This window comes from Micromonospora sediminimaris (genome assembly GCF_016863575.1).
Lineage (GTDB): Bacteria > Actinomycetota > Actinomycetes > Mycobacteriales > Micromonosporaceae > Micromonospora > Micromonospora sediminimaris.
In genome coordinates this window covers 1-41,484 of record NZ_BOPD01000047.1, presented here as the reverse complement: position 1 = coordinate 41,484, position 41,484 = coordinate 1, and the positions used below count along the sequence as shown (strand labels likewise).

Annotated in this window: 27 protein-coding genes; 6 read left to right on the top strand and 21 right to left on the bottom strand. The window is 68.4% G+C overall.

Annotated features, from left to right (window positions below; genetic code table 11):
- Positions 1-283: 283 nt before the first annotated feature.
- From Vse01_RS27330 to Vse01_RS29930, 4 genes are all read right to left on the bottom strand, one after another.
- Positions 284-6,460, bottom strand: coding sequence for a hypothetical protein (locus Vse01_RS27330; protein WP_139233078.1), 6,177 nt, complete (start codon positions 6,458-6,460; stop codon positions 284-286).
- A 135-nt stretch (positions 6,461-6,595) separates the two neighbouring features.
- Positions 6,596-8,995: a hypothetical protein gene (locus Vse01_RS27325; RefSeq protein WP_093401853.1), complete on the bottom strand. Its 2,400-nt coding sequence runs from the start codon at positions 8,993-8,995 to the stop codon at positions 6,596-6,598.
- On the bottom strand, positions 8,992-14,916 hold the full coding sequence (locus Vse01_RS27320) for a DEAD/DEAH box helicase (RefSeq protein ID WP_275415546.1): 5,925 nt from the start codon (positions 14,914-14,916) through the stop codon (positions 8,992-8,994). Before Vse01_RS27320 ends, Vse01_RS27325 begins: the two co-directional genes overlap by 4 nt.
- A 735-nt stretch (positions 14,917-15,651) precedes the next feature.
- Entirely contained in the window at positions 15,652-15,780 is a 129-nt protein-coding gene (locus Vse01_RS29930) for a zinc finger domain-containing protein (protein WP_444980325.1), read from the bottom strand.
- Positions 15,781-16,098: 318 nt separating this feature from the next.
- On the opposite strand from Vse01_RS29930, the gene Vse01_RS27315 reads away from it, so the two are divergent.
- The 3 genes from Vse01_RS27315 to Vse01_RS27305 are packed head-to-tail and all read left to right on the top strand — an operon-like array spanning position 16,099 to position 23,132.
- A complete protein-coding gene (locus Vse01_RS27315) occupies positions 16,099-17,211 on the top strand; it encodes a restriction endonuclease-related protein (RefSeq protein ID WP_093401855.1) in 1,113 nt (370 codons plus the stop codon).
- Positions 17,208-20,552 carry a pPIWI_RE_Z domain-containing protein gene (locus Vse01_RS27310; protein ID WP_093401856.1) on the top strand — a complete coding sequence of 1,115 codons (3,345 nt, stop codon included), beginning with the start codon at positions 17,208-17,210 and terminating at the stop codon, positions 20,550-20,552. The genes Vse01_RS27315 and Vse01_RS27310 overlap by 4 nt, the downstream gene beginning before the upstream one ends.
- Positions 20,553-23,132, top strand: coding sequence for a pPIWI_RE module domain-containing protein (locus tag Vse01_RS27305; RefSeq protein WP_093401857.1), 2,580 nt, complete (start codon positions 20,553-20,555; stop codon positions 23,130-23,132).
- Between the two features lie 60 nt (positions 23,133-23,192).
- Here Vse01_RS27305 and Vse01_RS27300 read toward each other — a convergent pair whose 3' ends face one another.
- The 4 genes from Vse01_RS27300 to Vse01_RS27285 all read right to left on the bottom strand — a co-directional run bounded on the left by Vse01_RS27300 (position 23,193) and on the right by Vse01_RS27285 (position 27,219).
- Positions 23,193-24,680 (bottom strand): tyrosine-type recombinase/integrase, encoded by a 1,488-nt coding sequence (locus Vse01_RS27300; protein WP_093401858.1) that lies wholly within the window; start codon positions 24,678-24,680, stop codon positions 23,193-23,195.
- Complete coding sequence (locus Vse01_RS27295; protein WP_093401859.1) at positions 24,677-25,072, bottom strand: hypothetical protein; 396 nt, start codon at positions 25,070-25,072, stop codon at positions 24,677-24,679. The genes Vse01_RS27300 and Vse01_RS27295 overlap by 4 nt, the downstream gene beginning before the upstream one ends.
- Positions 25,069-25,959, bottom strand: coding sequence for a DUF2637 domain-containing protein (locus tag Vse01_RS27290; protein WP_093402044.1), 891 nt, complete (start codon positions 25,957-25,959; stop codon positions 25,069-25,071). Before Vse01_RS27290 ends, Vse01_RS27295 begins: the two co-directional genes overlap by 4 nt.
- A 372-nt stretch (positions 25,960-26,331) precedes the next feature.
- A complete protein-coding gene (locus Vse01_RS27285) occupies positions 26,332-27,219 on the bottom strand; it encodes a replication-relaxation family protein (protein ID WP_093401860.1) in 888 nt (295 codons plus the stop codon).
- Between the two features lie 1,147 nt (positions 27,220-28,366).
- On the opposite strand from Vse01_RS27285, the gene Vse01_RS27280 reads away from it, so the two are divergent.
- Positions 28,367-28,819 carry an NUDIX domain-containing protein gene (locus Vse01_RS27280; RefSeq protein ID WP_093402045.1) on the top strand — a complete coding sequence of 151 codons (453 nt, stop codon included), beginning with the start codon at positions 28,367-28,369 and terminating at the stop codon, positions 28,817-28,819.
- On the opposite strand, the gene Vse01_RS27275 is transcribed toward Vse01_RS27280, so the two are convergent.
- The 12 genes from Vse01_RS27275 to Vse01_RS27225 form a co-directional block, all read right to left on the bottom strand.
- Positions 28,783-29,847: a Gfo/Idh/MocA family protein gene (locus Vse01_RS27275; RefSeq protein ID WP_093401861.1), complete on the bottom strand. Its 1,065-nt coding sequence runs from the start codon at positions 29,845-29,847 to the stop codon at positions 28,783-28,785. The genes Vse01_RS27280 and Vse01_RS27275 overlap by 37 nt on opposite strands.
- On the bottom strand, positions 29,844-30,905 hold the full coding sequence (locus Vse01_RS27270) for a DegT/DnrJ/EryC1/StrS family aminotransferase (protein WP_093401862.1): 1,062 nt from the start codon (positions 30,903-30,905) through the stop codon (positions 29,844-29,846). The genes Vse01_RS27275 and Vse01_RS27270 overlap by 4 nt, the downstream gene beginning before the upstream one ends.
- 60 nt (positions 30,906-30,965) lie before the next feature.
- A complete protein-coding gene (murA, locus tag Vse01_RS27265; protein WP_093401863.1) occupies positions 30,966-32,237 on the bottom strand; it encodes a UDP-N-acetylglucosamine 1-carboxyvinyltransferase in 1,272 nt (423 codons plus the stop codon).
- Between the two features lie 65 nt (positions 32,238-32,302).
- Positions 32,303-32,920 (bottom strand): acyltransferase, encoded by a 618-nt coding sequence (locus Vse01_RS27260; protein ID WP_093401864.1) that lies wholly within the window; start codon positions 32,918-32,920, stop codon positions 32,303-32,305.
- On the bottom strand, positions 32,917-33,168 hold the full coding sequence (locus Vse01_RS27255) for an acyl carrier protein (RefSeq protein WP_170863291.1): 252 nt from the start codon (positions 33,166-33,168) through the stop codon (positions 32,917-32,919). The genes Vse01_RS27260 and Vse01_RS27255 overlap by 4 nt, the downstream gene beginning before the upstream one ends.
- Positions 33,165-34,265, bottom strand: a complete 1,101-nt coding sequence (locus Vse01_RS27250; RefSeq protein WP_232511035.1) for an NAD(P)/FAD-dependent oxidoreductase — start codon at positions 34,263-34,265, stop codon at positions 33,165-33,167. Before Vse01_RS27250 ends, Vse01_RS27255 begins: the two co-directional genes overlap by 4 nt.
- Positions 34,262-34,576 (bottom strand): FAD-dependent oxidoreductase, encoded by a 315-nt coding sequence (locus Vse01_RS29520; RefSeq protein WP_232511036.1) that lies wholly within the window; start codon positions 34,574-34,576, stop codon positions 34,262-34,264. Before Vse01_RS29520 ends, Vse01_RS27250 begins: the two co-directional genes overlap by 4 nt.
- A gap of 1 nt (position 34,577) precedes the next feature.
- A complete protein-coding gene (locus tag Vse01_RS27245; protein WP_093401866.1) occupies positions 34,578-35,441 on the bottom strand; it encodes a methyltransferase domain-containing protein in 864 nt (287 codons plus the stop codon).
- Entirely contained in the window at positions 35,428-35,772 is a 345-nt protein-coding gene (locus tag Vse01_RS27240; protein ID WP_093402046.1) for a hypothetical protein, read from the bottom strand. The genes Vse01_RS27245 and Vse01_RS27240 overlap by 14 nt, the downstream gene beginning before the upstream one ends.
- A gap of 74 nt (positions 35,773-35,846) precedes the next feature.
- Positions 35,847-36,212: a multiple cyclophane-containing RiPP AmcA gene (gene amcA / locus Vse01_RS27235; protein WP_093401867.1), complete on the bottom strand. Its 366-nt coding sequence runs from the start codon at positions 36,210-36,212 to the stop codon at positions 35,847-35,849.
- Positions 36,213-36,458: 246 nt separating this feature from the next.
- Positions 36,459-37,343 carry a phosphotransferase gene (locus tag Vse01_RS27230; RefSeq protein ID WP_093401868.1) on the bottom strand — a complete coding sequence of 295 codons (885 nt, stop codon included), beginning with the start codon at positions 37,341-37,343 and terminating at the stop codon, positions 36,459-36,461.
- Positions 37,344-37,350: 7 nt separating this feature from the next.
- Positions 37,351-38,700: an NsdA family TPR-like regulatory protein gene (locus Vse01_RS27225; protein WP_093401869.1), complete on the bottom strand. Its 1,350-nt coding sequence runs from the start codon at positions 38,698-38,700 to the stop codon at positions 37,351-37,353.
- 268 nt (positions 38,701-38,968) lie between these two features.
- Here Vse01_RS27225 and Vse01_RS27220 point away from each other — a divergent pair, with 268 nt between their 5' ends.
- The gene (locus tag Vse01_RS27220; RefSeq protein WP_093401870.1) at positions 38,969-39,409 is read left to right on the top strand and encodes a hypothetical protein; all 441 of its coding nucleotides are present in this window, start codon (positions 38,969-38,971) and stop codon (positions 39,407-39,409) included.
- A 548-nt stretch (positions 39,410-39,957) separates the two neighbouring features.
- Entirely contained in the window at positions 39,958-40,842 is an 885-nt protein-coding gene (locus tag Vse01_RS27215) for a hypothetical protein (protein ID WP_093401872.1), read from the top strand.
- 40 nt (positions 40,843-40,882) lie between these two features.
- On the opposite strand, the gene Vse01_RS27210 is transcribed toward Vse01_RS27215, so the two are convergent.
- The gene (locus Vse01_RS27210) at positions 40,883-41,323 is read right to left on the bottom strand and encodes an NUDIX hydrolase (RefSeq protein ID WP_093401873.1); all 441 of its coding nucleotides are present in this window, start codon (positions 41,321-41,323) and stop codon (positions 40,883-40,885) included.
- Positions 41,324-41,484: the final 161 nt, after the last annotated feature.

Sequence of the window (41,484 nt, the reverse complement as noted above, 5' to 3'; positions counted from 1 at the left end):
CCAGCGTCAATCTATGCCCCCGCGTGCCCACGCGTCCCACCAGTCCACGCATCGGCAGGTCTCGGCTGATCCCACCGGACTTACGTACCACACAGTCCATACGACGCCGACCCTGTCCACGGCGACCGAGCACCCGCCGAGCACCCGGATGTACGTTGACCCGGCGCGTACGCCGACAGGCGATAACCGCCGCCCCACGACGAAACCCAATGCTTCGGGCCAATGGTTCACCAAGCTGTTCCGGCAGCAGTCACAAACCCGCCGCCGGCCCAGCCTGTCACTGCTATCGCGCTTTCCTCCACGCCGCCGCGAACACCGGCTCCGGTTCCCACAGCCCGTCGTCGGGTCGCTCGACGAGCACGTCGAAGTACCGCAACGCCTCCACCGACCGGGCGCCGCCACATTCGGTCACCTCAAGCCAGGTAGCCAGGTCCTCGCCGCTCATCGGAGCGTTGTAGTCGAGCAACGAGTCGAAAGCGGCCGCCAGCGTCGGGTTGTTCGCCAGTCCAACCTGATCGACGAACACACTGGCGGCTTCGGCGCTGTTGAGCCTTGCTGCGGTGATCGCATCGCACACGCGTCGAGCGGTGCGTTCGGTGGCCGCGAGCCGGGCGGCGTCGTCGAGCAGCACCGTCCATCCGCCGGTGGCCTCCAGCAGCGTCTTCTGGCTGGCCGCGTCACCGAAACACGAGATCTCGTTGTCGACGACCCACGACCGCAGGCCGCCCGGCGACAGCCGACGCAGCACGATCACCCGGTCGGTGACCTCCCCTAGCGGCGGAGCGTCGTCCTTGATGAACAGTTCGCTAACGCTGGCGTCGACGACCGCGACCACGGAGCGGGTCACCCCTGCTGCCGGCAGCAGGGTGTCGACCTGAAGCAGTTCGTTGAGCGCATTGTCGAGCCTCGTTGTTGACAGGTCGCTGAGCACGACCCGGTGCCGGTCACCGGGCGCCCCGCCGCGCAGTTCCCGCCGGTAGCCTGCTGGTCCCCGGGTCACGTGCAGGGTGAACCGCGCCCCGATCATGTCTGCTTCCTCAGTCAGCCGCGTCGCGACCCGGTCGATCCCGGTCGCCTGGGTGCCGACGACCACCCACAGGTGGTTGCCCCGTTCGGTCAAGGTGGCCAGCTGCTTCTCGGTCACCGGCGAGATGCGGCCGTCCGTCAGCGTACGACGGGCCTGCTCGGCCGACAGGGTGGTGACGACGTTACGCCATTCCAGGGCGCACAACTCTTCCTCGATGGTCTCCGCGGTGCCGAGAAGACGCAGCACGTTGCTGGACCGTAGCCGCCACCGGCCGCTAGTTTCCGACAGGACCCCGAGGCCGCTCATCTCCGACAGCAACGACCGGAACTCGTCAGCTCCCTGGTCGACGAACCCTTCCGGCCACCACGCCAGGCACTCGTCCCGCAGCACGTGCGTGGGGATGGCATGGTCGGCACCCTTCTCCAGCGCGGAGAGGGCGACGACGAGAGCGATCAGCTTGTACCGCGAGTCGAGGTTGAGGGTCAGGTGCACCGTCTCACGGATCTTCTGCCGGACGGCGTTGGAGCCGATCACGCGTTCCAGGTCCTCGTCGCGGATGCGGTACCGCGGCCCTTCCAGGCCCCGTCGGCTCAACGCTTCCCGCACGAGCTCCTCGCCGACCATCTGCAGCAGCTTCGGCTGGTAGTTGCAGTAGGCGAGGACCCGATGGATGAGCTCGTCGGAGTCAAAGGAGATCCCGAGGGTGTCCATCGGGGTGAACATCAAATCGTGGGCCGCGGCTGGTGTCAACGGGCCGATGGCGATCGGGTCGCCGAAGTGCGCGCTGGCGAGCGGCTGGTTGGGCAAGTGTGCGAACCGCTGGACCTGGTGCAGGCCGGCGAACACTGGCTTGAAGTTACGGTTTGTGGTCATCATCAGGTTACGCAGGCGGGTGGTGTGCTCGAACCCTGTCCGGGCGTCGGCGTCGAAGAACCCGTCGCACTCGTCGAGAAGCAGCAGCAGTCTGCGCTGGTTGTTGCTGCCCAGCCACGTGGTGATCGTCGTCTCGACGTACTGGGCGGCGTCGCGGGCCCGTTTGCGCGGCGAGGTGATACCCCGCTGGGCGAGCCGTTCGGCGATCATGTTCCACAGGTCGTCGATCTTGACCGTGGCGCCGAATCCGCCTGATAGCGGCAGGTACACCGCGACCCGGTCCTGGTAGAGCTCGAACTGGCGAGCGGCGGCCTGCAGCAGCGCCGACTTGCCCAGCTGCCGGCCGCCGTAGAGCAGGTTCGCGCCGTACGGGTCGAGGATGCTCTTGCGTTCGTCGACGCGTCCGAAGAAGATCTCCCTGGGCAGCGCGTCGTGTCCGCTCGGGTGGTACGGGTTGGTCGCCGCGTACGGCAGCAGGATCCGTTCGGTCGTAGCGAACAGTCCGCCTCCGCGGGCGGCGAGGAACGCAATCGCGGCGTCGTCGACGACCATGACCGGCCGGTCGGCGCGGGCCGCACACTCTTTGGCTAGGACCTTACGCTGTTCAGCCGACATGCTGCCGAACAGCAACACGAGGATCGGGTCGTTGCTCTCGTCCTGCTCCACCCAGGTCAGCAGCGTGGCGGCGTCCTGCACGCCCCAGCACAGCATCACCTTCAGCAGGTCACCGGCGCGGGACCCGAACGCCGGAACCCGTGCCCCACCGGTCAGCTTGACGCTGGTGAGCTCGACCCATTTCCGGGTCGGGGCGTTACCGAGCTTGTACGGGGTCCTTTCGCTGGTGAACTCGACACCGGCCAGCCGCAGCGCATACCCGAGCACCGACTTCGTCCGTTGGTGGCGCAACGACTGCCGTTCCGTGGTCAGCCGGTGCCACTGCTCGAGGCCCTCGACGGCATTGGTCCGTTCAAAATCGTTGAGCCGGCTGAAGTCAAGGCCGTTGTGGGCGCCGCCGTCCCGGGCGGCCCGGATCAGAGCCGGGGTGACACCGTCGGTGGCAACGCCGAGGGCAGCGAGGAACTTCTCCAGGTCGGTAGGCCGGGTGGTGCTGGGTGGATCCTCTCCCGCGAGGGCGTTGAGCAGGTACTCCTCGGCGGTGGCGAGGTCTCCGGTGTCGATGCGGGCGTTGATGAGCTCCGCGGCGTTCTCGGCGACCTTGGGTCCGTTGGTGTTGGCCGCCCGGCTGGCGGCCTCGTTAAGTTCGATCGTGACACGGCTGCGCATCGCATCCCGGGCCTGTTCGGCATATTCGGGCAGGCGGCTGACGATGTCTTCGAGTTGACGTCGGACCGCGCCCAAATCGGGCCGGTCGAGGCGGGCCGCCTCCAGTTCGGCGAGGACGCGGGAGTTATTGGCATGGCTGAGCTGTCCCAGCCGGGCTGCTTTCTCCACCTGCGTGGCGACATCCGCCCGCAACGCCCGCACCTCATTCTGCGACCGGGCGATGCTGCCCTCGAGGCGGTCCACCATTTCCTCGGCCCGTCGAGGGTCTTCGTCTGCGACCGCGTCGATGATGATCCGCGCCGCGCCGTAGTCCTCGATGGCAAGCCGGGCGTCGAACGCGGCCGCCCACGATGTCTCCACCGCCGACTCGATATCGGTGATCGTCACTGGCCTGGCGAAGTTCAGTTTCGCGTCGACCGGCAGGGCCCGGCTGCGCAGCACCTCCCGGTTGAGGACGGTGTTCGGGTCCGGTTCGGCTCCGCCCAGCCTTGTCCCGTCCAACAGCTCGACACTACGGGCGACACTCTCGCGGCAGACCGCCGCGGCCGCTGCAAGCAGGCCGTCGTCGCCGATCGACGCCGTGTCGTGCAGTTCGATGTCGGCGTCGATCCATCCCGCGCGGACCTCGTTACGCAGCTCCGCCAGCTGCGGGGGCACCTGAAGGCTGTCGCGGGCCGCGTCCGGGTTCGCCCGGACCGCGTCGACCCAGTTGCCGACGGCGTCGAGACATTCGCGTGCGTGATCGGTGAGGCGCCGGCGGACCGCGCCTTCCAGCGGCCGGGTGTTCTTCGCCCGGATCTGGGCGTCTTCCCGCATCAGTTCCTCGACGATTGCCTCCCGGCGGGAGAACTTGCGCAGCCGTTCGACGGCGACGTCAATGTCAACCCGACGGTCGTGGGCGGCGATGTCGAGCACCTGGCCGATGAACCCGTCGGCGGACCACCACTGGTCGGCGATCTGCTGCGCGCGGGCGAACCGCACGGTCCGAAGTCGGTCCCGTGCCTGGACGGCGGCTTCGACGGCGGTGGCGATGCTCTGGTCAGCGCCCGCGATCGGGGCAAGCGCGGCGAGTGTCGCGCTGCTGGACAGAAGCCCGCGAGCGGAGGCCGTGCCGATCGCGCCGGCGACCCGGGCCAGGTGCGGCAGTTCATGCAGAGAACCGACCAAAGCTTGCAGGATCGTTCCGGCGTTAGGATCGGCGGTCACCAGCGCCGCCCGGACGGCGGCGGCGAGCAGCGCCAGTTGGGCGGCGCGGTCACCGTCGAAGTGATGAACGTGCAGCGCGTCGAGGTCGGCACGCAGCGCAGCCGACGTGGCGCCGCTTTCACTGCGGACCGCTTCGGACAGGGCGAGCATACGCAGCGCCTGTGCCCGGGTGGCGCTCCCCCGCACGGTCTCGGCGTGAAACGCCAGGCAGTAGCGCCGTTTGCGTAGTAGCGACGCGATGAGGCTGTCGCCCGCGGCGTCATCGGGTTTTCGCGGTGAGACAGCTGGCTGATGCTGCTCAGACGGCGCCGTCGGCTGCAGATTGATCAGATCGGCCCCGTCGCTGGGCTGATCTGTGGTGCGGCGGGGCGCGCTGACGTCGTCGGTGTCGCCCGTTGCGGCAGCTACCCCCTCAGATGCTGCAGCCGCCTCCGTACCGTTGTCCGTTGTGTTCCCTAGATCGACGTGACCGGGGGCGGTGTCCGATACAGGTACCGGCGACTGGGCGCTGTCGGAGGTGATGTCCGTCGCGGCCGGCGGCGCGTCGACGGAGATACTCTCGGTGGCCATGATCGGACCAGACGGTGGCGCACCGACAGCGTCTACGGCCTCGGTGGGGACCCGGTCTTCGGGCGCCGGCCCGGCCACATGCTCGACGGCATCGTCCTGGCTGAGGTCGCCGACCGGCGCCGGGGTGTTGTCGATTCCAGTGGTCAGTTTGCCCATGAGCGCGACAACCAGGACCGGTCCCAGTTCCGTGGGCAGGCGATGCTGGGCGGTGGCGTACAGGTGCATCGCCGTGGCGGTGTCGTCGGCTTCGGCGGCGTCGATGATCTGCACCAGGGTGGTCAGCGCGACGACATGGTTTCGCTGGTTGTCGTCCCAGCAGTCCTTGTCGAGCAGCTGCTCGGCGAGTTGGCGGACGCCTCCCAGCACATCGGCGCTCGTTGCCGGCCCAGACAGATGAGTCAGTCGTGTCAGCTGCTCGCGGGCGGTGTTCTCGTTGTCCTGCTCGGCTGAGGCGCGGTCGAGCGCGGCGGCGAGGGCGTCGCAGTCGTCACCGAAGTCGGTGTCCACACCGAGATCGGCGAGGACGGCCCGAGCATGCGTGACAACCGTGCCCAGCTCGGCGATCCGGGCGAGCAGGTGCGGATCGGGCAACTTTGACGCGGCGAGAGCGTCGAATATCTGCTGGGCTGCGTTGTGGGCGCTGTCGACGGCGGCACGCAGCCGGGCGGCGAGCTCGGCGGCCGTCGTAGCTCCCGTCAGGTCCGGGTCGACGCTGTCCGGCGCCGTATTGGTGGTGACGTCTGGTCCGGGAGGGTTGGTTTCAACAGGACCGTGGTGGCCGTCGACCACGTCAGCGGTGGCATCGCCGACGTCGGGCACGTCCCCTCCGTCTTCGGCATCGGCGCCTGATTCGCCGCTGCCGACGGGTTCATCGCGCAGCACCTCAAGGCGGCCGCAGGCGGCGGCGATGTCGTCGACGACGTCCGCAGGCCAGGTCGGCAGCGCCAGCCCGCTGGTAAGTGCGATCCGCAGCGCGGCGACGACCTGTGGAAAGTCGTACCACCAGACGAGCACCATCAACCGGACCGCATTCGCCTGGCTGACATCGTCGACCAGCGCCTTACGCAGAGCGGCGTCATCCCCGTCGATGAGCCACGCACTGAGTGGCTCCATCAGCCGCCGCAACACCGGCCGGGTGATGGTTCGGGCCGCCCGCCGGCGATCCTCAGTGGTCCACGTGCGCAGCCTCGCCAGCCCGTTCGCCGCCGCGATCGGCACGGGTTTCTTCGCCGACGGCACGCGCAGGTGACTCAGGAAGTCGGTGCGTTCCGGGTTGGGGATCCGCCAAACGAGGTCGGCGAATTCTTCCGGGGTCAAGACTTTGAACGCCGCCTCCAGCCCATCGTTGAGGCGTTCGAGCTGGGCGGCGAGTTCCGCCTTAGCGGTGTATCCCTGCCGCTCTGCCTCGTCGGTGGCCTCTGCGGCCAGCTCGGCGAACCCTTCCGATGTACAGATCAGCACCGGTGCTTGCCGGTGGCGGTGCCGCAGACGACCACTCACTGGGGGTGTGACTCCTATTCGCGGATGGCTGTGCGCTGGAAACGGTGCTGGTCGTCGGCGGCCGCCGACGGCGAAAAGCTCAGTAGAACGGCCGGGTATGACATCGATGACGTCGACACGGTCACGTTGTCGATGTCACGTCATCGGTAACCAAAATGGACCGGGATCACTCCCCCGTTGGTGCCCTTTGACGAAGGTGAACCCTTCGGGAAGCCTCGTGTCGGCGTTCGGGCCCCAAACCTTGCGGACGTGCCGGGCATAGTTCTCCTTCGCCTGGTCGCTGGCGCGGTACCCGTGCGGAAGCGCCCGGCAGTTGGGCGGCACCCAATGCTCGCGGGTGCGCTCCCGCAGCGCCGCGTGTCGCTGTTGCGCCGCGGCGTAGTCGGCGTGCTGGCGGGCCGACTGGCTGGGCCACCACACGAACGTGTCCGGTCCACCGCTTCCCGGCTTGTCGGCACGTCCCGGGTTCGGTTCACAGGTGAGCTTGCCGGCGTCGACAAGACGTTCACAGGTGTAGATCACCTGCCACATCAGCGGCGGGTTGTCGAAGTCTGCGCCGAACAGGACGCCGAGCAATTGTTTGCCGGTCAGCCTGCGGGAGCCGAACGTGCCCTCGATGCCGTGACGGCGAAACGCGGCGAGGATCAGCCGCCGCAGCGGGTCAATCCCCTGGTATTTCGCCGGCACCGTCGGCGGTGCCGGTTCGTCGTCTGCGTCCGGCTTGGTGTTGTCAGTCAACTCGGGTGCCGGGTCGGGGTCGAGGTCGATTCCAAGGGCGGTGGCAAGCAGTCGATGGTCGGAGTCCCAGCGGAACTCGTCACCGTAGGGCAGCGGCCGTTCGAGCAACGTCGTCGTAGCGGCCAGTCTGCGGGCGCCGCGGGCGAGCGAGACCATGACCTTGATCCCCGGGTAGAACGACAGCGGCCAAGCGACGCCGGTCAGCGCCCCGTCGCCGTGTTCGACCGTGTGGATCCTCTCGTCGTCGGCGAGGTCGTCGCCGTCGTGGTGCAGTTCGATGACGAGGGCGCCGTCGGCGAGCATGGCGGCGATCCGGTCAGGTACCGGCAGGGTGTCGTTGTCGAGGTGGATTGGTCGCAGCGCGACGGTGTACACGGCGATGTTGTCGTCGAGGTGTTCGACAACGACCTCGTCTCCGGCGGGTTCTTCTGTCTCGGTGTCGTCCGGTTCCGGGTGGGTCGTGTCGGGGTCCGGACCGGGTTCCCGCTGATCTGTGCGGGTGCCGGTGATCACTTCGGTGTCGTCAGTCGGTTGCTGGATGTCGGCCGGATCGGTCGCGCCGGTACCGTCATCGGTGCTCTGGGACGGCGGCTGTGACTGGTGGTAGCCGAGCCCGAGGGGTCGTAGCGGGTCGACGTCGCGCAGGTCCGCTGGGACCGGGGACGGTTGCGCCAGCCACACACCGCCCACCTGCCACGGGTCGTCGACGCGCAAGTGGACTCCGTTCGGCTGCAACCCGTCGACGCCTGCCGCGGCGTGATCGGCGACGGCGAGGTTGGCGTGCACGACCGCTTCGGCGGCCGCGGTAAGCTCGAACGGGTCGACGTCGACGTCTCCCGGGTCGGTGGCGAACACCTCGTCGACTCTGCCGGCCAGCAGCGGCCACACACCGGTGAACCGTGGTCCGGTCCCCGACCGTGCGATGGTGTGGACCAGGTCGTCGAGGTCTTCCCCGCCCAGCAGGCCAGGGTCTTCCCGCCGGTGGTGGTACCGGTCGACCGGGGTGGCGTAGCCGCCCCATCGACGCAGGTGCGGTGCGACGTCCAGCAGTTTGTCGATCGTGTGCAGCGCCGTCTGCAACGCTACGGCGAGGGTGTCGTCGTCGTGCGGGTCGATCAGCAGACCGCCGAGCGGGCCACCGACCAGTAGTGGTTTGCCGGCGGTGAGCAGATGGTGAGCATACAGGGCGACGTCGTCGAGGCCGGCCAGACGAGGACCGCGGTAGCAGACCTGTCCTGTCAGGTGTCCGCGCTCGTCGAGGAGCACACCACGCTGGCGCAGCCGGTGAAGTTCGGTGCGTTCCCGGGGTGTGAGTGGTGCGCCGAACGCTTCCGGGTCGACGATCACCCGTTCCGACCGGCAGCCGGTGTCGTCGAGGACCGCCGGTGCTCCGGACAGGCGTGCAGGGACCCACCCGTCGGGGTGGACGCCGTCGGCGGCGCCGAACCGGGCGACGACCTCTGCCCACAGCGACTGCTGACCCCGTTCGATGCGCACGAACGTGCCGACGGGCAGCGCCGGCAGCGTCGCGGCATCGGTGGTCAGCCGCACGAACATTTCGGGGTCGAGGACGGCGGCCTGGTAACCACGGGCCTGGGGATCGAAGCCGAAGTGCAGCGCGTTGAACGCGGTGGTGGTGTGTAGCGGCGCCCGGCGAACGTGGGCGACCTGCTCGAGGTAGGCGATGACGGCCGCGCGTACCGCGTCGGGGATGTCGTCGACCTCGCGTAGCAGATCGTCGGTGAACAGCGGTTCGTCGTCGAACGGTCGCCATGTCGGTGTCGCGGTCATCGTCATCGGGCGGCTCCTGCCTGCCGCGCCGCGGCGCGGGCGTTGTCACGGTCGACGTGCCGGCGAAGCCGCCAGACCCGGCCGCCGTCGGTCAGGACCGCCTCGCCGGTGGCTTCGAGCCGGGCGAGCGCGTCGGTGACGTGGGTGAGCTTCATGCCGGGGTCGACACCGCGCAGCCGGTGGTAGAGCAACTGCGGCCACAGCGGTCGCAGCCGACCGGAGCGGCTGTCGCGGTAGGCTTCGTCGCCGCGCAGGACCCGGTGCAGCATCCCGGCGGTCAGGCCGTGGAAGTTGTCCCACAGCAGCGCCCGCAGGTACCGGTCGGCCGCCGCCTGGTATGGCGCGCCGTCACGGTCGGCGGCCGGCCGCGGCCGCGGGGTGTTCAACGCGTTCAGCAGCGCCGGTGTCGGTGTGGTGTCGGCGCTCGACGACCAGCAGGTGGAGCAGCGGCACGCGGCGGTGCTGCAGGTGCCGTCGGGTACCGACCGCCCAGGCTGACCGAAGTACTCGGCGAAGCCGACGTTGGCGCACCGGGCCTGCTCGGCATACCAGTCCCGCAGCGCGGTGACTTCGGTGTTCAACCGGGCCCGGTGGGCGTTCATCCGGGTGGCGAAGTCAGCGGGCAGCCGGCCGGTCCGGTCGAGCATCCGCACCGAGACCAGGGTCTGGGCGTTGCCGGCCTGGGAGACGTCGACGACGCCGAGGTCGTGCAGGGTCGCCAGCAGCGCCCAAGTGCCGGCGACGTCGTCGGCGAGGCCGTCGTAGCCGGTCACGGCTGCGGCGAGCTGTTGGTGGACGTCGGTGAGCTGGTGACGTCCCGGCCGGGTCGCGGCGAGCTGCTGCAAGACCGCGGACGCGTCGGCGAGGGTGTCGTCGCAGCGGATCGGATCGTCGAGCGGGGTCAGCGTGACCGTCGCCGGGAAGTCGCCGCCGTCGTCGACCGTTCCGGCCGCGTCGAGAGCGGCGAGCGCCCGGATCACCGTGGTGCGGTACATCGTCATCGTCGCCGGTTTGCGGGCGTCGTCGAGCGACATCCACCCGGCGTCGACCTCCTCGCCGATAACGATGTCGGCGACGTGGTCGGGATTGAGCACTCCGCTGCCCCGGGCGGCGGCCACGACCGCGTTCCCGATGCGCTGCAAGGTCGGGTTCGCCAGACCTTGCGAGATCATCCACGCGACGGTCCGGAAACCACGGCCGGTGCCTAGGGCGAGCCCGTACGACGGTGCGGTGATCTCCGCGGGGTCACAGCCAGCCTGGTCACGGCCGGCGCGGCCGAGTTGCTGGTACAGCCCGGCGAGGTCGGTGGGTGGGGAGACCACGAACACGCAGCGGATGTCGCCACGATTGACCCCGAGACCGAACGCGCTGGTCGCCACGATCAGCAGCGGAACGTACCCCTCCTCCCCCTTCTTGGGCGCGTCGCGGAACTCGGTGAGGACCGCCGCTTTCTCCGCCTCCGACAGCCGGCCGTGGAAGCGGCGCACCCGCCGGGTTTCGCCCTCCCCCACGAACTCGCGCAGGTGCGCGTACAGCGTGTCGACCTCCCGGACGGTTAGGCAGTAGAAGATCGCATGGTCGTCGCAGGCGGAGGTGACCGCTTCGGCGAGCCCAGCGACGACGTTCGGACCGGCGGCCCGGAACGCCCGCCGGTAGATCGCAAGTTCCGGCCGTAGCGGGTCCGCGGTGACGGTGACAAGACGTTCACCGGCGGACGGGGTCTCGGGCAGACCGAACAGGCCGCTGCGCAGCCCGGCGCGCACCCCACGGTTGGCGGTGGCGGTGACCGCGGTGACCCGGACGCCGTGCCGGTCGCGCAGCTCAGTCAGCAGACCGGCGGCGCGGCGGAAGCTGGGGCGGAAGTCGTCGCCCCACTGCACGAACGTGTGAGCCTCGTCAACGGCGACCCGCCGCAGCTGCCCGTTGGCTGCCCCGGTGCGCAGCAGCTGCTGGAACCGCCGGTTGCCCAGCCGTTCCGGGGAGATGTAGACCAACTTGATGCCGTGGTCGTGGACACTGGTGAGCTGTTCAGCGACCTCAGTCTTGCCGCGGCGGCTGTTGGACTCGGCCATCGGCCCGACGAGGGCACGGACGGCGCCGCCGACGCTGGCGTTGAGTTCGAGGGCCTGGTCGGCCATCAACGCCACGAGCGGTGACACGACGACGGTGACGCCGGTCAACGCGAGCGCGGGCAGCTGGAACGTGTAGGACTTGCCGAAACCGGTCGGCAGCAGCGCGAGCACGTCAGCGTTGTCGGCGACCGCGCGGATCACCTGCTCCTGCTGGTCGCGCAGCTGCAGTGGGACGTCGGAGAACCGCAGGTACCCGGCGATCTGGGAGCAGCGTTCGACGAGCAGGTCACCCAGTTTGCCTTCGGCACGGGCAGTGGTTTCGGTGTCGTCGTCGATGCGGGCGGCGAGAATCTTGCGGGTGGCCGGCAGCAGGGTGTGTTCAGCTAGCGCATCAGCGGTGCACAGCTCGTCGGCCCGCGCGGCAGTAATCTTTCCGCAGTCGGCGAGGAACCGCCAGATCCGCTCCCAGCCGTCAGCCATCGTCGTCAGGTTCCCACCGGCGGCCTCCCCCGTGTCGGGGTCGGCGACCAGCAGCCCGGGGTCGAGCGACTCGAGGAACACCCGCCGGTAGCTTCGCCGAAGCGCGGTCTGGCCGGCGAGTTTGCGGTCGCTGATGATCACGACACCGCGGTGGTGGGCTGACCGGATCAGCCGGCCGACGGCCTGCCGCAGATCCATCGCCGCTAAGGGCAGGTAGTACGACTCGGTCGCGACCCGGTCCGGGTCCGGATGGCCGGTGTCAGCGGCCCGGCGGGCGACCGCGGCGCGGCGGGCGGCGACGACCGGATCGGCGAACGGCGCGAATGGCAGCTTGTTGATCCACACCAGCGACAGCCGCTCGGCGGGAAAGTCGACCCCCTGCCACATCCCGCGGGTCGCGACGCAGAACCCTCCGGTTTCGGTGAACGCCCGCGCCGCCCGCGCGTTGCCGAGGATCGGGGCGACCGCGACCGGAACGTCCGGCGCGACCGCGGGCAGTTCGGCGAGCAGCCGTTCGGAGATCGCCGACGCCGCCCGTGTCGACGTGGTCAGCACCAGCGCACCACCGGTGAACGCACCGGTGGCCGCGCTGCCGTAATCACCGGCGGTTTCCGGGCGGATGACCTCTCGGGCGTAGCCGGTGAGGTGGTGGGCGACGGTGCGGACCGCACCGTCGGCCTGCTCCGCCCAGCTGGGGAAGTCGGTCAGACACACCAGCCTCGCCTGGGAGGCGAGGTCGAACGGGCCGGGCAGGTAGTGGGCGTCGACGTCGGATCCCAGTCCGAGCCGACTGCGGATGTAGTCCCATCGGCCGGACACCTGCAGCGTCGCCGACACGTAGAAGATCCGGTCGAACCTCGACCGGGCGAGCCTCCACTGCGGGTCGTGGGCAAGTTCGATCGGCGCGGACGTCACGGTGAACGCGTACCGGCGGGCGGAGACACTCAGGCCTTCCAGCTCCAGTTCGGTGGCGAACACGACCCGATTCGACACCACCGGCGCCAATGCGGAGTCGTCCGGCGTGAGGTCCGGCCCAGCATCGTCAGCGCCGACCTCGCCGAGGCGCTCCTCGAGCGGGTCCATCGGCGCTTCGGTCGCCCCCGACTCATGGTCGTCGACGCCCGGAGCGTCGTCCCCACCGCTGCCGGCAGGTTGGTCGGCTGGCGTGCCCGGCTGCCCAGCAGCGTTCCCTGCGTCGGGGCGGGGAGGGTCGAGGATGGCATGGGCATCGGTGACGATCTGGTCGGCTGCTTCGGCCAGGGTGCACACCCTGCTGGCAAGTGACGTCGCCCGTTCCCGTTCCCACCACGACGCCGCCTGCATCTGCTCCGATCCGAGGTGACCGGACAGTTGCCGGTAGACGAGCCCGGCGACGACGGCGAGGCGTTCCACCCGGGCGAGCAACTGCCGCGCCGAGGCGCTGCCGCCGAGCCCACCGAACGGGCTCGCCAGGGTCGCCGCGCGATTGCCCGGCTCTCCGCCGGCGGCGTCGAACACCGCCTGCGCGGCCCGTGGCATCACCTCAGTGTCGAGCATCGCCTCCAGGTCGGCGATCTGCTCCCCCAGCGCTGCCGGTTCCCCGCGCTGGCTGGCAAACCAGCGACGCAGCTCGGCGACGAGGTTCTCCACCGCCCGATAGTCCACCTCGGCGCTGGCGGCTCCTGTCGCGGCGTGTTCGAGGGAGTGCGACTCGTCGACGACGAGCAGGGTGTCGTCGGCGAACGCGTCCGGGTTGCTCAGCAGCAGCGCATGGTTGGCGACGACGAGGCGATTGTTGGCCAGCGCTTCGCCGACGGTGTCGGTCATATGGGCAAGCGGCGACGCGGAGCCGGTCCCGTAGTCGTCGGACTCCTGGCTCACACTGCCCAGCCACAACCCCAGCACCGGGCCGGCTGTCGTCGAGACGTACTCGGCGAGGAAGATCGGAATGTCGGCGGTGTCGACACTTCGTGCCACCCACGCCTGCTGCGCCGATGTCGCGGTGGCCAGCCGCTGGACCAGGTACACCAGCAGCTCCCGGTAGCCCGGGTGGGCGGCGAACCGGTTCCGGCGATCCCGGCGGCTTGCTCCGGCGGCCACGGCGACCGCGTCGGTGAGCGCGGCGACGAGTGCCCGCAGTGAAAGCCGGTTGCGTTTACCTTTCACCAGGTCGGCGACGTCGTCGAGGCCGGGCACCACCATGGCGAGCCGGGTGATGTCGGCGGCTAGCTGGGTCTGCAGCTGTTTGGTGAACGTCGCCAGGACCACCCGTCGGCGGGAGTTGCTGGCGAGCCAGTCGAGGGCGGTGGCGAGAACCGCGAGGCTCTTACCGGTTCCCGTCGGTGCTTCACATAGCGCATCCCGGCCAGCGTCGACCTGGCGGGCCAGAAGTTCGGCCATGTGCTGCTGCGCCGGCCGGCGTTCGACCGAACCATGCGCGGCCGCCAGGGCGAGTGCGTGCGGGTCCACGTGACCGGTGCGGTCGAACAGTCGCTCCGGCACCGTCAGGTTCTCCGGTACGGCTCGGCCACGCCGGGTTGGTTGCCGCAGGTCGCCACTGCCGAGCACGTCCGCGAGCACCTGGGCGACCGAGCCGTCGTCCGCGGCCGGCCGACCAGATGGTGCGGATAGCAGCGACGCGAGCAGGTCCCAAGCAGGTGACCCGGCACCGGCGGCGAGCAGCAGATCCCGCAACGGCCCGTCCCAGCCTGAGACGGTGTCCGCGGCGTGCCGCAGCAGCCGGGCTGTCAGGTCGGCATCGTCTGCGGCGTCGTGCCAGCTCAGCCCGGACCGGCCGACACCTACCTCGTCGGCGAGCTCCGCCAAGCGATGGGAACGGGCGGTCGGCCAGACCGCGTGGGCGAGGTACAACGCGTCGGCTCGGCGCAGCGCGCCGAACGGTGGCTGCTCAGCGCGGGTGGCCGCATCGTCGAGCATCGGAAAGTCGGCGCCGGTGCCGTTGTAGGCCACGAGGACGTCCGCGTCCGTCAAGTAGTCCCGCAGATCGTGCAGCGCCTGCTCGACAGGGATCGCGTGTGCGGCGTACTGGGCGCGGACGGCCGCGGACCGCAGCTGCTCTTCCCAGTCAACGTCCGGCAGCCGCACCCAGGCGGTGAAGCGGGGTGCCTCCTCGACCCAGCGCCGTTCCGACGACAACCGCACCGCACCGATCTGATAGATGCGCCGGTCCCCGTCGGGGTGATCCGCAGTGGGACGCACAACAGCTTCGACGTCAACGACGACAGCCCGGGGAACCTGCGCAGTCACCGCCGATCGATGGCCGGAAGGGTGTGGCGTTGCGGGCGCGTCGGCTGCCCTGAGGATGCCGTTGTCGTCGTGGATGAGCCCAGCGCTGAGTGCCGAAGCGGCGATCCTCTGAAGTCGCGCCTGCGTCATCGCCGGCCAGCGCTGCCGCGCGGCTTCGAGAACCTGGCCGCCGTTACAGGGTCCGATGTCCGAGATGAGCCGCGCGAGTTGCTGCTCGCGGCTACCTGCTCCGTCCGTTGTGCCGTCCCTTCCGCCCGTTCGGCACACCGCCCCGGCGTGCGGCGCTGACACCTGCTCGTCTATCGCACGTCCCGATTCGTCCTATCAACCCTGCATGCGACTGCCATCGTGGCCGATCAACTCCTGCAGGGCACTTATTAGTACGAGCAGCCGCCGCTAAAGATGTTGCTAGTGAGGCGGGGTGAACGCGAGACGGCCGCTGTGTAACCGTCTATGCGTTGTGGACATATTTTCAGATCTGGCGGTGGCCGTGTGGACCTGACCGGACGCGGGCGCGCCCGTTGGACCAACCGATGGAAGGCCGCACTCAACGCCTTCGACATCATCCTCAACGATCGCGTCGGCGCCAGCCGCTGCTAGACCACACCAGACAGACAACTACTCAGAAACCAGTAGTTGCACCGAGACCCGGATGGACCACCCCCTGACATCCGCAGCTACTGATGCGCTGCCGATCGCGATGAGTGCGTACTGTAACGAGACTGCAGGGCCCGCTGGGAGGGGGTCGTAGGACCGAAGTTGTGTCGGGAAGAAGACAAACGGGACGTACGCGCCGCTGATAAACCGCAAGCGCCCGGCTCGAGACACGTCGGTGTCCTACAAGGATCGCCTCGTGGCATCCGTCTACCCGCAGACGTGCTTCGGGACGATCCGCGCAGCGTTAACGACCCGGCCCAGTCCTCGGGGGACCTGGCTCCCGACCGGACACCGCGAACCCGGCTCGGCCCGGCAAATCGGGCACCCGACCGCCACGGATTACCAAGCGGGGACTTCGGTCTGGTTACCGACAGAATTTGCATTGCTTGAGACGCAGTCGGCCTTCTCGAGTCATTACTCCGATCGCGGTTCAAGCTCCCTGGGCAGAAGCACAAATGCCAGTTCGAAGCTCAAGGCGGAGTTGACCTTTCGGATGGGGTGAGGACTCCAATCGCACGAGCGAGCACGCGGGGCCACCGGCCGCCTAATGCGAGGACGCTTCGCACATTGAATCGGGCTGCCCGGTTGTCATACCGATGCGGTCCAATGGAACTCACCCGCCTTGCCTACGTCTCTCTCACGCGGAGTGCACATATGATCGATGCACCTTCAGACCCGCCATGGCTGCCCACCCCGCAGGTTGCTGTTGCGCAGCTCGCCAGCGGGATCCTCGAGTACGCCCAGCAGACCGCATCGGGTGACGCGTTCCGGCTGCCGTACCCGGCAAACCTGCAGCTCGCGCTGGATCGGCTGACCCTGCTCGCCTGGCATCAGGGTGCGCCCGCGCCGGCCAGCGTGGTGGAGCTGCTTCAGCTTGCACAGGAGCCGTTCGGCGACTGGAAGATCGACCTCACCGGGACCGACGTCGACCCTGACGAGGCGTTGCTCATCTACGGCCGCCCGACGGCGGCCTGCGAGGAACTCGGCAGCCTTCGTGGGGATGTCGAAGGCGAGATCCGCGAGAACGCGCTGTTGCGGGCGGTGATGGACAAGTCCCGGACCCACAACGCACCGCGGTCCTACATCGCGTTCCGCGCGCTCCTGATCCGACAGCCGGCGATCGCGGCGATAGAGCTCGACGCACGGCTGGCCGATCCTGACTTGGCGCTGCTGGCGGATGAGGTGCGGCAGGCGTACGTGGAGGCGCCACCGGAGGCGATGGCGGATGGCGTGATCCGGACCTGCGGCGGGTGCAGCGGTCTTCGATTGCCACTGGATGACGACCGGACCTGGGTCTGCGAGGACGAGACCTGCCCGGCACCCGGTACGACCGGGACGGACCACCCCGCCAGCGAGGGCGTGTGGTGGTTGCGGCGTGAGCTACGCACCTTCATCACCGCACCGGGTCGTGCCGAGCTGCGCATCGCCGACGCGATCGGGAAGCTCGGCGTATCGGTGGCGTTGTGGCCGGACTTCGACGCGTGCGACATCGCGGTCTTCGCGGAACGACCGTGGGTCGCCGACATCAAGGCCTGGCGCAACCCGGTACGGCTGGCCCGACGGCTGCGGGAGCGGCTGTTCACCGTGTCGCCGGAGGCGGAGAGGGCCTACGTCGTCATCGGCCAGGAGCAGGTCAAGGCACATCCGCGGTACGTGGCACGGCTGCGGAAGGCGTGCCCCCAGGTGCGGCCGGGCCAGCGAATCGTGGCGGTCTCCGAGGCCGAGTTCATCGGTGCCGTGAAGCGGCGGGTGGAGGCCGAGACATGAGGCATATCAACACCATCCGCAACCGCTTCACCCGCGCACTCCGCGGCCACTACACCCCGACCGGCGACCAGCCTTCACCCTCCCGGCTGATGGACACCGAACTGTGCCTGTATCTGCTGGAAACAGTCGCCGCCGACCAGGCCGCCAGCGGAGTACCCGCGTTGCTCGACGGGTACCGGGCGCTGTGGGACGCGGTGCCGCGCCCGCCAGCCGACGCGGCGGTCCGGCTCGCCAACGCGCGAGCCCTGCTGTGGCGCAGCCAACGCCCCTACGGGTGGGACGAGTTGCTGCGGGCTTACCGGTCTGCCCCTGAGACAGTGCGGGGTTACCACCTGGACTCGCTCGGCCGACCGGTACGCCGGCAGTGCAGCGTGGCGACCAACCGGTGGGACTGGTACGAGCAGCTACTCACCGAGCCGCTGCCCTTCGCCACCACCAGCGTCCGGTTCGCCGCACCCGGCCGATACCGCATGAGCTCCACGGCGCGTGGTCACGGCCTGACCGTGCCGGACAACCTCCCACCCGCGCCGACTCCGGCTCTGCATGATCTGGCCGTCCGGACGCGTGCACCGATTGAGGTCACGTGGCAGGAGTTGGTGGAGACCGCCCGAGGTATGGACGCCACCGATCTGCAGGCCGGGCATTCCCCTCATCGATGGGAGGAGCGCCTACTGGACGTCAAGCTGCAGGTCCGGCTGGCCGACGACACCTTCGGCGACGCCACGACCCTTTGCATCGATCGGATCCTGCACCTGGTCGGCATGGTCAGCGTCGGCAAGAGCACCCTCGCGGCGATCCTGGCAACCTGGGCAGCGCAGCACGGCCTCCGGGTGACGATCGTGGTCGGCGACAACTCGGCAGCCCTACGCATGGCGCACGAGCTGTCCTGGTACGACGGCGTGGTGGCGGCGCCGGTCATGGGGCAGAACCGCACCCGGCATGCGGAGCGGCTGCATCGGCTCCAGCCGCCGGCGCCCGGCCGGCTCCTACCCCTCGAGCCGTACGGGTTCGACCTGGTCAGCACGGCCTGCCCGCTCGATGCGGTCCGAGACAAGGCCACCCCACTTGAGGTACGCGAGGCGCCCTGCCAGCACCTCATTGAGACGGATCCGGACGCGCCGGTGGATGGCTGGCGGGACGGGGCACGGCGCACCTGTCCCCTGTGGCATCGATGCCAGCGGCATGAGGCCGCGCGCCGGCTGGTCACGGCGGACGTGTGGATCGCGACGCCGTGGAGTCTTGTGCACACCCCTGTGCCCGGACCGTTGAGCCACGAGCAGATGCGGTACCTGGAGGCGGCGTGGCGGCGCAGCGACCTGATCCTGGTCGACGAGGCCGACCAGGTGCAGGCAAACCTCGATGAGATGTTCGCCAGCGCCCAGGTACTGCTTGGGCCCAGCCAGGAAGCGTGGATCGACGAGATTGGGGCGCGGGTGGCGGAAAAGCTGCGTGCAACCGGCCGCGCACCGGTCAGTTCCCGGCAGATCCGCCGGTTCACCACGGCACTGAACCAGGCCCGTTCCGCAGCAGACATCATCTACCAGCTGCTGCAACGGGACCGGGTTCGCGCCGGCAAGCCGGTATTGAACTGGCTCGACCCCGACTACTTCACCGCATGGACCCTGTTCAATAGCCTTGCTCAGGACTGGGCCGGCTACGCCGCGGCAAAGGGCCGCAGGCCGGACCCCGGCTGGGACAACGATGAGCTCTACAAGCTTCTGCGCGAGCAGTTCAACGCCTTCATCGACGACCCGACCGGAGCATCCGGCGAGGTCGCCGGGGGTCTAGCCACCTTGGCCGAGGCGCAACTGTCCGACACTGAAGAGGAGATGCGGGAAGACGCCGTCCGGCAGTGGCTGACCGAGCTGAGCGATCGAGAGCTGGTCGAAGGTAGGAAGATCGCACCAGCGGAGCTCGACCGCAACGTGTGGCGGCTGGAGTTGGCGGTCGCCGTAGCGGTGATGGCTCACCGGCTCAACCTCATGCTCGCTGTCTGGCCGGAAGTCGCGGCCGAGCTGGACATGTTCGACACACTTCCGGCGGAGGTACGCCGCCCGCCCAGCGACCTCGCCGTCGCGGTACCCGAGTCCCCGATGGGCAACGTACTGGGCTTCCAGTACGTCGAGGACGAGACCGACCGCCGTGATGGCCAGCTGGGCGAGTTCCGGTTTTTCCGCTACACGGGCGTAGGGCGGGCCCTGCTGGTTGGCCTGCCAGACCTATTTCGCGCCGATGGGCCGGGCCCGAACGTACTGCTGTTGTCCGGGACCAGCTGGGCCGGAACTTCGCCTCGCTACCACATTGATGTGCCGGTCGAGGCGATCCTGCGCCCGTCACCGCAAAAACTCGCCGCCATCTCCGAGACCACATTCGCCCTGGACATCCAGCACCAAGGCGAACGGAGTACACCGATCTGGGTGTCCGGCCGCTACGGGGAGGAACGCGCGAGCGCCCTGCGGCAGATGGTCGCAGCCCTAACCCAGCCCGGCGCGGGTCCCGGGCGACCGAACCGCCTGGAGCGGGAACGAGCCGCCCTGCCGCCCGGGCGGGAGAAGGTCATGCTGCTGGTCGGTAGTTACGCCGAGGCCCGCACCGTCACCAACGAGCTACTTCGGCGCAAGGCCTCCTGGGAGGGGCAGGTGCGCTGCCTCATCGGCGACGACGAGTTGGAAACTGGCTGGGACGACGGCCACTTGCTGCGCCGTGGTGACGTCGCGGACTTCGGCACCGATAACGCGTGGCTGCTGGTCGCCCCCATCCTGGCCGTCGAGCGCGGGCACAACATCCTCAACAACGACGGCGTGGCCGCCATTGGCGCCGCGTTCTTCCTGGTACGTCCCCACCCGCGGCCGAAGGATCTCAGCTACGTCACCCAGCGGATCAACCAATACGCCCTCGAACAACTACGCCCGCACCCGCTCGATGACGACTGCCCGGCACACGAACGCCTCGTAGGTGCCGGCAGCCAGCGACGCCGAGCCGCGCAGCGCCAGTGGCGGCGGCTGCTGCACGCCCTGGTCGCCTACAGCCAGCTCGGCACGGACGAACGCCAACGCGTGGCCTGGACCCAACTCGTAACCATCTGGCAGGTCGTCGGCCGGCTCCTACGCGGCGGCCAAGCCGCGAAGGTCTACTTCTGCGACGCCGCCTTCGCACCGGTCACCGCACGCAGGAGCGACACTGACACCGACGTCGACGACGCCAGCACCAGCCTGCTGCACGGCATGCGCGAGGTGCTCAACCCGTACTTCGAACCCACCAGCGCCAACACCGATCGGCACCTGGTCCAGGCGCTCTACCAACCTCTGTACCGCGCACTCACCAATATGGGAGACCACTGAATGGCACCCCGCTACGACGACCTCGCTGTCACCGTCCTGCGTCTCGATCCCGCAGCCCCGATCCAGCGCACCTACCACCTCATGCGGTTCCCAGGCCGCTGGAAGGAGCCGTTGCGCCGGCTCGCCCAGGCGCAGCGCGGCGGCGACGTCGCCAGCATCCCGATCGCCTCACTCAACGACGCGATCACCGCCCTCGTCCCCGACTGCGTCGTCACGCTTCCGTACGCCGGACGTGGCGACGACGACCAGGACTGGCTGCTCGCATACCGCGCGGTGAACCCGGCGGCCATCTTCAACCTGGTCGCGGCATGGGTACGCGCGCAGAAGGGCACCCCGGAGCAGATCTCCCTGACCCTGTCCCAGCTGCACGCCAGCCACCTCACCTGGTCGCCGGTTCACCTCAACCTGACCGCGCCGGAAGATCGACAGCGCGCCATGCGCCTGCTCCCGATGGAGATCGCGGCGACCTTATCTCGCCCGGGCGCGACTTGCCCGCATAACGAGTTGCGGTTCCTACGTTGTCCGAGCACCGACGGCGCGGAGCTCATGTCCTGGCCGCCGGAGCGGATCGAGGACCAGACCCCGTTCTCGGTCAAGATCGGAGTCAGCGTGCAGACCCTGCCCACCAGTGATGAGCTGCTGGTCTATCTGTCGTACGGCGTGCGGCGCTGGATGCCCGTGCGGGGCAAACTCGCCTTCGACCACGGCCACTCGGTGTACCTGGCGCCGACCGTGCCGTATCTGGCCGGCCTGGAGAACTCTCGTCACTTCGGCACGGCTCGGATCAAGCAGGTCAAGGTGACTGAGAGGGACGGCTCGAGCAGCTATGGACCACGCTGGGACGACGCCCTCGCGAGGGTACTGAAGGAAGCCGGTTGTCTCGATCGCCTGCCCGACCCGCAGCAGCTGGTCGACAAGCCACTGGACTACCTACAGCGCCACGGCGACGCAGCTGCGCTGGTCTACAGCACCGGCATGCTCTCAGCTGAGAAGGTCAGCGCCGGGCTGTCGGTCGCCGACCGCCAGCCGCTGATGGACTGGGTCATCAACGAGCTCACCCCACACCTCCGTCCGGCCCCAGCGCTCCCCCGCGAAAAGTGCACTGTGTACAAAGGGCTTAGCGGCATCAGCGAAAGTCAGGTTTCGGCCACCTACCTCCGTGAGATCGTCGGGCCGCGCCTGGACATCGAGCTGCTCACCGACACCGACCGAGCCACGCAATACGCCCTCGACCGGCTCGCCACCCGTCTCGGTGTCCCGATGCCCAGTGCCGAGCAGCTCGACGAGGCCGGGGCTTACATCGACCTTGGCGCGGTGACCCTCGGGATTCGGCGGCTGGCGGCACCGACGATTCGCGCCGACCTTGACCGGGTCGGACGCCGACCCCAGGCCGCGGTGGAGGCTCGCATCGAGCACATCGCCGACGCACTTGGCCAGACGGCAAACCCGACAATCGCCTTGGTCGAGATCGCCCACCCCGACGCCTATCAGGGCCGGCGACGCGGCGACGATCCCAAGTTCGCCATCCGGCACGGCCTGCTGCGGACGGGACGGCTCAGCCAGTTCGTCACCCCGGTTGCCGAGCCAAAGCGTCCCCCTCGCGCCCGTGAGGGCAGGGAGCCCTCTGACCCGAACCGAGAGCGGTTCGCCGCAGCCGTCGATGATCTGTTCCGGCAGCTCGGCGTACGCCCCGAACCGCTGCCTGCGCCGGCGCGGAATACCCTACTCCGGCAGCCTGCTCTCCTGGCCATCTGGATGATTCGCCAGAACAAGGGACGCGTCTGGGGGCTCGCGCGACAGGTCCCGGTCGCCGTGCTCGTCGACCCCACCGGTCAGCATGTGGAAGTCCGTGCACCCAAGGTGCCCTGGCAGCCTCTGCACACCGGGCTCGTGGAGATCGCTAGGCAGTACGTCAACGTGGACCTCAAGTGCGGCCCCGACGACGTGGTCCGGTTCGCCAAGGATGTCATCGATGAGGCCACCAGCGCTTTCCCCGACACCCTGCTGCTCACCCATGCGCAAAACCTGCGCGGCGCCTGGAACACCCTCACCAACGGCCGCATCCAGCTCGACAGCCTCGGCTTCGGCGCCGCTGAACCTCAGCCGATCAGCAAGCTGCCCGGCCTGCGTCATGTACGCGTTCGCACCGCTGAAGGCGGCGAGACGCCAGAGTGCTACGGCGTAAGCGACGATGGCACAGGCCAGCCCAAGGGTCTGTGGCGCTTCCTGGTCCCTCGGGTGTACGGCAGCACTACGGGCAAGCCCAGCACGCATTCTGGGGCATTGAAGGGCGTGTCGAAGCTGATCCCCGGCGAGCACAACGGCAAGCTCACTGCCCCAAAGCCGAAGGCCCAGGTGTGGAACCCACAGTTCATCGAGCTGCTCGTAGCGGGAATTCAGGATGGCGACCAGCCGGGGCACTGGGCGGCGCTGGCGCACGAGCTGCGGGATGCAGCACCGTACGTACGGGGTACCACCGTCCTGCCGTGGCCGCTTCACCTCGCGGAGCAGATCGAGGAGTACCTCCTGCCAACCAGGATCACTGACCTCGGTTTGCAAGAGGTCCTCGGGGACGAGTAGGGCCGTGGCCTCCCTGGCCCTCTCTGGGCGAGCGAGGCCACGACCGCGAGCATCTGCCGCTCAGCCCGGCCGCCTATGCGATTGCGCTCCGCTGCCCCGCCGTCGGGGTACCACAGCCGCTGTTGCCTCGGCGGCGGTGTGGGACAACTCCGGGAGGACGTCGCCGTAGAACTTGGCGGTGAAGTGTGGGCTGGAGTGGCGGAGTCGGTTGGAAATGATTTTCATCTGGACGCCGGCGGCGAGGCCCATGGTGGCGGCGCCGTGGCGGAGGTCGTGGAGTCGGATGGGTGGTAGTCCGGCTTGGGTGGCGAGGTGGTGGAAGTGGTTGGTGACGTCGGCGGGGTGGAGCCGCTCACCGGTCGGGGTGGTGAACACCAGCCCTGTCCTGTTCCAGGTGACACCCGCGGCGAGGCGTTCGCGGTGTTGCCGGGTGCGGTGGGCGCGCAGTACCGCGACGGTTTCGGTGTCGAGGGCGATGGTGGCTTCGCTGTCGGTGGTTTTGGGGGTGTCGATGGCGGTGGTCCAGCCGTGTTGGACGAGTTGCCAGCGGACGGTGAGGGTCCGGTTGTCGAGGTCGAGGTCGTCCCAGTGCAGGCCGCAGGCTTCGCCTCGGCGTAGGCCGGTGAAGGTGATGAGGTGGTAGAGGGCGTAGAGCCGGTCGTTCGCGCTGTGGGTGTGGTCGAGGAATTTGCCGGTGTGTTCGGGGGTCCAGATCATGACGGGGCTGGGGGTTTTGCCGGTCTCGCGCCACGTTTTGATGCGTTGATCGGTCCAGATGGTGGGCTTGGGTGGTCGGGCTGTCGGTAGTTCGACCATGAGGGCAGGGTTGCTGTCGATGTAGCGATGGCGGCGCATGGCGTCGTTGAGGGCTTTGCGCAGGGTGGCGTGGATGACGTGCATGGTTCTGGGGCCGACGATTCGCTGGTTCGTGACCTGGTCGCGTTTGGCGGGGTCACGGCTGGCACGCAGGGTGGCGATGGTGGTGTTGCGGTCGGCAATGGCGTCGTACATGGCGTCGATGTGACCGGGGCGGAGCCGATCGATGCGCAGGTGGCCGAGGTGCGGGATCAGGTACAGCCGGATGTGCCCTTCGTAGGAGCGCAGCGTGCCGGTCTTAATGTTCTTGCGCCCGGCGAGCCAGTCGGTCAGGTACGCCTCCATCGTGGGTAGCTCGGTGGGGGTGATGTCCAGGTGCAGCGCCCGGCGGATCTGGTCGGGGGTGGGGACGGGTACGCCGGTCTTGACGGCGGTTTCGATAAGGTCACCGGTCTTGACGGTGGTGTGCGGGTCGGTGGGGTCGGGGACGGCGAGCGCCGCCCGGATGCGATCCAGGATCGTGTCGGCGTCGGCCTGAGTCGTGTAGGGGCCGTGGCGGAGTGGGCGGCGGGTGCCGTCGGCGCGGGCGGGGATTTCGATTTGCCAGTGCCAGTGGCCGTGGGTGCGGGACCAGCCGCCGCCGGGCCGGCGCAGTTGGGGGCAGGAGCGTCCGAGTCGCCGGCCGGTGGTGGTGTCGCGGCAGCCGCAGCGTTTGAAGGTGGATCCCTTCACGGGTTGTCTCCTGGGTGCTCGGCGTGGTGCCGCCAGCGGCGGCGGTGGTAGTCCGCTGGTGGCGGGGTCGTTGCATCCACGCTCGCCACGGGTCCGGAATCAAGTCCCCGACTGTCGTCAAGGGGCGGGGCGGGGTTGTCGAGGAGGAGGAGTCGGAGGAGTCCGGCGACGGGGACGATGATGCGGGTGCCGGCGCGGATCAGCGGTGCGGGAAAGGTGTCGGTGGCGGCGAGTCGGTAGGCCTGGGATCGGCTGATGCCGAGAACGGCTGCGGCGGTGGGCAGGGTGGTGGCGGCGCCGAGCGCGCGGATCCGCTCGGCAGTCCACGGCGTACCAGCAGGCGGGTGTGGGCTGGTCGTTCGGGTGTCGCTGGTTGGGGTGTTGGTGTTCATGGTGTCGGTTCTCCTGACTGCGGTTGAGGCTGATGCGAGGCGAGCGAGGTGGTGGGCGTAGGAGCGACGAGCACCGGGGCCATCGGTGGGGCACTGTCACCGGGCGCTCCCCCGGCCTCCTGGTGATGAGACGCGGGCGCCGCAGGCTGGTCGGCTTTGAGGATCTTCAGTAGGTGTGATGCTCTGGTGTTGGACACGGTGTGTCCGCTGGAGCGCAGCGCGGCTGCCAGGGCGGCGCGAGTCAGCGGCTTGCCTTCGGCGGCACGCTGCTCTTGAACACGTCTGGCGGCGGCGAGCAACTCGTCGGTGGGGTGGGTGGACGGTCCGCGTCTTGAGGTCCGGCGTCGGTGGACCGGTCCACCAGTACGGGAACGGTCCGGTCCGTGGTGATCGTGATGGTTGCCGGTGTCGTGGACGGTCCGCGCGTTGGATTGTCGGTCCGAGTCCGGCGGGGTGGACCGGCCGTCGCAGTCCCTGTCCGTCTCGGCCGCGATGACGGTGGTGGACGGGTCCGCCGGCTTGGCGGTGGGCGCGTCGGCGTGCACTCGGCCGGAGGTGGCGTTGGTGTAGCCGAGGGCGATCTTGACCATGACGAGGAAGCCGAGCGCGGGCACGGCTGCGGCGATCCAGCCGATCGGTGACGGTTCGGCTTCCACGACCTGCGCCGCGAGGGACAGCGTCACCGCGCAGGCCAGCACCGTCGCCGGGAACACCACCGACACGCCAGCTCGTTTACGGCGGCGGAGTTCCAGTCCGGAGGCGATGGACATCAGTTCCAGTACGATCGCGTCCGCCCATGCCAGCCAACCTGGCTGGCCGTGAGCGGCAGCGACGTCGCGGACGTGGGTAAAGCTGGCCGCGCCAGCCGCCCCGCCGATAGCGAGCATGATCACGACCTGGACGAAGCCCTCGGCCCGGCTCCGTCCCGAACTGGCACCCGGATCACCTGATGCAGTCGTGGCGGACCACCTCCCCGGACCGGACCACAACCGCCCCCGATCCCCAGGACCGGACGGATGGACGGGCGGTCCCGATACGCCCGTGCGGTGGGGTGGGCGGACCGGTCCAGGCGGGGAGCGCGGACCGGCCGGATGAGGGCCGGGACGATACCTCTGCCCGCGCACTGTCAGGGCGGTCCGGTTCTGTCACCGGTCTGTCGGCCACCTCCGGTGAGACGCTGACAGACCAGTGACAGAACCACCCCGATGTCGTGTCGTACGCGGACGAAGTGGGGACGGTGTTCGGGAGGCTGTCGAGGTTCACGCCGCCTCCCCCGCCAGGTCACGAGCGTCGGCGACCCACATCGCCAGGTCGGCGAGCGTCGATCGTTGGCCGTCGCCGCCGGCCGCGGCCCACACCGCCTGCGCGGGGCACAGGCCCGCCGTGGTGGCGTGGTCGCGGGCTCCGGTGGCCACCGGCACCAGCGGCGGCATCTCGGCCAACACGCGGCGTAGGTTGCGTTCCCGGGCGGCGGAGTGCAGCCAGAACAGCACCGGCCACACCCGCCCCAGCGCGGCGAACCACTGCCGGTAGCCGACGAGCTTGCTGGTCAGCACCGACAGCTGCTCGCCACCAGTGTCGTACTCGACGAAGAACGGCACCCCGACACCCCGCGCGGTCCACAGGCCGTAGCCGTCCGGACGGACCCGAGGCTGAAAGGCGCGCACCAACGCCGGATCCTCCGGCCGCGTGAACACCGCCGACCGCTGGCACGCCGCCTCCGACAACCACTCCCCCAGCCAGGCATCCGGGTGGGTGCGGGCGTAGCCGGCGAGGTCGGTGAAGAAGCCGTTCACACCAAGCCGGTGCTCCAGGGTGCGGCTCGACGTCCACCGGCGCCGCTCCACCCGCGCGTGATCACGCCGCGGTGGCCGCTCATCGCGGCCAGCGGCCACGACCTCCGCACCGAGCTGGTCGATGACGTAGTGATACGGATACGAGCCGCCGTCGGCGCGCTGCGGCCGGAACCGCCCCACCAACCGCAACCGGTACAACGTCAACAACCGGCGCTGACAGAAATCCAGCGAAGGGAACAGGGCATGCGCGATCTGGAACGAGGTCAACACCCCGTGGTCGTACAGCCAGCCCAGCAACACCCGATCACGGGCGGTCAACTGCGACTGGACCCGCAGAACCGGATCATCCATCCACCATCACCTCCTTCTCCGATACGTGTGTGGTCTCCCCAGGGGAGAGACCCGAGACCAGCAGGGGTCTCTCGCAGGACAGCCAGCCCATCACTGACAGACCGGCTGACCTGCGATGTGAGGACGAATCGTTGGTCCGTCCGGGGGTCCGGTCGAAGACCGACACCAACCCGGACGGCAAGCCCGACCCCCGAACGGGGGCCAAGCCGAGAACTGTCACCACCACCGGCTACAGCGGTGGTCGAAAGCATGGGAAACAACAACGGAACTCCTTGTCGAGAAGGTCACCGACGCCGACCAAGCACGGCATCGGGTGGAAACACGGGGATCGCCCGACAGACGCCCAGCAGCGGACGAGGGGCACCGGCAGCGGCAGCCCTCCCAGACCCGGAGGTCAGAGTGGGCGAGCGCTGCCACCACTGTGGAGTTGTCAAGAGACAAGCCGCCCCAGGGGGCGAGTAGACGGGTACGCCACGGAGCCGCGCCGAGTGACCCTGACAGCGACGCACGGAAGGCGTACATCAGCGAGAAGTGCGTTCAGACCGATCAGATCCGGGCCTGGGCCTCGCGCGAGGCGTAAACAGGGGCGGCGCCGAACCCGGCAGCCACCAACGGGGAGGCCGCGGCGGCGCACCGGCTCAACCAGCCGGGAAAAGATCCTTCATGGCGGTCCCCCTGTCACTCAGAACCCCTTTGACCGCCCACCCAGTCCTGACCCTCGAACGACAGGCGACGCTCCGAAGGAGCGCCACCACATCGGCCGAACGAACCCGGCAGGCAGACCGTCAAACGGTCGCGTGCATCCCAGTACGCCTCCACCAGCAGCGCCCTGTCAACCAGATACACCAGCAGTCGATCATGACGGAGCCGGACCCAGCAGGACCCGTCAGCACGGGCTGACCCGCATTGGTCTACGCCAGCACAAATTCCCCGCGATAACAGGTGAAAAAAGCTTGAAGGGCAGTGGCCCGTATCTCATGATTTGCGATGTATCCCCCGCCGGCCCTTGCGCTTGGAGCGAAGCTGAGGGCCACCGCACTACGGTCGCCGGACCCGCTCGATCCAGGCGAAACACGCGAGGCGAGGCCGTAGGGTCGGTCGCGTGACCGAGACACAGACCGAACCTGATCTTTCGTACATTGCCAACGTGACGCGCGTCCGCGCGGCCGCCGGCATCGTCTTGCGTGACGAGGCCGGTCGGGTGTTGGTGGTCCACCCGACCTACAAGGACGTGTGGGAGATCCCCGGCGGGACAGTGGAACCGGACGAGTCCCCGGCGGACGCATGCGCCCGCGAGGTCAGGGAGGAACTGGGCCTGTCGGTGTCCGCAGGAGCGCTGCTGTGCGTCGACTGGGTGCCGGCCAGCCCACCGTGGGACGGCGGACTCATGTTCGTATTCGACGGCGGGGTCCTCGCGCCGGACCAGATCGCGACGATCCGCCTGTGCCCCGACGAGCTGGACCGGTACGACTTCATCGAGCCGGAACGCCTCGACCAGGTGTTGATTCCTCGGTTGGCTCGGCGGGTTGCCGCAGCGGTCGCCGCCATCGGGCATGGCGGTGTCTACCTTGAGGATGGAGTCGCGACCTCAAGCAGGTGATCGGCCGCACTGAATCGTGGACGCGGTGCGCGCGGCAGGTCAGGCGTGGCGGAGCTACCGGTTGCTGCCGAATTCAGAACGGCCTCGGCGGCGGCGATGGTCGCGACGGCCTGCCGCAGGGTCACGATCGGTGCGTCCCGGCCGAGGATGGCGTTGCGGAAGGCTTCGTGTTCCCTGAGCAGGGGTTCTCGTTTCGGGATCGCGTATCGGGTGATGGCTCCTTCGCTGACACCTCTGAACACTTCGGCGGCGGCCCATTCGGTTGGCGCTGAGCCGTTGGCGTAGAAGGTGAGATCACCGTGGACGGTGTCGGCTGCGAGGCAGCCGTGAGCGCCGGTGACGATGGTGATGCGTTCCTTGAGTGGGGATAGCCAGTTGACGATGTGGTTAGTGAGGGTGCCGTCACTGAGTTCGCCGAGGATGACGGCGAGGTCTTCGGCGATCCGGCCACTGCGGGCCATGGTTCGGGCTGCGACTGAGACCAGCGGCATTCCGGTGACCCAGGTGGTGATGTCCAGGTCGTGGGTGGCGAGGTCGAGTACGACGCCGACGTCGCGGATCCGGGGCGGGTAGGGCCCTTGGCGCCGGGTGGTGATCTGGTAGAGGTCGCCGAGGGCCCCGTCGGCGAGTCGGAGCCGCATGGCTTCCAGTGCGGGGTTGTACCGCTCGGTGTGGCCTACGGCTCCGATCAGTCCGGCGGTGTCGAACGCTTCAGCGAGGGCTCGTGCGGTGGTCAGGTCCGGGGCAAGGGGTTTCTCGATCAGCGCCGGTACGCCAGCCTCGGCGAGTTTGTAGCCGATGGCCGCGTGGTGGGCGGTGGGCACGGCGACGACGCAGTAGTCGAGCCGATGCGTGAGGAGCTGCTCCAGATCGGCGGCAAGGGCGACACCTCGGGTGGCCTGGTGCTGGTCTCCGCGAGGGTCGGTCGCGGCGACGAGCTCGACGCCGGGGAGCTGGCTGAGGACGCGGGCATGGTTGCGACCCATCATGCCCAGGCCGACGAGTCCGGCTCGCAGCGGCGCGCTCATCGGCGCACCGCTGTCACGATTCGGGCTAGGTCGGACTGTGTGAGCTGCGGATGGACGGGCAGGGAAAGCACCTCGGCTGCCGCCTGTTCCGTGTGCTGGAGGTCGGCGGGTTGGCCGTAGGCCGGACTGCGATGCAGCGGCGTCGGATAGTGGATCCCGGTCTCGATCTGGGACTCGGCGAGTTGTTGCCGTAGTGCGTTCCGGTTGTGACTACGAATGACGTACTGGTGGTAGGCGTGGACGGCGTCCGGCAGGACCGGCGGGGTGACAACGCCATGGAGCTGCTCGGTGAGTATGGCGGCGTGCGCTTGTCTGCGGACGGTCCACGACGGCAGTGACCGCAGTTGAACCCGGCCGACTGCGGCGCAGACGTCGGTCATCCGGCCGTTGAAGCCGATCAGCTCGTACTCGTAGCGGGAGGGCATGCCCTGGTTGCGCAGCAACCGTAGTCGTCTGGCCACTTGGTCATCGGCCGTGACCACCATGCCGCCTTCGATGGCGTGCATGTTCTTGGTGGGATAGAAGCTGAAGGCGGCGGCGTGACCGAACGCTCCTGCCGAGGTCCCGCCCAGTGCGGCGCCGACGGCTTGTGCGGCGTCTTCGATGACCGCGAGGCCGTGCTGGGCCGCGAGGGCGGTCAGGCGGTCCATCGCGGCGGGGTGGCCGAACAGGTGGACTGGGATGATGGCGGCGGTGCTGGATGTGATGGCTGCTGCTGTCGCGTCGGGGTCGAGGGTGAAGGTCTCCGGGTCGATGTCGGCGAAGATCGGTGTAGCGCCGGTGTGGGCGACAGCGTGCGCGGTAGCGCCGAAAGTGAAGGACGGCAGGATCACCTGGTCTCCGGGGCCGATGCCGTAGGCGCGTAGCGCAAGGTGCAGAGCGATGGTGCCGGAGCTGACCGCCACACAGTGTCGACCGGCGACGAGGTCCGCGAACTCGGCTTCGAACGCGGCGACCTCGCTGCCTTGGACGAGTTGGCGGCTGCGCAGTACGCGGACGACGGCGTCGATCTCGGCGTCACCGACGTGCGGGTGGGCGAGTGTGATCGGACGCGTCATGGTCACCTCCTCGGTTCTTGCGAGCGGCTCGGCACCGTCTGCGCCGCGGTGAGCCGGTCGTCAGATTTCATCGCGGGTGATGTCCGCGCCGAGGGCGGTGAACCGGCTGGCCAGGTCTGCGTGGCCTCGGTCGATCATGGTGCCGTTGCCGATGACCGTTTCGCCGTCGGCGACAAGGCCGGCCAGCACGAGCCCGATGCCGGTCCGCAGGTCCTGGGCGATGACGTCGGCGCCGCGCAGCGGCTTGCCACCGTGCACGACGGCCTTCTCGCCGTCGACGGTGAGGTCCGCGCCGAGCTTGGTCAGCTCATCTGCGAGGGCGTAGCGGGCGTCGTGGATGCGCTCGCGGAAGTAGCTCGCTCCGGGCGCCTGGGTGGCGAGGGCCATCAGCGGAGGCTGCAGGTCGGTGGCGAATCCGGGGTGGGTGTCGGTGATGACGTTGATCGGATGCAGTTGACCGGGTCGGGTGACGTTGGTGACCGCTCCGGCGGCGCCGAGTTCAACGCCCATCTGGTGAAGTTTGTGGGCGGCGACTCCGAAGTGATCAAGCACGGTGCCGCCGACGAGGTTGATCGTGCCGCCGGTGATGGCCGCCGCGATGGCCAGCACCCCGGCGTCCATGCGGTCCGGCATGATCGTGTACTCGGTCGCGTTGAGCTCGTCGACCCCGTGGACGACGATGCGGCCGGTCCCCGCGCCGCTGATCTGGGCGCCCATGGCCGTGAGCATCGCGACTACGTCGAGGACCTCGGGTTCCAGGGCGGTGTTTTCGATGACGGTCCGGCCCGGGGTCAGAGCCGCAGCCATGATGAGGTTCTCGGTGCCGGTGTGTGAGGGGGTGTCGAGGTACAGGTCGGCGCCGCGAAGGTTGCCGGCCTTGATGCTGATCGTGGTGCCCTGTTCGTCGATGTGCGCGCCGAGGCGAGCCAGCCCTCGATAGTGGAAGTCGAGTCCTCGGGTGCCGAGGGCACAACCGCCGGCGCCCTCGAAGATGACCTCGCCGCGGCGGTGCAGCACCGGTGCGAGGAACAACACGCTGCCCCGGAACAGGCGGGTGAGATTGGCCGGTAGCCGTGAGCTGGTGATGTCGGTGGCGTCGATGACGAGCAGTCGGTCGTTCGGGTGGTATTCGACGTGGGCGCCGAGGAGCCGGGCGAGGTCGACGGCGCGCTGGACGTCGGTGATCGCGGGGACGTTACGCAGCACCGTCTGACCGCGTCGGGCAAGCAGCGCGGCGCCAATCATGGGCAGGGCGGCGTTCTTCGCGCCTTGGACGACGGCGGTGCCGTTGAGCGGCCCGGCCGGGCGGACACGGTAGCGGACTTCGGTCATGTGACGCTCCTTCAACAGTGATCGAGATGGTGCTCGTGCGGGCAGTCGCCGGTGGTGTACGGCGGTCACGTGGCCAGGGACAAGCCGTACGGTCGTTGGTGGTAGAGCCGGCCGCAGGTGGGGCAGGTGAGGTTGTCGTTGAGGCGGTGTCCGCACATGCAGGACCAGCCGAGTTGCCGGGCTGGGTTGCCCATGACGAGCCCGTGGTCTGGCACGTCGTGCCCCACGACGCTGCCGATGCCGACCAGGGCGTACCGGCCGATGGTGACGCCTGGGGCGATGACCGAGTTGGCGCCGATGGTGGCGCCGTAGCGGATGGTCACCGGTTCCCGCCGCCAGTCATTGCGGCCTTTCAGGTGGCCGGAGGGGTTGACGGCTCGGGGTGCCGGGTCCTCCAGCAGGTAGACGCCAGGGGCGAGCATCACGCCGTCTTCCAGGGTGGCTCCGAACACCCCGCACCCGTCCTGGATCTTGACCAGGTTGCCGATGACCGCTGCTGAGGCCACATGCACGCCCTTGCCGAGCACGCAGTCCTCGCCGATCCGGACGTCTGCGTCGACCTGGCTGTGATGCCAGATCCGGGTCCGCGCTCCGATGCGTGCCGCTGGGGCGACCTCCGCCGACTCGGCGATGAACGGCGGGTCCGACGTACGACTCGTCGTCGGTGTTGGCTTCTCGGTCATGCCGAACGCTCCGAAGATGTCAGCAGCCGCTCCAAGTCGTCCACGGTCTGGACGCTGAGCAGTTCGTGGTCGGGTATGGGGCGGCCGGTGCGTTCCTCCAGCAGCACGGCGAGGGTGAGCCGGCCGAGGGAGTCCAGACCGAGATCGGACAGCCGCGTGGAGGCGATGATGGAGTCGGCGGCTCGGCCGCTGATCTCGCCGAGGATCTGTCGGGCCACGGTCTGCTGGTCCGTGGCCTGGATGATCATCGGATCCGTCCTGCGGCGTCGAGTAGCAGCGGCAGGCATTCGGCCATCGGCGCACGCTGCCAGAGCCTGCGCATGGCGACTGCCCTTGTTGAACTGCCGGCGGCAATCTCGTGCAACGCCGCCGCCAGGAAGCGTTCCAGCAGCTCCTGCGTTCCGGGCGGGAGGCTGCCGCCTGGTTGGCACAGCATGTCCACCAGGCCGCGACTCGCGCCGTCGATGAGGTCGTCGAGCGCCGGCAGGTCCATCGTCCGCTGCGGGCTGAAAGGGTGGGTGGAGGTGGAACTGGGAGCGGTGATCCCGTCGGCGACGATGGCGGCGGCTCGCGGCGCGAGTAGTACTCCGCACCGGTAGGTGCCGGTAGCAAGGTGGATCATCGGGTGTCTGGTGCGGCCAAACAGCGGCAGGTGATCGAGGGTGACCGGTCGGTGCCCGACACGGACCTCGATCAGTCCGGCGGAACGCAGGTCGGTGTTGAGCTCGGCGCTCGCGTCGTGGATCAAGGTGGCGACCTCGTCCAGGGTGGGAGGTTGGCCGTAGTCGGGTTCGGTGGAGAGCCGGTTCGTCGCACCCAGATAGATGGTGCCGTCGCCGCGCGGGACCATGTGGCTGCCACAGGCGAAGCCCCGGTTCGGGGTTCGCACGGCAGTGGGCAGCGAGAACGGAACGCGGGCCAGCAGCGACACGCCTCGCCCGGACCGCAGCGGTGGTGCGCCGACCTGCTCGGCGAGCTCTGGGGCGAGCAGACCCGTCGTCCCGGCCCCGGCAGCGAGCACCAGGTGAGCGGCCAGGACACTGCTGCCATCAGCCGCGCCGACCGCCAGATGCTCGCCGCGCTCGTTGACTGTGCTCACGGTGGTGTTGAGCCACCGGCAGCGAGGATTGGCGTGCAGCACCGCGGTCAGCGCCTCGACCAGGATCGTCGGGTCGACGCTGGCCTCATCCGGCAGCCAAAGCGCCTCGTGTGCCCGCACCTGCGGTGCCAGTCCTGGCACGGCGGCCGGCGACGCGAACTCGGCGCGGCATCCATGGGTCTCGGCGGCCTCTGCGATGGCCCGAAGGTTCGCAGCGTCGTCTGGCCCGTAGCCGTTGCCGATCACCCATACGCCCGGGACAAGCCGTACCGCCTGTTTGCTGGCCGTGCCGACGCGGTCCAGCCAGGCCTCAAGCCGGTTCGGGCGACCAACCGTTCACCGACTTCGAGGCTGACCCGCTGAGGATCATGGTTCGCTTCGACTTCGCTGAACACGGTGAGCATCGCCCCGGCGGCCCGCGATGCCTGCCCCGCGTGGTCGCCGGTCCGAGGCCCGACCACGGTGACGTCCAGGTCCCGGCTGAGCAACTCGAAGGCAGTAGCAAGCCCGAGCAGGCCGGAGCCGGCCACCACGACGTCAGTTACGAACTGGTTCATGTCACTCACCTGATCCGTCCTGGGAATCGATGCGGGTGGCGGCTAGGGTGTGCACCTCGAACCGGAGGCCACGGAACGCTGCTCGTTCGGCAGCCCGAAGCGGGTACAGCCGCGACAGCAGCACGTCGCGGTGTGCCGCATAGCGACGCAAGGGGATGTCCAGTTCGCAGACCTGCACCGTGCGGCACTCATATCCGTTGCGTTGCAACGTCCGGCGGGTGCGAGAGATGTCCGTCAGGGACGAATGCGTCAACAGCAGCGTCCCGCCCGGAGCAAGCAGCTCGTCGAGACGGGCGAGCAGGACGTCGTACAACGCCCGCCCGTCACTGCCACCGACCAACGCGGCCTCGATACCGTCGTCAGCGGCGTAGATCGGATCGTGCGGAAAATGCGGTGGGTTGCACACCACCAGGTCCCACGGTTCGACGACTGCCAACTCGGCGAGGTCCCCGACGATCGTCGCTACTTGTGCAGGCCGGATACCGTTGCGGGTCGCATTCTCGCGGGTCACGTCGGCGCATGCCGGGTTGACGTCCAGCGCGGTCACGTGTGCCGCGCCCGCCATGGCCAGCGCCACCGTGTACAGGCCGGAGCCGCACCCGACATCCAAGGCGCGGGCGCCCGACACGAGAAGGCCAGGGTCGGCGTTCAGAGCGCTCAGCAGCGTGAGCCCCACGTCGGTCGGAAAGAGGACGGGTCCCTCGTCCGACGTCTGAATCTCGACCCGCCGACCTCGCACCTCAACCTCGGCGGAAACCATGCCGCTGCGGATCGGCCCCACCTGGCACAGCGCATTTGCCGCGCCTGCCGGAATTCTCACCCGGACCGTCTGCGGCGGCGCATTGACGACGTCAGCGCTTCTCATGAGGTTCCTCCTCGTCGGGAGAGGTCCTGGTGGCGACCCGATAGTCGAGGGTGTGTCGGGCGGGCCAGCCGAGGAAGCGGTCGAAGACATCGGCGGTGCTGCCGGTGTCGCTGGGGTGAAGCTGGCGCAGGTCCTCGATCGCGTCATGCAGGCAGCTGGCCAAGTAGAGAAAGAGGCTGACCGGGCTCTCCCTGTACTCCTCCAGAAGGGCAACCTTCGCCGCGCCGCACGGCCACGGATGGCCGCATCGGCGACACAGCCACAGCGGCCGTATTGGCAGATGCGGTCGGGATGGTTCGGCGCGGACTGCCTCGACCGGCCCTCCTACCAGTGCCAGCGGCCGTAACGGCGGTTGCTCCAATGGCGCGGGCGGTTCAGTGTCTGCGGGGCGGTCTTCGTCGCTGTTCATCGGGGATCGCGCTCCCGTGCCTGGCGCTCGAAGACGATCCGCCAAACGTGCGTCAGCAGCGGCGGATCGGCCGGGTCCGACCGGGTCAACGCCGGAACTTGAGCTGCGCGGTCTGACGTCAGCTCGCCAGTCTCGGCGTACCGCGACACGTACACCGTCATGGTCGGCCCCCGGTCGAGGCTGGCCTCGGTGTGCGGTGGGCTTGCCGGCATGCCGGCAAGCCCACCGCCGTCGGCCGGCGACGGGGAGCAGGCCGCCGGCCACCCGCCCACGCAGCCGTGATGGCGGTACGCGTACGAGGGATCATCCGTGCGGTCGACGGAGTGCCCGGCGCGGGCACTGGCCGGTGCGTCGGGTCGCATTCCGACCTGCCGTCGTGAGGCACGTCCATCTGGATCTCCCTGGCGTGACATTGCCGCTGGCCCGTCGGCGCGTCATGGGGGTCAGGATGGTCCTGGACCGTTCCGCCGACGTGTTCCTGACGTCCACAATCGCTTGCCGCACCGGCCGGAAATAGACCCAGCGTGGTGGGGCACGGTGGGTCTCACCATGGCTGGCCTGGATTGATGCGAAGAGAACAGGCGGCTCGAGTCGCTACGAAACTCGGTTCAGAGGATGTGCCAGCGGCGGAGTTCCACCCCGTCGTCAACGAGGCCCGCGATCCGGTGGTGCACCTCGTCGGCGGCCTCGGTCCCAGGGCGGGACTTACGAGCGTTGGTTGCGATCATCTGCAGCTCGCGTAGCTGGCACAGCTCCTCGAACTGGGACCAGGAGGTGGCATCCCAGCCGTAGGTGGCGGTGAAATCGGCGAAGGCTCCCGGGCCGGGCAGGTCGAATCGACGGCAGTGGACAGCGACCGTGGCGATGTCCCACTCTCGGGGTCCGAGGGCAGCACCGTCCCAGTCAGCCAGTACGGGTGTGCCGTCGAAGCGCCGGAGTGCGTTACGGATCTGCGGATCAGACTGGATCAGGCTGGTACCGCGGGGAAACCGCATCGCTTTCCAGCTGGCCGCCAGTGTTTCGAGCCGGCCCATCAGCAGATCCTGCTCCTTGTCGTTCAGGATCTCCGATCGGGTGATGGAGCGCTCGATGCTGTGGAGCGGTCGCAGTACCGGCAGCGGCACCGGCGGAGCCGGCAGGGCGTGCAGACCTCGGAGAAGCGTTCCGAGCTCGGAAACGGTGATGGGGTTGTCGTGTGCTGGGTCCAGACGCTGCCAGACCGTGACGGCGTGCCCGCCCACCCGCAAGGGTTGGGACAGTCCTGGGTGAAGGCCCACCGTGGGGAAACCGTGGTCCACCAGCCAGTCGACCACGGCCACCATCCCGCGCACCCGTTCCAGGTCATGGTCGCCGGGGGCGATCTTGATGACCACGTCACCGAGTGCGTAGACGGCGTTGGTGTGGTGCCGCAGCAGGATCGCGTTCGAGTCGGGGTAGCCGAGGAGACGACATACCTCGGCGAGCACCGGCCGGGTGCGCGCCTCGACGAACATGGGGCTCCTAGGGACGGAGTGCGGCTGTGGTCCCAAGCCTACGGGCGCTCTCGCGGCACGCCCGCACGTAGTCCGTCAAGACGGCGACCTCACCACGCCGGCTCTCGTCAGGGATTGCCGTTGCCACGTCGGTGGCCCTGGTCAGGATGATCTCCGTCCGTTGAGTCTCGGGCAAGTCCGCGACGGCATCACGCGCCGTCACCGCCGCTTCGGTCGCCCGCCGGTCCTGCGCGAGGCACATCGACCGGTCCAGGGTGATGAGCGCCGCATCGATCGGTACGGTCGGAGCGGCGCCGTAGAGCCGCAGCGCCTCGTCCTGGACCCGGTACGCCTCATCTGTGTCACCGAGCCAGGTGTACGCGCCGGAGAGGTAGAACAACAGCCGCTTCGCCGGAAACCTGAAGGCGACGTCGGTGTCCTCGTCGCCGGCCTGATCGAACAAACGGCGCGCCTGGTCGATGGCCGACCGTGCCTGATCGGCGGCGCCGATTCGGGCCAGGGCACGCGCCCGGCCTGCGGCTGCCAGGGCACCCGGCGACGATGCGATCGATGTGACCGCCAGAGCCGCATCAGCTAAGGCGACGGTTTGGGTGGGATCACCGAAGTAGTAGGGCAGCATCGCCGCTTGGGCCCGCACGAGCACCCTGAAACGAGGCTCCCCGCTGTCGTCCGCCGCGTGGATCGCCGTGCCGTACCACCGCCGAGCCTCGGCCACGTCCCCGAGCCGCATCAACGCGTCAGCGCACATCGTCGCCAGCAACGCCGCCATCCCGGAAAGCCGGGCCTGGACCGCCGCCGGCTGCCGCCGCAGCGACAGCACCTGGACCTCCCGGCAGTCGGCAGCCAACATCGCCAGCATGACCTGGGGCGAAGCCGAGGGGTAAACCCTCATGCGCTCGCTGGCGGACTCCTCGATCAACTCAAGTTGCCGAGGAGCGACACTCGACGCCGCCAGAGCCTCGTCCAATCCCAGGCGGAGTCTCACCAGATTGCTGGCACCCACGCCGACGAGCGATCGGTCCGCTCCACCCTCAACGGCCACGGCACCGGGGGCGCGAGACGCAACGGCATCCTCGTCGCGGCCGAGCCCCATAGCTGGACGCGGAATGTTCAGACCGTCCGCGATCCGTTCCAACACCTCGTAGGCCGTGACCTGCCGGGCGCCCTTGGCTATTTCAGCAGCGCGGTTGGCCGAGACACCGACAAGACCTGCGATCCTGCCGTACGACACGCCTCGCGCGTGGAGGAAGCGGAAAACCGCAGTGATATCGCGCCGCCGTAGAAACTCACTGATCGGGCGGCCGTTCCAAAGTCCCGAGCTCCACCACTCGGGATCCACCTGCGCGGCCACGATCACCCCCGATCGAACGACGACCGCTTGCCAGCACAGCGCATCCACGCCGTCACATCAAGTCAAAAGGCGGTCGAGTCGACGGCACCCACCCCAGAGTCGGCGAACGCAGCAGTATCCGGAACACCCACGATGGACCCTCACGATGTCCCGCATGAGATCAGGCACCAGGCTCTGGAGACACGGCCTGCCTGTCCCGGCCACCGCCACCGACCCAGTTTGCGATCACAGCAGATGCTTGCGATCATCGCAAAGTTGTGCGACAAAGGTAGGCATGAATCGACGAGACATCTTCGAAGACGTGGCCGCGATCCTGCACCCCCTCCCGCGACCTACTCGCCCAGGCGACGAGCACGACGATGGCTTCCAAGCGGCCGCGGCCGAGGCGTTCGATGCTCAGCGGCAAACCGCCGAAAACCTGCGCCTGTCGTGGGAGCACGGCGATCAGGACCCACTGATCGGGGCACTGAACACCGCCCGCCGCGCCAAGGAGCAGGCTGAAGAACAGATCCGCCAGCTCGTCGCCTACGGCCGCGAGTTCGTGCAACCCCGCCCGTACACACTCGGCGACCTCGCTAACGCCGCCGGGATGTCGATCTCCGGCACTCGCACGGTGTACGACCACCAAGACGTCGACGCCGTAGCGGAGACGACCGGCGCCAAGCCCCGCGAGTGGCGCGCCCCGGCCGTAGCTGACGACCGGGCCGTAAAATGAACCCAAACCCGGCAGCATGCCAATGTAGACGTCCCTGGAAAAAGTTGTTCACCGTCATATCCGGCATCCGCTACAAGGTTGTTCCAGCACTCGCCCTCACACCCACCAGCGCCCTGTTCCGCGCTTGGTGCTCCGACTGCGGCATTGAGTACCCGCACCCGTTCCGAGTCGAAATGCCGGAGAACCGCGCGGCATAAGTGATGCGCCAAACAGGACGTTACTGCGATCGAAGCTGGCACAGACTTGACTCAGCCTCGAGACCGGCAGCTGCGGTTGAATCGCAAAGGAAGCTCTGGCACACACCCTGCTGCAACCCGCTGGTCGAGGTGACCCGCAGAAGCGAGAAGATTCGTCTATCAGCCATCCGACAGGGGTCAGCGTCGAAGTGGACCGATGGGTGCTCACCAGGAACTGCGCCCCCACGTGGCCCGGATTGCCGGAAGTTGAACCACCAGGTTCTGTCGTACAACCATTGGCCCCCATCACCGCCCAACGTAGAGTGATCGGTCAGTCACGTTAAGCGCAACGGACCGGGCGGCGACTTGCGGATGATGACCAACACCCACAGGGCGAACTGCGCCAACGCCCAAAGGCCGGGCTGCACATGCTCCGGTTGCGGGGGCTCCCAACACGGCTGGCAAGGATGGACGGACCTCGCCGCCGACCGGCCAGAGAGACGCGACCACCGGCGGCACGAACTCAAGGACCAAGTAGAAGCAGACCAACGAACCGGACGCCAGAAATTCAACGCCAACAACCGGCAAATCTACTTCGACCTCGCACGCCTGGATATTGCCGATTACCTGTGGGTCACCGACAGTCGGCCGAAGACCAACGGCCGACTGCCACGCGATGCTGAACCAGCGTCGGTGTCATCCGATCTTGGCCGGATCGACACCCTCGGCCGAACCGTCATGAAGGACACGTGGCACGAGATCTCAGCCGACGTAGACAGCCTCGTCCGGAACGAGTCTGACGCCAGGGAGGTCAAGAAGCGCCTGGCCGATCACACCTGGTGCAGTCTACTGGTGGCCTTGATCCAGTTGATCGAGAAGATCAACAAGGCCCTCGACCTGCTCACTGATACCGCCAAGCAGTTCATCAAGGACGCGTTGTCGCGGCGGTTCGATTCGGGGCTGCCCCGGCTGGTGACCGACGCCGTCATCCGCATCGTCGTAGACAAAGTGTGGTCGGCCCTGGTAAGGCTACTGGAAGCTCACTCTCCCCTCTTGGGAACAGACACCCTGCGCGCCCTCCGGATGCTGGCCATCTTCACCTGCCCCTCTGTCGAACACCACGCGGAGGTCTACAAGCACGCCGTCAGGCCGCTCATGGGCGACGCGCAGGAAATCATCACGGACGAAATCAAAGAGAACGTCGTAACCCTCTTCAGCGCCTGGTGGCGGCGGCGCGCTCCGGAAGCACTCGCCTGACGCCCCAGTCGGGACCTATGGAACATCCAGCCAAGCTGCCCTACACCGAGAGCAGAGCCTCCTTGTTGGATGCGATGAACTCGGTCAGCCCTTCCGGCTTGAGATCCACCGCAGGCAGCTCCCCGATCGTCACTCGGTCAAGCTGGTAGCCGCCACGCGATGGATCATCAAACTCCGGCCCGCTTTGAGCATCCTCCCGCAGCTCAAGTAGCCGACAGACGAAGAAGTGCTGGACGGAAACCCCCTCACCAGCGGGTGCGGTGAACAGGAACACCTGGGCGAACCGTTCCGCCTCGGCACCGAGTTCTTCCTGCAACTCCCGACGAAGCGCAGCCTCCAGAGAGACATCGGTCGGCTCCACGCCACCGCCCGGCGTCGTCCAGTACGGCGCCTGGCCGGACTTGATCCGCTTGATCAGCACGAGACGGTCGTCCTCATCCAGCAGAATCGCCCGCACCGACCTACGCACGATCCGACGCACGACCAACCCCTATCCCCACCCGATGGGATGCACTGGCGGCAACACAATGTGATCTTCGAGCCTGACCGCTGGCGTGGCACCGCGTCCCACCGACGCCGCCCCGGTCCAACGGCTCCCGAGCACCCACCGAGCGACCAGCCACCACCGGCGTACGCGAAAAA

Coding starts and splice junctions, on each gene's coding strand:
- Vse01_RS27325 (WP_093401853.1), bottom strand. CDS start 8,995: ATGACGATGACCGCGACACCGACATGGCGACCGTTCGACGACGAACCG.
- Vse01_RS27320 (WP_275415546.1), bottom strand. CDS start 14,916: ATGACGCAGGCGCGACTTCAGAGGATCGCCGCTTCGGCACTCAGCGCT.
- Vse01_RS27315 (WP_093401855.1), top strand. CDS start 16,099: ATGATCGATGCACCTTCAGACCCGCCATGGCTGCCCACCCCGCAGGTT.
- Vse01_RS27310 (WP_093401856.1), top strand. CDS start 17,208: ATGAGGCATATCAACACCATCCGCAACCGCTTCACCCGCGCACTCCGC.
- Vse01_RS27305 (WP_093401857.1), top strand. CDS start 20,553: ATGGCACCCCGCTACGACGACCTCGCTGTCACCGTCCTGCGTCTCGAT.
- Vse01_RS27295 (WP_093401859.1), bottom strand. CDS start 25,072: ATGAACACCAACACCCCAACCAGCGACACCCGAACGACCAGCCCACAC.
- Vse01_RS27290 (WP_093402044.1), bottom strand. CDS start 25,959: ATGCTCGCTATCGGCGGGGCGGCTGGCGCGGCCAGCTTTACCCACGTC.
- Vse01_RS27285 (WP_093401860.1), bottom strand. CDS start 27,219: ATGGATGATCCGGTTCTGCGGGTCCAGTCGCAGTTGACCGCCCGTGAT.
- Vse01_RS27275 (WP_093401861.1), bottom strand. CDS start 29,847: ATGAGCGCGCCGCTGCGAGCCGGACTCGTCGGCCTGGGCATGATGGGT.
- Vse01_RS27270 (WP_093401862.1), bottom strand. CDS start 30,905: ATGACGCGTCCGATCACACTCGCCCACCCGCACGTCGGTGACGCCGAG.
- murA (WP_093401863.1), bottom strand. CDS start 32,237: ATGACCGAAGTCCGCTACCGTGTCCGCCCGGCCGGGCCGCTCAACGGC.
- Vse01_RS27260 (WP_093401864.1), bottom strand. CDS start 32,920: ATGACCGAGAAGCCAACACCGACGACGAGTCGTACGTCGGACCCGCCG.
- Vse01_RS27255 (WP_170863291.1), bottom strand. CDS start 33,168: ATGATCATCCAGGCCACGGACCAGCAGACCGTGGCCCGACAGATCCTC.
- Vse01_RS29520 (WP_232511036.1), bottom strand. CDS start 34,576: ATGAACCAGTTCGTAACTGACGTCGTGGTGGCCGGCTCCGGCCTGCTC.
- Vse01_RS27245 (WP_093401866.1), bottom strand. CDS start 35,441: ATGAGAAGCGCTGACGTCGTCAATGCGCCGCCGCAGACGGTCCGGGTG.
- amcA (WP_093401867.1), bottom strand. CDS start 36,212: ATGCGACCCGACGCACCGGCCAGTGCCCGCGCCGGGCACTCCGTCGAC.
- Vse01_RS27230 (WP_093401868.1), bottom strand. CDS start 37,343: ATGTTCGTCGAGGCGCGCACCCGGCCGGTGCTCGCCGAGGTATGTCGT.
- Vse01_RS27220 (WP_093401870.1), top strand. CDS start 38,969: ATGAATCGACGAGACATCTTCGAAGACGTGGCCGCGATCCTGCACCCC.
- Vse01_RS27215 (WP_093401872.1), top strand. CDS start 39,958: ATGATGACCAACACCCACAGGGCGAACTGCGCCAACGCCCAAAGGCCG.